The sequence below is a fragment of the Micromonospora sp. NPDC048170 genome (assembly GCF_040652795.1).
Classification (GTDB): domain Bacteria; phylum Actinomycetota; class Actinomycetes; order Mycobacteriales; family Micromonosporaceae; genus Micromonospora.
The window spans coordinates 231,933-276,260 of the sequence record NZ_JBEZMR010000005.1 but is presented as its reverse complement, the minus strand read 5'-3'; the positions used below and the strand labels follow the sequence as shown (position 1 = coordinate 276,260).

The window sequence follows — 44,328 nt, the reverse complement described above, 5'->3', positions numbered from 1 at the left end:
TCGACCACCAGGTTGGGGCGGAACCGCGCCATCGGCACGGGCTCCTCACCGGCCTCGGCCAGCCAGTCGTTGAGCGCGTCGAGCGAGGCGGCGCCCTGGTCGGCCAGTCCCCCACGCCGACCAGGTCCACCGACCAGGCGGCGTACCCGTCGAGGAGCACCAGCAGCAGTCCGACGGCGGCGAAGGTCTCCGCGGTGCCACGTAGCCCGCGCCGTACCGCCACCAGCGGCACGGCCAGGGCGAGCGCGGTGAACGCGAACAGGATCAGGGCCCGGCCAGCGACCCCGACCGCCGCCCAGGCGACCGCCGTGAAGACCACCGCGGCGGTGCCGAGCAGCAGCCCGCCGAGGACGAAGAGCAGGCCCTGCACCGTCCGGGTGGAGGTCTCCGCCCCACCGACGCCGGCACCGGCCGGCGCGGGAACCGGCGCGACCGGTCCCCGACCCGGCCACCCCGGTGCCGGACCTCCGGGCGGAACGGGGCGGGCCGGCACTGGGGTGACGGCCGGTACGGAACGGGCCGGCACCGGAGTGACGGCCGGAACGGGGCGCACCGACCCCGGAGCCGCGGGGACCGCCGGACGCGGCACGGGAAACTCCGCCCGGACCGCGGCGGCCAGCGCCGCCCGACGTTGCCGGGCCGCGCCCAGCCGGCCGACGAGCCCCTGGTACGCCGCGCGGGCCCGCTCGACCTCACCGCCGAGCGCGACGATCTCCCGGTCGAGCCGGACGACCTCGGCGGCGGCCGGATGCGGCGGCCGGCCGCAACCGGAGCAGCCGGAGCCGAGATCGGCCGGCGCGCCGCAGGCGGGACAGGGGTAGCCGCTGTTCTGCACCCGGCCATCATGGTGGTTGGGAGATCACCCGGCCAGAGTGCGGGTACTCAGGGCCGGGTGTGCTCGTGCACCCAGGTGGCGTAGCCGGGGTCGCCGCTGTCCACCCGGGTCACCAGGATCTCCGGCACCTCGTACGGATGGCTGGCCCGGATCTGCTCCACCAGCGCGGCGGCCCGGTCGGGTGCCGTCTTGAACTGCACCGACCACTCGGTGCTGGTCTCCACCCCGGAACGCCACCAGTAGGTGCTGTCCACCTGGCCGCCCACCTGAGCGCACGCCGCCAGCCGACCGGCGACGGCCGCAGCCGCCATCACGTCAGCGACCGAGCGGGCGTCCACCACCGTCGTCACCACGCAGATCTGGTCCACCAGCGCACCCTACGCGGCACCGTCCCGATTGGCCGCGATCCACTCGTCGATCCGCGTCCACCAGTCGAAAAGCCAGTCGATCCGTTCCTGCCGACCGGCCGGCACCTCCTCCGGCGGCACCGACCAGAAGCGCATCACGATCCGCTTGTCCATCGGCAGTTCCCGCCACACGTCACCGACGGTGAGCATCCGGTCCAGGCCGGTGTGCGCCACGAAGATCACCCCGGCGTCGGGCGCGGCGTCCAGCGCCGCGAGCAGCCCGCCCGGCTGCGGGGCGAGCACGTGCCGCATCCGTTCCGCGCGCCGCGCCATCAGTTCCAGGCCGAGGCCGCGCAGCCGGTCGATGGCCCGCAGCCGGCGGCCGGGGGTGAAGTTGCCGCCCTCCGGGAAGATCACGAAGGCGTCGTCGTCGTCCAGGCCCTGGGCCAGGTGCCCGATCTGCTCCGTCACCGACCCCCGGCCGTCCGGGCCCGGCGCGAGGAACCGGTTCGGCAGCCGGTTGAGCAGCACGTCGACCGCCGGATCCCACTGGAGGCTGTCCTTCAGCACGATCCGCGGCTCCCGGTTGAACCAGTTGACCAGGGCGTGGATCAGGATGAACGAGTCGCCCGGGCCGGCGTGCCGGCAGAGCACCAGCTCCGGCCGGCCGGGCAGGGCCGTGTCGGGGTCGGTGCCCACCACGTCGATGCTCAGGTGCAGCGCCCAGCGGGCCTGCCAGAAGAGCACCCGCAGGAACCAGCCGGCGAGCACGTAGTGCGCCCGCTGGAAGGCCGGGGACCGGACCCGCCAGCCGAAGCCGGACGCCACCCAGAGCAGGAAGAGCGCGAGGAGCGCCGCCGCGTCCCAGACCAGGTAGACGCAGCCGATCCAGAGCAGGCGCAGGGGCCGCAGCCGGCCCGGGACCAGCGGCGAGGCAGCCGCCGCGAGCAACGCCCAGACCGGCAGGGTCGTCACCACCAGGAAGGCGAGCAGCACCACGCCGGGGGCCAGGAGCAGCCGGCGCGCCCACCGTGGTGGCAGGGGCATCAGTGCTCCAACTGCGTCGCCAGGTAGCGCCGGGAGGCCGTGTAGGCGCGACTGATCCGCCGCCCCACCGCCGCCATGTCCCGGTACGCCCACGGCGTGTCGTCGCGCGGCTCCAGCCCGCCGGTGGGCAGCACGTGCACCTCCACCCCGTCGGGCAGGGCCGCCAGCTCCCGGGCGAACCGGTGCCGCCGGGCGATCTCGAACGCGACCTGGGCGATCTCCCAGGGCCGCCGGGGCGGGCTCAGCTCCCGCTCGATCCGGCCCACCTGGAGTACGAAGATCCGCGTGGCGCCCACGGCGACCGCCTCGCCGATCGGGATGGAGTTCACGATCCCGCCGTCGATGTAGTGCTGGTCGTCGATCCGGGACGGGGGCAGCAGCCCCGGCACCGAGGCGGAGGCGAGCACGGCCGGCACCAGCGGCCCGCTGTCGAACCAGTGCTCGGCGGCCCGCTCGATGTTGGCCGCGCAGCAGCGGAACGGCACCTGGAGGTCGGCGAAGGTGGTCTCCGCGCCCAGCTCGGCCTCCAGCAGCTTGCGCAGCGGGCGGGGCGAGTGCAGGTGGGTGCGGGCGGCGAAGCGACGCAGTTGGCGGGCCACCGAGTCGCCGTACACCTCGCTCGCCTCGGGCGAGGCCCAGAGCCGGACCAGCCGGTCGGTGACCGCCTCGGACGGCTCGGCGGCGACCAGCGCGCCGTTGACCGCCCCGATCGAGGTGCCGAGCACCACGTCGGGCCGGATGCCGGCCCGGAACAGTGCCCGCAGCATGCCCACCTCGACCGCGCCGAGGACTCCCCCGCCCCCGAGCACGAACGCCACCGGTCCCCGCACCATGGGGTTCATCCTGGCACGGGCGGGAAAGTGGCCCTCCGGTGCCGGCCCGGCCGGGCTCAGGTGGTGCTGGTCGGGGGCGGTGCGGCCAGCCCGAGCGCCTCGGCCGCCGCCCGCCCGTTCGCGTGGCTGGCGCCGTAGGTGGTGACGAACGCCCGCACGCCGGCCGGGCGCCATGCCGACGGCCAGCCCATGTCGACGACCGTCACCGGGTGCCCGGCGGCCAGGTCCTCCGCCAGCGCCGGTCCGCCCGGCAGCCCGCGCAGCCGGCGGCAGACGAGCACGACGGGGCGCGTACCGGCCTGTTGGCGCAGCTCCGCCGCGCTGGCCTGCGAGGCGACCCTGAGGATCTGCTCGACGCCGGTCAGGTGCGGACCCAGGCCCCAGGGCGTACGGCCCTGCACGTTGGTCGAGGTGGCGAAGAGCTGCACCACGAGCGGCGTACCGGCCGGGGGCTCGCCCTCCACGCGCACCGCCCGGCGCGCGACCTCGTACCCCAGTTGGGTCGGCGGGGGCGGCGGGCCGGGCTCCGGACGGGCCCAGCCGGCGAGCCGCGCGGCCCGTTCGACCGCCTGCTCGACGCGCGCGACGGGCAGTTCACCGCCGCGGACGGCGGCGCAGATGTCGTCGACCACCCGCTCGACCACGGCGGCGTCCTGGGTGGCGCCGAGACAGAGCAGGTCGGCACCGGCCGCGAGGGCCAGCACCGCGGCCGGGCCCATCCCGCCCACCGGTGTGGAGGCGGCCTGCATCTCCAACGCGTCGGTGATCAGGACGCCGGTGAAGCCGTACTCGTCGCGCAGGAGTTCCGTCAGCATCCGCCGGCTGAACGTCGCGGGCCGGTCGCCGGTCAGTTCCGGCACCCGGATGTGCGCGCTCATGATCGCCTGCGTGCCGGCGGCGATGGCCGCCGCGAAGGGTGGCAGGTCGCGGGCCTTCAGCACCGCCAGGGGTACGTCGACGGTGGGCAGTTCCAGGTGCGAGTCGACGACCGTCGCGCCGTGCCCGGGAAAGTGCTTGGCGCAGGCCGCGACGCACGCCGCCTGGAGTCCCTCGACGGCGGCGCCCGCGTGGGCCGCGACCCGGGCGGGGTCCGTCCCGAAGGAACGGGGGCCGATCACCGGGTTCTCGGCGGCGGAGTTGACGTCCACCACCGGCGCCAGGTCGAGGGTGACGCCGACGGCCGCGAGTTCCCTGCCGATCGCCCGGTGGATGTCGCGCGTCAGCGACACGTCGTCCACCACGCCGAGCGCGGCGTTGCCGGGGTAGGGGCTGCCGGTGGCGTGCGCCAGCCGGGTCACGTCGCCGCCCTCCTCGTCGATCCCGACCAGCACGTCCGTACGGGCATCGCGCAGGGCGGCGACGCAGGACGCGAGTTGCGCCGGGGTGTCGACGTTGCGGGCGAACAGGACGTGCCCCGCCAGCCCGTCGCGGACCAGGTCCACCGCCCAGGGCGGCGGCACCGTGCCCGGGAACGCGGCCAGGACGGTGCCCAGCGCCAACCTGCGCAGCCCCTGGTCGATCGGCATGATGCCCCTTTCGATCTATAAGTACCTTTCCTGGAGTATTCCAGGCTTCGGGGATTGTTCAGGGCTTTGGCGCCGGTCGGCGGAGCGCTCGTGACGGGCGGACTCCCCGCCGGGCTCACGTCCGGGCCGGGAGGAATCCGGCCGTTGACAGGCCCGACACATTCGCGCAACCTGATAGCGCTCCCACAGCGAGGCAGGTGCGTCCCCGTGAAGCCAGCACTGCACCCCGGCCGGTTGCTGGCCCGCCGGTACCGGCTCGTCGACCAGATCGGCGCCGGCGGCATGTCGGTGATCTGGCGGGCCCGGGACGAGGTGCTCGACCGGATCGTGGCGCTGAAGGTGCTCGCCCCGTCGCTCGCCGCCGACGCCCGCTTCCGCGACATGGTGCGCGAGGAGGCCCGCGCCGCCGCCCAACTCGTCCACCCGCACGTCACCTCGGTGCACGACTACGGCGAGACGGTCGCGCCCGACGGGTCGATCACGTCGTTCGTGGTGATGGAGTTGCTGGCCGGCGAGGAGCTGGACGTCCGGCTCACCGACGGGCCGATGCCGTGGGCCGAGGCGGTCGAGGTCGGCGCCCAGGTGGCGGACGCCCTCGCTGCCGCGCACCGGCTCGGCATCGTGCACCGGGACATCACCCCGGCCAACGTGATGATGACCCGGGCAGGGGTCAAGGTGCTCGACTTCGGCATCGCCACCCGGGTCGGCGCGCCCGACGACGACGAGGACGGCGGCACCTTCGGCACGCCCGCGTACGTGGCGCCGGAACGCCTCGACGGGGCACCCGCCCAGCCCGCCACCGACGTCTACTCCCTCGGCGTGCTGCTCTACGAGGCGCTGACCGGCCGGGTGCCGTACCCGGCGGACACCTGGGAGCAGCTCAGCGAGGCACTCGCCGGGGACGGCCCGCCCCCGCTGGCCGACATGCCGGGGCTGCCGCCGGAGGTGGCCCGTACCTGCCTGCGCTGCTTGGCGCGGGACCCCTTGGAGCGGCCGACCGCCCGGCAGGTCGCCACCCTCCTGCGCGACCAGTTGCTCCCCGCCGACCCGCAGGCCGCCACCATGCTCGCGCCGACGGTCACCCTCCCGACGCTGCCCGCCGAGGGCGAGTCGCGCAGCGCCCGCCTCGCCCGGGAGCGCCGTCGGCGCCGGGTGCCGCGGCCCGTGCTGATCGTGCCGGTCGTACTGCTCGTGGGGGTGGCCCTGGCCGTGCCCGCGATCCGTCAGGAGGAGACCAGCCCACCCCGGTCGCTGCCCACCACGGGCCCGTCCGACCTGCCGGCCTCCCCCACGCCGACGGCCGAGACCTCACCGCCCCCGACGGCCGCCCCGCCCCCGACCTCCACCGCGCCGGTCGCGCCCCCACCCACCCGGGCGGCCCCGGAGCGCGGCGACCTCATCGAGGCGGCCAACCGGATCGACGGCCTGATCGGCGCCGGTCTCGACGACGGAGGGATCCGATCCGACGTCGGGCTCGACTTCCGCAACGAGCTGCGCAACCTGACCGACGCGGCCCGCGCCCGCTCGGGAGACCTGGGCGAGCGGATCGCCCGGCTCCGCGAGAAGGTCGCGACCCGGCGCGGCGAGGGCGCCATCACCGACGCGTACGCCCGCCGGCTGGACAGCGCGATCACCGCGCTCGGGGACGCGCGGGCCTGACGGCGGTCAACGGGCCGGGACCCGTTCCCTGGCTGCGGCGAGCGGGGCCATCCGCGCCGTGAAGCGGCGGTACGCCTCCTCGTAGCCGGCGGCCATCCGTTCGATGGAGAAGTTCTCCGCCACGTGCGCGACGCAGGCCGCCGGGTCGAGGCGGGTCGCCGCACGCAACGCCCCGGGCAACTCGTCCACGTGCTCGCAGACCAGGCCGGTCGTTCCGGGCCGGACGAGTTCCGGCACCGCTCCCCGGTCCAGCGCCACCACCGGGGTACCGGTGGCCATCGCCTCCACCATCACCATGCCGAACGGTTCCTCCCACTGGATCGGCATGACCAGGCACCGGGACTCGACCAGCAGCCGCAGCGCCTCGGTCCGGTCGGCGTCGAGCACCACCCGGACGTCCTCGCCGAGCATGGGCCGGACCACCTCGTCGTAGTAGCGGTGCTCAGCCGGCTCGTTGCACTTGCCGGCCAGCACCAACGGCAGGCCGGCGGCCCGGCACGCCCGGATGGCGACGTCCGGGCCCTTGTCGGGGCTGAACCGGGCCAGCCAGAGCACCGGCCCCTGCCCGGGTGCCGTCTTGTGCGGGATGCCCCGGATGTCCATCGCGTTGTGCACCGTGCCGGCCCAGGGCAGCCCCGGGTTGAGCCTTCGCTGCGCGTGCGAGATGGCCACCAGCCCGACGCCCCGGTCGGTCTCGCTGAGCACGTCGCCGTACTCGCCGACGGGGTTGCCGTGCACGGTGGCCAGGGTGGGCACGGCCCGGTGCCCGGCGATCAGCGGGCCGATGGTGGTGTGGTCGTGTACGACGTCGAAGTCGCCCGCCCGGACCCGGTGGTTGACCCGGGCCAGGTGGGCCAGCTCGGGCAGCGCCTCGCCGAGCCGTTCGAACTGGAGCTCGGGCACCGTGGAGACGAACTCGGCCCCGGTGCCGTGTTCCCGGCCCGCCCCGAAGAGGGTCACCGCGTGGCCCCTGGCCATCAGCCCGTCCACCAGTGCGGTCACCACGTGTTCCAGCCCGCCGTAGCCGGGCGGCGGCACCGACAGCCACGGCGGCACCACCATCGCGATCCGCATCGGCCGCTCCGCCGATCGGTCGGGCGACAGGTGGTTCACGGCCACGGTTCCTCCCCTGTCGGTCACTGCTGTGGATCGGTCGCCGGCGCAGGTCGCCCCGCCACCGGGCCCCGCTGCTCGGCGGGATCGCCACGGTTTCCCGGCGGGGGCATCAGCAAACCGGACGCCCGGGGGCCGTCATCCGCCCACGAGGAGCCGGTCCCGCACCGCCCGCACCCCCTCGGCGGACCAGGCAACCCGTTCCGCCTCGTCCCGCTCCCACCAGGAACGGACGACCCCGGTCAGCACGACCGTCTCCCCGTCCACCTCGACGGTCACCCGCTCCGTGCCGATCCCGCGCCCCAGCGCCCGCTGGAGGTCACGCCGGGTCCGTTCGACGTCGGGACGGGCTGCGGGCCGCACCTCGACCAGGTTGGTCACGCCGCGTACGCCCCGTAGCCGGCGCAACTCCCGCTCGGCGGTGCGTCGCTGCCAGCCGAACTCCACCTCACCGCGCAGCATCACCCAGCCGTTGGCCACGGTGACGTCCAGCCGCTCGGCGGGGACGAAGCTGTCCCACTCCAGCGCCCGGCTCGCCGCGATCGCGATCTCGGCGTCCGTACGCCCCGCCTCGCCGGGCAGGCGCACCTCGACGTCGTCGGCGACCGCCCGCACCCCCCGTACGCGCTGCGCGCAGCGTTGCGCCGCCCACTTGCGCGGGTACCCGTCCACCCAGCCGGTCAGCGTCACCACGCCGTCGGCGACGCTCACCCCGATCTCGTTCGGCTGCACCTGGGCGTCCCAGGCCAACTCGTCGAGCACGTCCCGCTGGATCCGCTCGTCGGTCCGAACGGCCGCTGCCGTGGTCATCGCACCCCTCCGTACGCCTCGCCGGGTCCTGCCTCTCCGACGATGCCGGCGCGACGGGTGACGGCGGTTCACCCGCACCGGGTGAACCGCCGTCAAGAGGGAGCGGCGGGTGACGGAGCCAACCCCCTTGGCCCCGCCACCCGCCGCCGGAGGGAGGAGGAATGTCTTCGGTTACCGGTTACGACGTCTCGGCGAGCGTCACGGTTGCCTTGGATTCGGCGCCGTTGCGCTTGTAGGTCACCTCGACCCGGTCGCCGACCTTCCCGGCCTGCACGGCGCCGACCAGATCGTCCGAGTCGTTGACCGCCTTGTCACCGAACCGGGTGATCACGTCGCCGCGCTGAAGTCCGGCCTTCTCGGCGGCGCTGCCCGGGGTGACGGCCGCGACCAAGGCGCCGCCGCCCTCGGCAGCGGTCACGCTGACCCCGAGCGACGGGTGGCTGACCTTCTCGCCCCGTTGGAGCTTGCCGGCCACGTCCTTGGCCTTGTTGCTGGGGATCGCGAAGCCGACGCCGATGTTGCCGCCGCTGCCCTGCCCGGCGGTGGCGATCGCGGTGTTGATGCCGATCACCTCGCCCCGGGTGTTGACCAGGGCGCCGCCGGAGTTGCCCGGGTTGATCGGCGCGTCGGTCTGGAGCAGCCCGGCGATCGAACTGGCCCCCTGGTTGGGCTGCTGCCGCTGCTCGTTGCTGCCCGCCTGGATGGTGCGGTCCCGGGCGCTGAGGATGCCGGCGGTGACCGAGCCCTGAAGACCCAGCGGGCTGCCGAGGGCGAGCACCTGGTCGCCGACCTGCATGGCGTCGCTGTCGCCGAAGGTGGCAGCCTTCAGGTCGCTGACGCCGCTGACCTTCAGCACCGCCAGGTCGGTCTTCGGGTCGGTGCCGACGATCTTGGCTTGGGCGGTCTTGCCGTCGGCGAAGGTCACCACGACGCTGTCGCCGCTGCCGGAGGCGACCACGTGGTTGTTGGTGAGCACGAAGCCGTCGGCGGTGAGGATCACGCCCGAGCCCTCGCCGTTGTCCGTGGCGATCGAGACGACGCTGGGCTGCACGGCGGCAGCGATCCGGGGCAGGTCGGCGCTGTTGATGACCGGTGCGGCGGAGTAGGTGCGGGTGATGCCCGAGTCATCGGCGAGGGCGAGCGCGAGCGCCCCGCCGGTGACGCCCGAACCGAGCATCAGCGCGAAGACCGCCACGCCGGCACCGACGAACTTGGCGATCCGGCTCGGCCGGGGGCCCGTCTGCGGGGCCGCCCACGGCGGCACCGGCTGGCCGGAAAGGTGCGGCTGGTGGCCGTACGGCTGCCCCGGCTGGCCCCCGCCGCTCCAGCCGGACTGCTGGCCGTACCAGGGCGCACCGGGCTGACCGGCGACCTGCGGGTGACCCGGCTGACCGGCGGCGTGCGGGTAGCCCGGCTGGCCGCCTGCCTGCGGGTAACCGGGCTGGCCCGTGGACTGCGGGTGGCCGGGCTGGGGCTGGCCGGAGACCGGGTACTGCGGGGCGGGCGCGAAGGGGCCTGGCGGCGTGGCCTGGGCGGGCGCGCCGGCACCCTCGGACGCGCGGGCCGGCTCGGCGGCACCGAGGGCGCCGTCGCCGGTGGGCGGGCCGTCGGCGACGGCACCCGACTCTGCGGTACGGGGTGCCTCGTCGCGCACCGGAGCGGCCGCACCGACGATCGGAGCGATCGGAACGGTCGGGGCGGAGTCACCGGCGGAGGGTGCGGTTGGGGCGGGGCCGCCGGCAGGGGGCACGGCCGGGGCGGGAGCGCCGGCGGCCGGGGTGGCGAAGCCGACCGTCGGGGCGGATTCGCCCGTGGCCGGGGCGATCGGGTCGGAGTCGGACTGCGCGCGCTCGACGCGCGGCAGCTCGGCGGTGGGGAGCGACGGCTCGGCGTCGGTGTGGGCCGGCCGCCGCTGCGGGTCGGACTCGTGCTCGGTCATGCCTCCACCTTGACGCGTGGCACTGCGATCCGCCTGGAACCCGCCTGAATGTTGGCTGAAAGTCACTCGCCATCCCCGTCGGCGTCCGGCACGAGGGGGACCCGGACCACGAAGGTCGCTCCCCCGCCGGGGGTCTCGGCCACCTCGACGGTGCCGTGGTGGGCGCGCACCAGCGCCGCGACGATGGCCAGCCCGAGCCCGGTGCCGGTGTTGCCGCCAGCCCGCCGGGTACGCGCCGCGTCCACCCGGTAGAAGCGTTCGAACACCCGCTCCGCCTGGTCGGGGGTGAGTCCGGGGCCGGTGTCCGCCACCTCCACCACGGCCAGGTTCCCCGGCTCGGCCCGCAGCCGCAGGGTCACCGAGGCCTCCGGCGGGGTGTGCGTGAGGGCGTTGGTCATCAGGTTGCCGATGATCTGGCGCAGCCGGGCGTCGTCGCCGTAGACCACCAGCGGGCCGGAACCGGGCTTGACCTCCAGCTCGATCCGGCGTTCCGGCGCCACCACCCGGGCGGCCTCGACCGCCTCGCTGGCCAGCACGGGCAACTCCACCGGGGCGAGGGCCAGCGGTCGCTCCCGGTCCAGCCGGGCCAGCAACAGCAGGTCCTCCACCAGCAGCCCCATCCGGGCCGCCTCCTGCTCGATCCGGCGCAGCAGGTCGGCGGTCTGCTCCGGCGCGCTCGCCGCGCCCTGCCGGTAGAGCTCGGCGAAGCCCCGGATCGTGGTCAACGGGGTCCGCAGCTCGTGCGAGGCGTCCGCCACGAACTGCCGCATCCGCTCCTCGGAGCGTCGGGCCCGCGCCTCCGAGGCACGCGCCGCGCCGGCCGCGTCCCGGGCGGCGGCCTCGGCGTACCGGGCGGCGCTCTCCGAGGCGGCCCGCGCGGTGAAGGCGGCCTCGATCTGCGTGAGCATCGCGTTGAGCGCCCGGGAGAGCCGCCCCAGTTCCGAGGTCGGGACGGGTTGCCCCTCCTCCGGGTCGGGCACCCGCCGGCTCAGGTCGCCCCCGGCTATGGCGGCGGCCGTACGCTCTATCTCCACGAGGGGTTTCAGGCTGGTCCGGACGATCGCCGCGCCGATGGAGGCGAGCAGGATCAGCACCGCTGTTCCGGCGAGCACGTCGATCCAGAGCAGGCGCTGGACCGCCAGATCCACGTCGGTGAGGTGTTGCCCGACGGCGCCCATCTGGCCGTTCGGCAGCTGGGTGTAGAGCATCCGCCAGCGGCTGTGACCGTCGCGGGAACGGACGGTGAAAGGCTCACCCACCAGTTCCGCGAAGCCCTGCTCCGTCATCGGCCACGGCGGCAGGTCGTCCGGGCGGAGGTTCGGGTTGAAGTAACCCTCCTTGGGCTCGCCGTCGACGACCGCCAGCACGATGAATTCGCTGGGCAGGCCGAACTCGGTCGACCTGCCCTGCATGAGCAGGTCGACCGCCCGGGACATCGTGCTCTTGGCAAGCCTCAGGTCCTCATCGACCTGACTCTCGAGGTAGCTGCGGAGGAAGAAGGTGGTCGACGCGCTGATCACCACCAGCGCTCCGGTGACCAGGGCCAGCACCGCGGCGACCAGCTTGACCCGCAGCGGGACGCCGCGCAGTCGCGCCTTGCCCTGGTCGAGTGGGTTCACGCCGCCGGCTTGCGCAGCACGTAGCCGACACCCCGGAGCGTGTGGATCAGCCGGGGCTGGGTGTTGTCCACCTTGCGGCGCAGGTACGAGATGTAGGACTCGACGATGTTGTCGTCGCCCCGGAAGTCGTAGTTCCACACGTGGTCGAGGATCTGCGCCTTGGACAGCACCCGGTTGGCGTTCAGCATCAGGTAGCGCAGCAGCTTGAACTCGGTCGGCGAGAGCTGCACCCGCTGGCCGGCCCGGTGCACCTCGTGGGTCTCCTCGTCCAGCTCCAGGTCGGCGAAGGTGAGCCGGGAGGGCGCCTGCTCGCCGCTGCTGGTGCGGCGCAGCACCGCGCGGATCCGGGCGGTCAGCTCCTCCAGGCTGAACGGCTTGGTGACGTAGTCGTCCCCGCCCAGGGTGAGCCCACGGATCTTGTCGTCGGTGGCGTCCCGGGCGGTGAGGAAGACCACCGGCGTACGCGTGCCGCCCTCGCGCAGCATCCGGATGACCTCGAAGCCGTCCAGGTCGGGCAGCATCACGTCGAGCACGACGAGGTCGGGCCGGTGGTCCTTGGCGGCGTTGAGGGCGGCACTGCCGCTTGTCGCGGTGGCCACGTCGAAGCCCGCGAAGCGCAGGCTCGCGGAGAGCAGTTCGAGGATGTTGGGATCGTCCTCGACGACGAGCAGTCGCGCCTCGGTCTGGGTAGCGGCCATGCCGCCCATCATCCGTGCTCTCGCTGCGTCCGCGCTGGGCACTCGCTGGAAAAAGCCTGTGAGGCGACTGTCGAGGTCAGCGCAGCAGTCGGCGCAGGCCGTCCAGCGCACCGTCGAGCAGCCGGACGGCGGTACGCAGCTGCGCGTCACTCAACCGGCGGGCCTGCACCAGGGCGCCCGCCTCGACGACGAAGGCAGCCAGCCGCTGGTCGAACTCGGCAAGCGCCGCCGACCCGGACTCGGCCGACGGGCCGGGTACCGGCACAGAGTCGGATGCCGGCGCAGGGCCGGGCACCGACGCGGGATCGAGTGCCGATGCAACGCCGGAGGCGGGCGTCATGCCGGGGCCGGGCGTCATGCCGGAGGCGGGCGGCAAGCCGGGGTCGAGCGTCATGCCAAGAGCAGGCGTCAGACCGGGGGCGGAGACGGGTGGCAGGCCAGGGGCAGGGACGGCGGCGGGAGGTGAGCCTGGGGCTGCCCAGCGGGGACGGCGGGTCTGCCGGGTCGCCTCGCGCAGCTCCCGCTTCAGGTCGCGCACCGAACCGCGTACCTCGCTCTGGATCTCTCCGGCCAGCGCGGACAACTCCTCCACCGAGGCGGCGATGTCCGACTCCAGGGCGGTCAGCTCTCCGGCCCGCTGCCGCAGCTCGGCCCGTCCGGCCTCGGTGATCTCGTAGACCTTGCGGCCACCGGCGGCGGTGTGGATGAGCAGACCGTCGGCCTCCAGCCGCTGCAACCGGGGGTAGACGGTGCCGGCGCTGGGGGCGTAGAGGCCGAGGAAGCGTTCCTCCAGCAGGCGGATCAGCTCGTAGCCGTGCTTCGGGCCGCCGTCGAGGAGCTTGAGCAGGTAGAGCCGGAGCCGCCCGTGACTGAACACGGCGGTCACGGCAGCTCCTCGTGGTCGTCGTCCACCGGGCGGGGCGAGCAGCGCGATGCTGCCCGGGGTGGCGGACGCGGAGAGCCTACCTTCACCCGCGCCGAACCCGCCCTCGCTGCCCATCACGGCCCCCGGCCGGACGAGTAGATCTTGGCAGAATCGTGCCCCCAGAAGGGCCGTTTTTCACCAAGATCTACGGCGACCAACCGACGGGAGGCGACCGACCGACGAAAGGCGACCAAACGACGGGAGGCGAGCGACCGACGGGAGGCGAGCGAGCCGTCCCGGGATGGTGCCTCGGTCCGGTCCTGTCGCGGAGGCGACCGCTGTCAGTCTCGTGGGCACGCGGTCTGTGACGGCGCCGCCAGCGAGGAGTCCGGGCCGGGCAGCAGCAGGGCGACGGCTCGTCGTACGGCGGCGATGTCGTCCTCGTCAGGAGTTCCGTGGTCGCGCATGGCTCGGCGGGCGACCGCGTAGGGCAGGTCGACGAGGGCCAGCACGACGTCGGTCAAGCGATGCCCGGTGGCGCGGGCCACCGCGGTGAGAGCGTCGCCGAGAGCGCCGTGGTGAGCCTGTGCCTGCTGGGCGAGCGCGGGTGAGGTGTCGCCGCGCAGCAGGTCGCGCAGGGCGTGGCGCAGCAGGAGGGCGGCGTCCTCGGGGTGGGAACGGCACCACGTCAGGACAGTGACCGCGGCGCCGACGCCGGCTTGCGCGTCGGCGGGTCCGAGGGCCTCCAGGTAGACGCGGAGGAAGCGGTCCTGCGCACGCAGCCAGGCGGCGGCGACGAGGTCGTCGCGGCGGGGGAAGCGGTGGTAGACCGAGCCGCTGGAAGCGCCGGTGGCCAGGCAGACGGCACGGGCGGAAGCCGCGGCGGGGCCACCCGAGAGGACCAGGCTGCGGACTGCGTCGAGCATCACGTCGGTCGAGTGCTTGACCGGCTGCGGCATGCGGTAGAGACTACGCTCCACTTGAACTAGCGAACCCTCTCTAGGAGAGTCATGGTCCGCAACATCCACGAGCGGCAGCTCGCAGCAGCTCCCGCAGCCGTGGGCGCGTTGATCGACTCCCTGGCCACCCCGGACGACCGGTTGTGGCCGCGCGGGCAGTGGCCAGCCATGCGGTTCGACCGTCCACTCGGCGTCGGCGCCCGCGGCGGACACGGGCCGATCCGCTACACCGTCGTCGCGTACCAGCCCGGGACACGGATCCGGTTCGAGTTCTCCGCGCCGGCAGGCTTCCGCGGCTACCACGAGTACGAGGCCCTACGGGTCGACGACCGGTGCTGCCTGCTGCGTCACTCACTCGTCATGACCACGCGGTGGCCGGCGTGGTTGAGCTGGCCGATGGTCTACCGCCCGCTGCACGACGCCCTCATCGAAGACAGCCTGGACACGGCGGCTCGCCACCTGGGGCTGGCATCGCCCCCGTCGCGACGCTGGTCACGGCGGGTCCGGGCTCTCCGGTCACTGATCCGCCGACGGCGGTTCTGACAAACGACGTGCCAGTGCCGGGCCGACGGCGGTTCTGACGGACGACGTGCCGGTGCCGGGCCGACGCCGGCCCCGACGGACGGCCCGTGCCGGGGTCGGGCTGACGGCGTGCGAGGCTGCCGGGGGCGTACCGGCGACGGGGCCGGGCGTCGTCGCCGGAGGTGCCTGATGATCATCGAGTCGCGTTTCAACGGGCCACCCGGCTCGGGCAACGGCGGCTGGAGCGCGGGGGTCTTCGCCGCCGGGTCCGGCGCCCCGGGGCCGATCGAGGTGACGCTGCGTCGCCCGCCCCCGCTGGAGACCCCGCTCACTCTCGTCGACGGGGAGGTCCGCGACCCCGAGGGACTGGTCGTCGCCCAGGTCCGCCTCACGGAGGACCCCCGCGCGGTGGTGCCGCCGGTGGACCTGCCGGCCGCGCGGGCCGCCTCGACGGCGTACGCCGGGCTGGTCGACCACCCCTTCCCGGGCTGCTACGTCTGCGGCCCGGACCGGGTCGACGGGCTGCGGATCTTTCCCGGGCGGCTGCCGGACGGCCGTACCGCCGCGCCGTTCCGGGTGCCCGAGGCGGTCACGACGCCGACCGTCTGGGCCGCGCTGGACTGTCCCGGCGGCTGGGCGGTGATCGCCCCCGGCCGCCCGTACGTCCTCGGCCGGATCGCGGCGGTGGTCGCGGCGCTGCCGGAGCCGGGCGACGAGTGCGTGGTGACCGGCGTCATGGTCGGCGGCGAGGGCCGCAAGGCGCTCGTGCACACCAGCCTGTACGCCCCCGACGGCGCCCTTCTGGCGTGGGCCCGCGCAACCTGGATCGCCGTGGCGGACGACGCCGGATAATCGTCCCTGGGGATGAGGGCCTCCTGCCTGAGGCGGAGCTGGATCTAGGAAGCGCGCCTGATTGACCTGCTTGCGCCCGCCCGCCACGCTGTGTCACGGCGTACCCCGATGCCACCCGCACGAAGGAGAGCAATGACTGACGGGCAGAGAAGCCCCACCGGTGACGGTCAGATCGTGGTGTCCGGCCTGACGAAGCAGTACAAGAACCTCCGGGCCGTCAACAACCTGTCGTTCACCGTCGAACCGGGGCGGGTGACCGGCTTCCTCGGCCCCAACGGCGCCGGCAAGACCACCACGCTGCGAATGCTGCTGAACCTGGTGACACCGACCGAGGGGACGGCGACCATCAGCGGGCGGCGCTACGCCGACCTGACCGACCCGCTGCGGCACGTCGGCGCCGTACTGGAGGCGTCCAGCGCGCACAAGGGCCGCACCGGCATCAACCACCTGCGGGTGATCTGCGCGGCGGCGGGGCTGCCGAAGGAGCGGGCCGGCGAGGCGCTGGCGCAGGTCGGTCTGACCCCGGCGGCGAAGCGCAAGTTCAAGGGCTACTCGCTCGGTATGAAGCAGCGGCTCGGCATCGCCGCCGCCATGCTGGGCAACCCCCGGGTGCTGATCCTCGACGAGCCCGCCAACGGGCTCGACCCGGAGGGCATCCGCTGGATGCGCGGGTTCCTCAAGAGCCTCGCGCACGAGGGCCGCACCGTGCTGGTCTCCAGCCACCTGCTGTCGGAGATGCAGCTGCTCGCCGACGACGTGGTGATCATCGCCGCCGGGCAGCTGGTCCGGCAGGGCACGGTCGAGCAGGTGATCGGCTCGATGGCGCAGGGCGTCCGGGTGCGGGTCCGCACCCCGCAGGCCGACGCGCTGACCGCCGCCCTCAGGGAGGGGCCGGCCACCGTCGACGTCGACGAGCACGGCGCTCTGCTGGTGGGCGGGGTGGACGCCCCGACCGTGGGCCGGGTCGCCCTGACCGCCGGTGTCGAACTGCACGAACTGACCACGGAACGGCCCGACCTGGAACGGGTCTTCCTGGAGCTGACGGCCGGGAAGGCGGGCATCCGATGAACCTCGTCCGATCCGAGCTGCTCAAGATCCGCACCACCAGCGCGTGGTGGTGGCTGGCCATCGCCGCGTTCCTGTCGATCGTGCTGGCCTTCGCGTTCAACGCCTGGGTCGCCAACGAGGCGCTGAAGGGCAACGCGGAGGACCTGGGCCTCACCGGCGACGCGGCGTCCGCGGCGGCGCAGGCGGCGAACCTCTACACCTCCGGGCAGTACCTGGGCCTGATGTTCGTGATGCTGATCGGCATCCTGATGGTCACCAACGAGTTCTTCCACCAGACGGCGACCACGACGTTCCTGGCCACGCCACGGCGTACGTCGGTCATCGTCAGCAAGCTCGTCGCGGCCAGCCTGCTGGGCTTCGCGTTCTGGCTGGTGACCACCGTGATCGACCTGATCTCCGGGGCGGTGTTCCTGTCGGCCAACGGCCACGGCACCCTGCTCGACGAGTGGGCCGTGCAGCGGGCGCTGCTGCTCAACCTGCTGGCGTACGCGATCTGGACGGTCCTCGGCGTGGGCATCGGCACGCTGATCACCAACCAGCTCGGCGCGGTGATCACCGCCGCGGTGCTCTACCTGGTCGGCACGCAGGTGGTGGGGCTGCTGTTCATGCTGCTGGCGAACGTGCTGGACAGCCAGGCCGTGATCAAGTGGCAGGTGATCTGGCCGGCCGTCGCCTCGACGGTCATGGTCAGCGAGGGTCAGACGGACTTCACTCCCGCCTGGTGGGTCGGCGCGCTCGTGCTGATCGGCTACGCGGTGGTGAGCGGGGTGGTCGGCATCCTGATCACCCGGCGGCGCGACATTTCCTGACGGGCCGGACGACGGCGGCGGGAGTGGTGTCGGTCACCACTCCCGCCGCCGGGCACCGGTGCAAACCCACCCACCGGGGCCGTACCAGCAGTCGACCGGACACGCAGCGTTTGGTGAACTTCTGGCATCTTCTGTGAAACGGGCCACGCCGAGGAGGCGGAAATGCCTGCGGCATCCGTACGGCGTAGCCTGGGAGCCGTCTCGTGCGCGCCCGCAGGCCGGGCCGCAACAGGGACGCCGCGTGACACACAAACCCGCGTGAAAGAGGCGATTACCGGCCGTGTCGACCCAGCAGACTTCGCAGGAGAACCCACTGGCGGGTTTCGGTCCGAACGAGTGGATCGTCGAGGAGATGTACCAGCGCTACCTCGCCGACCCCACCAGCGTTGATTCGGCCTGGCACGACTTCTTCGCCGACTACCGCCCGGCGCCCGGCGCCGGCAAGCCGCGCGGAGCCGAGCAGGCCCCGAAGCCCACCGGCCAGCAGGAGCCCACCGCCAAGCCGGAGCCCGCCGGCCAGCAGGAGGCAGCCGCAGCGGTCGCGCAGCCGGCCGCCCCGAAGCAGGAGGCCGCGGTCGCGCAGCCGAAGCCGGCGGAGAAGAAGCCGGAGCCCCGGCCGGAGAAGCCCGCCGCCCCGGCCAAGCCGGCAGCCGCGAAGGCGGCCCTCGCCAAGCCCGCGGCGGCCAAGCCGACCGCCACCGGCCCGCAGACCACCCCGCTGCGCGGCGTGGCGGCGAAGATCGTCCAGAACATGGACGCCTCGCTGGCCGTGCCGACCGCCACCAGCGTGCGCGCCGTCCCGGCCAAGCTGCTGGTCGACAACCGCATCGTGGTCAACAACCACCTCACCCGCGGGCGCGGGGGCAAGGTCAGCTTCACCCACCTCATCGGGTACGCGCTGGTCCGCGCGGTGGTCGCCCACCCGGAGATGAACAACTCCTTCGCCGAGGTCGACGGCAAGCCGGTCATGGTCCGGCCGGAGCACGTCAACCTGGGCATCGCGATCGACCTGGTCAAGCCCGACGGCAGCCGCAACCTGGTGGTCCCCTCCATCAAGGGCTGCGAGCAGATGGACTTCCGGCAGTTCTGGCAGGCGTACGAGGACGTGGTCCGGCGCGCCCGCCGCAACGAGCTGACCATGGACGACTACTCCGGCACCACGATCTCGCTGACCAACCCCGGCGGCATCGGCACCGTGCACTCGATGCCGCGGCTCATGCAGGGGCAGAGCGCGATCATCGGCGTCGGCGCGATGGAATACCCGGCCCCCTACCAGGGCATGTCCGAGGCCACCCTGGCCGAGCTGGCCGTCAGCAAGGTCATCACCCTGACCAGCACGTACGACCACCGGATCATCCAGGGCGCCCAGTCCGGCGAGTTCCTCAAGGTCATGCACGAGCTGCTGCTCGGCGAGCACGGCTTCTACGACCAGATCTTCACCTCGCTGCGCATCCCGTACGAGCCGGTGCGCTGGATGCGCGACGTCGCGGTCAACAACGAGGGCCAGATCAACAAGACCGCCCGGGTGCACGAGCTGATCCACGCGTACCGGGTGCGCGGTCACCTGATGGCCGACACCGACCCGCTCGAGTTCAAGATCCGCAAGCACCCCGACCTGGACGTGCTCCAGCACGGGCTGACCCTCTGGGACCTCGACCGCGAGTTCCCGGTCAACGGCTTCGCCGGCAAGCAGCGGATGAAGCTGCGCGCCGTCCTCGGCGTGCTGCGCGACTCGTACTGCCGCCGCGTCGGCATCGAGTACATGCACATCCAGGACCCGGAGGAGCGGCGCTGGATCCAGGAGCGGATCGAGCGCAAGTACGAGAAGCCGTCGCCCGACGAGCAGAAGCACGTGCTCAACCGGCTCAACGCCGCCGAGGCGTTCGAGACCTTCCTCCAGACCAAGTACGTCGGGCAGAAGCGCTTCTCGCTGGAGGGCGGCGAGTCGCTGATCCCGCTGCTCGGCGAGGTGCTGGAGGCCTCCGCCGAGGGCGGGCTGGACGAGGTCGTCATCGGCATGGCCCACCGTGGCCGGCTCAACGTGCTGGCCAACATCGTCGGCAAGCCGTACGAGAAGATCTTCTCGGAGTTCGAGGGGCACCTGGACCCGCGCTCCACCCAGGGCTCCGGCGACGTGAAGTACCACCTGGGCCAGAACGGCAAGTTCACCACGCCCGACGGCGACCACGCGGTCAAGGTCTCGGTGGTGGCGAACCCGTCGCACCTGGAGGCCGTCGACCCCGTGCTGGAGGGCATAGTCCGGGCCAAGCAGGACCGCATAGACCTCAAGCTGGAGGGCTACACGGTGCTGCCGCTGGCGGTGCACGGTGACGCCGCCTTCGCCGGTCAGGGCGTGGTCGCCGAGACGCTCAACCTCTCGCAGCTGCGCGGCTACCGCACCGGCGGCACCGTCCACGTCGTCGTCAACAACCAGGTCGGCTTCACCACCGCCCCGGAGTACAGCCGCTCCAGCCTCTACAGCACCGACGTCGCCCGGATGATCCAGGCGCCGATCTTCCACGTCAACGGTGACGACCCCGAGGCCGTGGTCCGGGTCGCCCGGCTGGCCTTCGAGTACCGGCAGGCGTTCAACAAGGACGTCGTCATCGACATGGTCTGCTACCGCCGGCGCGGGCACAACGAGGGCGACGACCCCTCGATGTCCAACCCACAGATGTACAAGATCATCGACTCGAAGCGGTCGGTCCGGAAGCTCTACACCGAGGAGCTGATCGGGCGCGGCGACATCACCGTCGAGGACGCGGAGGAGCTGCTCCGCGACTACCAGTCGCAGCTGGAGCGGGTCTTCAAGGCCACCCGCGACGCGGCCACGACGCCTCGGCAGCACAGCCGCCCCAAGCGCGAGGACGAGCCGGAGCCGCAGGTCAAGACCGCCACCGACGCCGCCGTCGTCAAGGCCGTCGGCGAGGCACACGTCAACCTGCCCGAGGGCTTCACCCCGCACAAGCGGATCCAGCAGCTGCTCGAACGCCGGGCCAAGATGTCCGTCGAGGGCAACATCGACTGGGGCTTCGGCGAGATCATCGCGTTCGGCTCGCTGCTGCACGACGGGGTCACCGTCCGGCTCGCCGGTCAGGACTCCCGCCGGGGCACCTTCGTGCAGCGGCACGCCGCGGTGGTCGACGCCGAGACCGGCCAGGACCACCTGCCCCTGCAGTCGCTGACCGGCGACGGCGAGCGGTCCCGGTTCTTCGTGCACGACTCCCTGCTCAGCGAGTACGCGGCGATGGGCTTCGAGTACGGCTACTCGGTGGAGAACATCGACGCGCTGGTCGCCTGGGAGGCGCAGTTCGGCGACTTCGTCAACGGCGCCCAGTCGGTGATCGACGAGTTCATCACCTCCGGCGAGGTGAAGTGGGGCCAGCGCAACGCGGTCACCCTGCTGCTGCCGCACGGCCACGAGGGCCAGGGCCCGGACCACACCTCCGGCCGCCCGGAGCGGTTCCTGCAGATGTGCGCCGAGGACAACATGCGGGTGGCGATGCCGACGACCCCGGCGAACTACTTCCACCTGCTGCGCCGCCAGGCGCTGTCGCCGAAGCGCAAGCCGCTGGTGGTGTTCACGCCGAAGTCACTGCTGCGACACAAGCTCTGCGTCTCCCCGGTCGAGGACTTCACCACCGGTACCTTCCAGCCGGTGCTGCCCGACTCGGGCGCCCCGGCGCCGGAGCAGGTGAAGCGGGTGCTGCTCTGCTCGGGCAAGGTCTACTACGACCTGTTCCAGGCCCGCAGCGAGCGCGGCATCACCGACACCGCGATCATCCGGATCGAGCAGCTCTACCCGCTGCCGGTCGAGGAGATCCGGGCCGCCCTGTCCGCATACCCGAACGCCGAGGACTACGCCTGGGTGCAGGAGGAGCCGGCCAACCAGGGTGCCTGGTCGTTCGTCGCGCTCAACCTGCTGGAGCACCTCACGGACGTCCGGCTGCGCCGGATCTCCCGCCCGGCCGCGGCCGCCCCGGCCGTCGGCTCGGCGAAGATGCACGATGTCGAGCAGACCGCGCTGATCGAGGCGGCCCTGCCCCGCCCGTGATCTGATCGCAGCACCGCCGACCGGGGCAGGGACCGTCACCACGACGGCTCTGCCCCGGTTCGACGTTCGGCCCCGCTCCGGGGCGGTCCCACCCACGCCAGGCCCCCGCCCCGCACACCCGACCCCGACACCGACGAGCGAGGAACGACAGCATGTACTTCACGGACCGTGGAATCGAGGAGCTGGTGCAGCGGCGCGGCGAGGAGTCCGTCAGCGTCGAGTGGCTGGGCGAGCGCCTCCGCGACTTCGTCGACCTGAACCCCGAGTTCGAGACCCCAATCGAACGCTTCGCCACCTGGCTGGCCCGCTTGGACGACGAGGACGACGAGTAGTCCCCCAGCCCAACCCGCCCCGGCGTGTCGTGGCAACTTCATGATCGACGAAAGAGGGCGAAGGACCCGAGCCGGGTCTCCGGAGATCTTCTAGGGTGGGTGCGTGGCGCGGAGTGTGTACCTGACCAGCGTGGGGTCCGGCGGCGGAAAGTCGACCGTCGCCCTCGGGTTGGCGGAGCTGTTGTCCCGGCAGGTCGAACGGATCGGCGCGTTCCGGCCGCTGGTCCGCGGGCACGTCCCCGACCCGATCCTCGCCCTGCTCAGCGACCGCTACCGGATCGAGCTGCCGCTGGCCGACCTGAGCGGCGCCAGCTACGCCGAGGCGACCGCGCTGGTCGCCGACGGGCGGCGGGAGGAGCTGATCACCGGCATCGTCGAGCGGTACCGGGAGGTCGAGCGGCGCTGCCCCGCGGTGGTCGTGGTGGGCAGCGACTTCGCCGACGGCGGCGACGCGGCCGGCCCCCGCGAGCTGGCCTTCAACGCCCGGCTGGCCACCGAGTTCGGCAGCGTGGTGGTGCCCGTCGTCGACGGCTTCGAGCAGGAGCCGGCGGCGATCGCGGCGGCGGCGCGCGGGGCGTACCACGATCTGGTCGACCTCGGGGCGACGGTGTTGGCGGTGATCGCCAACCGGGTCCCCGGCCCGATGACGCTGCCCGAGCTGCCCGTCCCCACGTACGCCATCCCGGAGGTGCCGACCGTGTCGGCGCCGACGGTGGCCGAGGTGGCGGCGGCGCTCGGCGCCACCCTGCTCGCCGGGGACGACGACGCGCTCAGCCGCGACGTGCTCGACTACGTGGTCGGTGCCGCCCACGTGCCGACGCTGCTGGACCACCTCACCGACGGCGCCCTGGTGATCATGCCCGGCGACCGGGACGACCTGCTGGTGGCCACGAGCGCCGCACACGTGGCCGGGCAGGTGTCGGTCGCCGGGATGGTGCTCACCCTCGGCGAGCAGCCGGATCCACGGGCGATGCGGCTGGTGGAGGGGCTGAAGCCCGGCCTCGCGGTGCTCTCGGTGGCCAGCGACAGCTACGACACGGTCGCCGCGTCCAGCCGGATCGAGGGCCGGCCCAGCGCCGACAACCCGCGCAAGGTGGAAGCCGCGCTCGGGGCGTTCGAGCGCTGCGTGGACACCGACGACCTGGCCCGCCGGCTGCGGGTCAGCCGCTCCGAGCGGGTCACCCCACTGATGTTCGAGTACGACCTGATCGACCGCGCCCGGACGCGGCGCCGGCACCTCGTGCTGCCCGAGGGGGCGGAGGAACGGATCCTGCGCGCGACGGAGATCCTGCTGCGCCGGGGCGTCGCCGACATCACCCTGCTCGGCCGCCCCGACGACATCGCGCGGCGGACCCGCGAACTCGGCATCGACATCACCGGCGCGCGGGTGGTCGACCCGGTCGTCAGCGAGTGGCGCGACGAGTTCGCCACCACGTACGCCGAACTGCGCGCGCACCGCGGCCTCACCGTCGACCTGGCCCACGACATCGTCGCCCAGCCGAACTACTTCGGCACGCTCATGGTGCAGACGGGGCACGCCGACGGCATGGTCTCCGGGGCGACCCACACCACCGCCGCCACCATCCGTCCCGCGTTCGAGATCATCCGCACGGTGCCGGACGTCTCGGTCGCCTCCAGCGTCTTCTTCATGCTGCTCGCCGACCGGGTGCTGGTCTACGGCGACTGCGCGGTCAACCCCGACCCGGACGCCGCCCAACTCGCCGACATCGCCATCTCCTCGGCGGACACCGCCGCCCGGTTCGGCATCGAGCCGCGGGTCGCCATGCTCTCCTACTCCACCGGCAGCTCGGGGGCGGGCGCCGACGTGGAGAAGGTCGCGGCGGCCACCAAGCTGGTCCGCGAACGCCGGCCCGACCTGCTCGTCGAGGGACCGATCCAGTACGACGCGGCCATCGACCCGGCGGTGGCAGCGACGAAGCTGCCCGGCAGCGAGGTCGCCGGCCGGGCCACGGTCTTCATCTTCCCGGACCTGAACACCGGCAACAACACGTACAAGGCGGTGCAGCGCTCCGCCGGGGCGGTGGCCGTCGGGCCGGTGATGCAGGGCCTGCGCCGGCCGGTGAACGACCTGTCCCGGGGCGCCACCGTGCCGGACATCGTCAACACCGTGGCGATCACCGCCATCCAGGCCGCAGCCGCCGAGGAGTCGTCATGAACGCGCCGGTCGGCGGTGCCACCGCCACCCAGGATCCGCCCGCGGGCCGGGTCCTCGTCCTCAACTGCGGGTCGTCGTCGGTGAAGTTCCGGCTCTTCGACGGCGACCGGGTGGTCGACAAGGGCACCGTGGAGCGGGTCGGCGAGGCCGGCGGCGGGCCGGCCGACCACGAGACGGCCGTCCGGGGCATCCTCGACGGGCTCGACCTGAGCGGGTTGGTCGCCGTCGGGCACCGGGTGGTGCACGGCGGGAAGCGGTTCGGCGAACCGGTGCTGATCGACGACACCGTGCTGGCCGCGATCCGCGACCTGGTGCCGCTCGCGCCGCTGCACAACCCCGCCAACCTGACCGGCATCGAGGTCGCCCGGGCCGCGCTGCCGGAGGTGCCGCAGGTCGCCGTCTTCGACACCGCGTTCCACCACACCCTGCCCGAGGCCGCCGCGACCTACGCGATCGAACGGGACACCGCCGAGCGGTACGGCATCCGGCGGTACGGGTTCCACGGCACCTCGCACGCGTACGTGTCACGACGCACCGCCGAACTGCTCGGCCGCCCGTACGCGGAGGTGAACACGATCACCCTGCACCTCGGCAACGGCGCGAGCGCCTGCGCGGTGGCCGGCGGCCGGAGCGTGGCCACCTCGATGGGCATGTCCCCGCTCGAGGGCCTGGTGATGGGCACCCGCAGCGGCGACCTCGACCCGACCGTGATCTTCCACCTGCGGCGCGAGGGCGGGCTCTCCGTCGACGAGATCGACGACCTGCTCAACCATCGCAGCGGCCTGCTCGGGCTGACCGGCGCCAACGACATGCGCGAGGTGCTCACCCGCCGGGCGGACGGCGATCCGGCGGCGGCGCTCGCCTTCGACGTCTACTGCCGGCGGATCACCGGTTACGTCGGGGCGTACTACGCCCTGCTGGGCCGGGTCGACGCGATCACCTTCACCGCCGGTGTCGGCGAGCACGCCGCACCGGTCCGCGCCGCCGCCCTGGCCGGCCTGGACCGCCTCGGCGTCGCGGTCGACCCGCAGCGCAACGCCGGCACCGGCGACCGGGTGATCTCGCCGGAGGGCGCCGAGGTCACGGTCTGCGTCGTCGGCACCGACGAGGAGCGCGAGATCGCCCTCCAGACCCGTGCGGTGGTCGACGCGGCCGGCTGACCGCAGGCCTGGCGCGACCGCTCAGCTCAGAACCAACCAGGCGAGCAGTACGACCAGCACGACCGCGACCGCCGCCGCGCCGACGAACAAGGGCGTTCGGGACGCCGCGGCCGGCGCCTCGGGCTCGACGGTGTGGGCGAAGGCGCGGAACGCCGCTGTGTTGCCGCTCGGGTCGGCGTGGTTCTCAGGCATGGCGGTGACCCTAGCCAAGCCGGATCCGCGCCACCGTCCCCCACACGCGCTCCGGGGTCAGGTCGAGCCGGCCGGTGGAGACGATCCGGCCGGGTGGCGGGGCGTCCGATCCGGACGGCGGGGATGATCAGGGCGGCCGGACACCTACCGTGAACTGGTGGGGATCAAGCGGCTGGTCGCCGTACTGATGACGACGCTGCTGGCCGGTTGCGCCCCGGCGGCCACCGCCGCGCCCGGCGCACCGCCACCGGCCCGCCCGGCGCCCACGTCGGCCTACGCCGTCGGCGTACGCACGTTCACCCTCGACCCGACCTCGGCGCGCCCCCTGCCCGTGACCGTCTGGTACCCGGCGGACGGCAGCACGGTGGCCGCCGGGCGCTTCCCGGTGGTGGTCTACAGCCACGGGCTGCACAGCCTGCCCGAGCTGCACGCCGGGCTGACCACCCGCTGGGCGGCCGCCGGCTTCGTGGTGGCCGCCCCGGCCTACCCGCACACCCGGCGCGGCGCGGCCCGGTTCAGTCGTGCCGACGTACGCCACCAGCCGGCCGACGGCTGGCGCCTGATCCGGCATCTGGTACGGCTCGACACCCGGCCCGGGGACCCGCTCGCCGGGCACCTCGACGTCGCCCGGATCGCCGCCGCCGGCCACTCGGCGGGCGGCTTCACCACGGCCGGCATGTTCACCTCCGGACGGTCGGGGCGGCTGCGCGCCGGCATCGTGATCGCCGGCGGCGGTACGGCCGGCAGCTTCGCCGGGCCGGCCGCGCCGCTGCTCTTCGTGCACGGCACGGCCGACCGGATCGTGCCGGTGACGGTCGGCCGTGCCGCCTACCACCGCACGACCGGCCCGGCCGCCTTCCTGAGCCTGCTCGGGCAGGGCCACGGCGAATACCTGACCCCGGGGTTGCCGGGCTTCGACCAGGTGCTCGCCACCACCACCGACTTTCTCCGCTGGACCCTGTACGGCGACCCGCACGCCGGCCGTCGCCTGCCCGACGACGCCCACCGCCCCGGCGTGACGGCGTTCGAGACCCGCCCCGCCCGCTGACCCACCCCTCCGTCGCCGACCCCTGAAGCCCGTACGCGGCCGGCGGAGCAACGCCGTGGCGTGCAGGACGGCCGCCGGGTTACGGTGCCGCCGTGGACGGTCTCGCGGGGCGGCAACTGGACGGCATCGCCGAGCTGGCCGTGCTGGCGTCGGCGGCCGGCATCGAGGTGTGGCTGCGGGGCGGCTGGGCGATGGACTTCCACCTCGGCGAGGTCACCCGGCCGCACGTCGACGTCGACTGGTACTGCTGGCGGACCGACGCCGACCGGCTCGCCGGCCTGTTGTGCGGGCACGGCTGGCGGCCCGACCCCCGGATGCCTGTCGACGTTCAGCTCGACCTCGTCCGCGAGGACGTCGAGCTGAGCGTCGCGTACCTGGCCCGGGACGCGACGGGGCAGGTGGTGGTGGGTGCCGGCCCCTGGGCGGGCACGGCCCTGCCGGACGGGATGCTGGCCGGCCCGCCCGGTCGGATCGGCCCGCTGACCGTCCCGATGATCTCGGTGGCCGCCCAGGTCGAGTTCAAGGAGATGTTTCCCGTCTGGATGCCGGACCGGCCCCGACGCCCCAAGGACGCCGCCGACCTGACCCGCCTCCGCGCCACCGGCACCCCCGACCGGCACTCATGATCGGTTGACGCTCCACGCTCCCCAGGCCCACCCGGCCGACGCCAACAACCCCACCGCTGGACCGACCGGCGGTGATCAGGGCGTCATGTACCTCAAAACGGCCGGGAAAGGTCCATGCCGTCCTGATCACCGGGGCGCTACGGATGCGGGCGGAGTTGCGTGTCGATCGCCGGTGGACGGGGGCGCGGCGGGAGGCACAATCAGTCCCATGCCGCGTCGCGTCATCCCCGCCCTGCTCGCCACCGCCCTGCTCACCGCCGGTCTGGTCGGCTGCTCCCGCGACGCCACCGGGCCCGCCCCGCAGGCGACCGCCCCGGCGCCGCCCGCGCAGGCGACCGCCCCGACACCACAGGCAGCCGCCCCGACGCCACAGGTGCCCGCCGGCACCGCGCCCGACAAGGTCTTCGCCGTCGGCGTACGCCAGCTGAAGCTGAACCGCGACGGGAAGCGGCCCCTGCCGGTGACCGTCTGGTATCCGGCGGCCGGGAAGCCCGGCGGGCAGCCGGAGCGTTCGGCGGACGCCGCCGGCGGGAAGTTCCCCGTCGTCATGTTCAGCCACGGGCTGGGCGGACGACCGGCCGACTACGCGGCGCTGCTGACCCGCTGGGCGGCGGCCGGTTTCGTGGTGGCCGCGCCGACCTTCCCGCGCACCTCCCGGGGCGGCGACGGCAACGTGCTCGACGTGCTCAACCAGCCGGCCGACGTGTCGTACGTGCTGACCCAGGTGCTCGCCCTCGACGCGAAGGCGGGCGATCCGCTGCGCGGCCGGCTGGCCGTCGACCGGGTGGCGGCGGCCGGGCACTCGGCCGGCGGGGTGACCACCATCGGCCTGTTCACCGCCGGCCGGGACGAGCGGCTGGACGCCGGGGTCGTCTTCGCCGGCACGGCGCTCGGCGTCGGCACGGCCTTCGCGGGCGCCGCCGCCCCGCAGCTCTTCGTGCACGGCGAGGCCGACGAGGTGGTCGAGTACGCCGCCGGCAGAGCCGTCTACGACAAGGTGCCGTGGCCGAAGGCGATGCTGAGCCTGCCGAAGGGCGACCACGGCCGGGCGCTGCTCAGCGACGGCGCCGCGCTGCGGGTGGTCTCGGACACCACGGTCGAGTTCCTGCGCTGGTCGCTCTACGGCGACGCGGCCGCCAAGGGCCGCATCCCCACCGACGCCGCCCGCGACGACATCGCCACCCTCGACAACCGCCTCTGACCGCCCCGCCCCGGCGACGGGTGCCCGCGCCCGATGGGCGAGCCGGCGGACCGGGCACCAGAGCGTCGCGCGTGCCGTGGCGGCGCCGGTACGGAGCGGCCGCACCAGCCGCGTCGGGCAGAACGGCGCGTCAGGCGCTCAGGCGGTGTGGTCGACGACGACCTTGCCGAAGACGTCGCCGGAGTGCAGGCGGGCGAAGGCGTCGGCGACCCTGCTGAACGGCACCACCGTGTCCACCACCGGGCGCACGCCGCGCTCGGCGCAGAACGCGAGCAGGGCGGCCAGCTCGTCGGAGGTGCCCATCGAGGTGCCCAGGATCTCCAACTGCATGGCGAAGACCCGGCGCAGGTTGACCTTCGGCTCGTGCCCGGCGGTGGCGCCGGAGACGACGATCCGGGCCCCCGGCGCGGCGGACTTCAGCGAGTGGTCGAAGGTGGCCGCGCCGACCGTCTCGACGACCACGCCGACCCGCTCCGGCAGCCGGGCGCCGGGCTCGACGGCGGTGGCGCCCAGCTCGGCGATCCGCTCCCGCTTGGCGGCGTCGCGGCTGGTCGCGTACACCCGCTTGCCCATCGCGGCGGCGAGCACGACGGCCGCGGTGGCCACGCCCCCGCCGGCGCCCTGGACCAGCACGGCGTCGGCCTCGTCGACCCGGCCCACGGTGGTCAGCATCCGCCACGCGGTCAGCCAGGCGGTCGGCAGGCAGGCCGCGTCCGCCGCCGCCAGGCCCGCCGGCAGCGCCAGCAGGTTCGACCGGGGTACGGCGACCCGCTCGGCCAGCGTGCCGGGGAAGTGCTCCGACAGGATGGAGACACCACGCGGGTCGCCAGGCGTGGGGATCACCGGGTAGACGACGACCTCGTTGCCGTCCGGGTCCACCCCGACGGCGTCGCAGCCGAGGACCATCGGCAGCTGCTCCGCGCGCAGCCCGACCCCCCGCAGCGACCAGAGGTCGTGGTGGTTGAGGGAGCTGGCCCGCACCTGCACGGTCACCCAGTCGGCGGCCGGGTGGGTCGGCTCGGGCTGCTCGCCGACGGTGAGCGCGGCGAGCGGGTTGGCGTCGTCGAAGCGGGAGACGAAGGCGGCACGCATGATCGGCACGGTAACAAGCCAGGCCGCCGACAAGAAGGCCTACACCCTTCAGCGGGTCACGCCGTCGCGGCGGGCGGCCTCCGCAACCGCCTCGGCCACCGCGGGGGCGACCCGGGGATCGAGCGGGGACGGGACGATCGCCTCGGCGGTGAGCGACTCGGCCACCACTCCGGCGATGGCGTCGGCGGCGGCGACCTTCATCCCGTCGGTGATCCGGGTGGCCCGGGCGTCCAGCGCGCCCCGGAACACGCCCGGGAAGGCCAGCACGTTGTTGATCTGGTTGGGGTAGTCGCTGCGGCCGGTGGCGACGACCGCCACGTGCCGGGCGGCCACCTCCGGGTGCACCTCGGGCGTCGGGTTGGCCAGCGCGAAGACGATGCCGCCGGGGGCCATGCCGGCGACGGCCGCCTCCGGGATCTGCCCGCCCGAGACGCCGATCAGCACGTCCGCGCCGCGCAGCGCCTCGGTGATGTCGCCCGCACGACCGTCGGCGTTCGTGCTCGCCGCCAGCTCGGCCTTGGTGCCGGTCAGCTCCGGCCGGTGCCGGCCGATGATCCCCTTGGAGTCGCAGACCACCACCTGGTCGGGGTTCACGCCGCCGGCGACCAGCATCTTCGTCACCGCGACCCCGGCCGCGCCGGCGCCGCTGACCGCCACCCGCAGGTCGCCGAGCTTGCGGTCGAGCAGCGTGGCGGCGTTGCGCAGGGCGGCGAGCACGACGATCGCCGTGCCGTGCTGGTCGTCGTGGAAGACGGGGATGTCCAGGGCCTCGTCCAGGCGGCGTTCCACCTCGAAGCAGCGCGGGGCGCTGATGTCCTCCAGGTTGATCCCGCCGAACGACGGGGCCAGCGCGCGCACCACGGCCACGATCTCGTCCACGTCCTGCGTGTCCAGGCAGACCGGCACCGCGTCGACCCCGCCGAACTGCTTGAACAGCACCGCCTTGCCCTCCATCACCGGCAGCGCCGCGCGCGGGCCGATGTTGCCCAGCCCGAGCACGGCCGAGCCGTCGGTGACGACCGCGACGGTGTGCGACGCCCAGGTGTAGTCGTCGGCGAGTGTCGGGTCGGCGGCGATCGCCTCGCAGACCCGGGCCACACCCGGGGTGTACGCGAGGGAGAGGTCCTCCCGGCTGGTCAGCGGGACGGTCGAGGCGACGGCCATCTTGCCGCCACGGTGCAGCCGGAAGACGGGATCAGCGGGGTCCACGGTGGACGATGACATGGTGACTCCAGGATCTGTCGAGCAGACGGGGCGGCCGGCGCGGACGCGAGGTGAGGCGCCCAACGGCGGCACGCGGTGCGGGGGTCACCCGGGCACCTTTCGAGCATAGTGTCGCCACTGTTACGCCGATGTGAGCGGGGTCATATCCGACGCGGGCGCACCCGCGCGGGCCGGGGCCAGTAGCGGGCCACCACGCGGCCCCGCACGTCGGCCACCCCGTACGCCCGGGAATCGTCGGTGACCAGGTCGTTGTCGCCGCGCAGCCACCAGCCGCCGTCCTCGGCGCGGACCGCGCGTTTGACCACGAGCAGGTCGGGGCGGCTGCGGAAGACCGCGACGACGACGTCGCCGGGGCGGACGGCCCGGCCACCCGGGCGGACCAGCACCGCGTCGCCGTGCCGCAGCGTGGGCGACATGGACGGACCGGTCACCAGTACGGCGGTCAGCGGCCACCGCAGCCGGGGCGTGCCCGGCGGGTGGTCGGTCCCCATCGGTTTCCCCTCTACCCTGCCTCCCCCGGGCACGCCCAGGAGTAATGTCGTCTTGGATCATCGCAAACTTCCCATGGAGGATCCTGATGCGACTTCCGCGCATCCTTACGCCCCGCGTAACCGTCAGCGCCCACTGCGACCTGCCCTGCGGCGTCTACGACCCGGCCCAGGCCCGGATCGAGGCCGAGTCGGTGAAGGCGATCTGCGAGAAGTACCAGGCCAACACCGACCCCGAGTTCCGCACCCGCGCCATCCTGATCAAGGAGCAGCGCGCCGACCTGGTGAAGCACCACCTGTGGGTGCTGTGGACCGACTACTTCAAGCCGGCCCACTTCGAGAAGTACCCGCACCTGCACCAGCTGTTCAACGAGGCCACCAAGCTGGCCGGCGCCGCCGGCGCGAAGGGCGGCACCGACCCGTCCAAGGCCGACGAGCTGCTCCAGAAGATCGACGAGATTTCCAAGATCTTCTGGGAGACCAAGCAGGCGTGACCCTCAGCGGTTCGCCGACGATCCGGCCGGCACGTCCCGAGGACGTGCCGGCCGTCGTCGCCATGGTGCACGAGCTGGCGGAGTACGAACGCGCAGCCGACCAGTGCCACCTCACCGAGGAACAGCTCACCGCCGCCCTGTTCGCGACCGCTCCAGGTCACGGCTCGGCGTCGGACGCGCCGAGTTGGAGCAGTCGTAGCCCGGCCCCGGCGCTGCACGGGCATGTGGCCGTGGACAGCCAGGACCAGCCGGTCGGGTTCGCCCTCTGGTTCCTCAACTTCTCCACCTGGACCGGCGTGCACGGCATCTACCTGGAGGATCTCTTCGTCCGCCCGGCCGCGCGCGGCACCGGGGCGGGCCGTTCGCTGCTGGCCACCCTGGCCGCGATCTGCGTGGAGCGGGGCTACCAGCGGCTGGAGTGGTGGATGATCGACTGGAACCCGGCCGCCGGCTTCTACGCCTCGATCGAGGCCCAGCCGATGAAGGAGTGGATCCCCTACCGGCTCAGCGGGGACGCCCTGACCGGCCTCGCCGCGCAGGCACGTGGCGGTCCCCACACGTCCGGGCCGCCGAGCGGGTAGAGTCCCCGACCGGGGGGATGAGTGGTGACTCAACTGACCGGGCAGCCGACGACCGACGACGACGTCGTGCACCTCACCGTGCCCGCGGACGGGGGCTACCTCGGGGTGCTACGTACCGCCACCGCGGGGCTCGCGGCGCGGCTCCAGTTCGCCCTCGACGAGATCGAGGACCTGCGGATCGCCGTCGACGAGGCGTGCGCCATGCTGCTCGCCATCGCCACCCGCGACGCGGAGCTCGACTGCCGTTTCGCGGTCACCGACGACGCGCTGACCGTCGAGGTGACCGTGCCGACCGTCCGCGGCGCCACGCTCCCCGCCGAGTCGTCCTTCGCCTGGAAGGTGCTCACCGCGCTGACCACGTCGGCGGCTGCGACGGCCGCCGACGGCCGGGCCACCATCTCGCTGCTCACCCGGCGCGCCTCCGGCTACTGACGCCCGCCCGGTCACCGCCCCCGGTCGGGGCGGTCCCGGCCGGGGCGTCACTCGAAGCCGAGGGCCCGGGTGGTGGGGGTGCTGACCAGCAGGGCCGTCACAGCGAGGCCGAGCGCCATCAGCGGTACGCCGAGCCACGCCAGCCCGCCCTGGACCATGAACCACCCGATCGGCAGCAGCATCAACTGGAGCACGATCGCCGGGGCCCGCGCGCCCGCCTTCCGGTGCGTCAGCGCGCCGCCCAGCGCCCAGAGGGCCGCCGCCGCGCCGATCGCGAACGCGGTCACCAGCAACGCCGACGTGAGGTCGGTGGTGGCGGCGGTGAGGTCGGCCCAGACCAGCCATGCGGCGATCAGTCCCACGGCGACCGCCTCGGCCCGCAGCAACCACACCGCCCAGCGGAGGGTGACGGGGTTCGGGTCGGAGTCGATGGTCACGCGCGCCACGATACCCGGGCTACCGCGGGGTACAGTGCCGCCCATGCGGGCCGTCCTGGTGGTCAATCCGAAGGCCACCACCACCAGCGAGCGCAGCCGGGACGTCCTGGTCCGGGCGCTGCGCAGCGAAGTCGACCTCTCCGTTCGCTACACCCGACGGCGGGGGCACGCGACCGCGCTGGCCCGCGAGGCGGCCGAGGAGGGCGTCGACGTCGTCGTCACGCTCGGTGGCGACGGCACGGTCAACGAGGTCGTCAACGGCCTGATGACGGCGCAGCCGCCGACCATTCCGACCGGCGCCACGACGGCGGAGCGGCTGCCCGCTCTCGCGACGGTGCCGGGGGGCTCCACGAACGTCTTCGCGCGGGCGCTGGGCCTGCCCCGGGACTGGCCGGACGGGACCAGCATGATCCTGGAGGGTCTGCGGCTGGGCCGGTACCGGACGATCGGGCTCGGCCGGGCCGACGACAGGTACTTCACCTTCTGCGCGGGCTTCGGGGTCGACGCGGCGGTCATCCACCGGGTGGAGCAGGCGCGGCGGCGCGGTCGGGTCTCGACGCCCGCCCTCTACTTCCGCTCCACCGCCGCCCAGTACTTCCTCAACTCCGACCGCCGCCACCCGGCGATCAGCCTGGAGCGCCCGGGCGAGCCGGCGGAGGGCCAACTGGCGACGGTCATCATCCAGAACACGGCGCCGTGGACCTATCTGGGCGACCGCGAGGTCAACCCGAACCCGGAGGCCTCGTTCGATCTGGGCCTGGACGTGCTCGCGCTGCGGCAGCTCCGGGTGGCCAGCACGACACGGACAGTGACGCAGTTCTTCTCCCGGACGCCGGATCCGCACGGCCGTCAGGTGCTGCGGCTGCACGATGTCGCCGAGTTCACCCTGCTCTCGGCCCGTCCGCAGGCGTTCCAGCTCGACGGCGACTACCTTGGCGAGCGGGAAAAAGTCAGATTCACATCCATTCCCGCCGCACTGAGAGTAATCTGCTAGGTCTCGGGTACTGCCCTAGGTCGACGCGGTCGCGACGCCGCCCGATGCGACGGCCGCCACACCGAGGGGCAGGTGCCGGAAATGTCAGCAATGTCACGCGGACTGTACTATATTGATCCAAGACAGTGGTACGCCGGGTAACCAGGAAGGCGCTGGAATCCGGACAAAGGGGTTGTGGGCTTGCTCACCGCCCGGAGTTTTTCCGAGCGCCACCCTTGACATCCCGGGCGTTCGTGAAAGTATTCACAAGCGAACTTGAGTTACCGGGACATTGCCTGGATATGCTCGGCAGGTTGAGCTGTTCCAGCAGGTCCGCGGGGCCGACACAGCCTGCTCACGCACTGCCGAATAGCCGGACGCGAACCGTCACCATCGGCTCTGCGGATGCATATAGGAAAAGCAACAGAAGCAATATCTGCCACCCACCCAGAATGAGGAGTGTTGCCGCCATGGACTGGCGTCACCATGCTGTCTGCCGCGACGAGGACCCGGAGCTGTTCTTCCCGATCGGGACGTCCGGACCGGCTCTCCTGCAGGTCGAGCAGGCCAAGGCCGTCTGCCGGCGCTGCTCCGTGACCGACCAGTGCCTGCAGTGGGCGCTGGAGTCCGGTCAGGACGCCGGCGTCTGGGGCGGGATGAGCGAGGAGGAGCGGCGCGCCGTCAAGCGCCGCGGTGGCCTCCGGGTGCTGCGCGCTCACTCCGCCTGATCCCCACGCACCAGCGATACGCCCCGGCCGGGTACGCCCGCCGGGGCGTACTGCTGTCCGCACACCGCTCTCCTACCCGCGGCACGCCGCTTCCGATCATGGACGCGCCGTGAGCCCGGCCACCCTGCCGACGGCGTCCACGCGCCGCAGGACCAGGTCGGCCAGCTCCGGTGCGTCGGTCAACGGGGCGGACACCGCCACCGCCCCGGCATCCCGCGCCGCCGCGGCAACGGCGTCGTGGAACAGGCCGGGCGCCAGGAAGTACGCCGACACCGCCACCCGCCGGGCGCCCCGGGCCCGCAGCCGCGCCACCGCCGCGTCGACGGTCGGCGAGGCCGCCGAGGCGTACGACACGTGGGTGGGCACGTCGAGACCGGCGCGCAGCGCGGCGGCCACCCGGCCCACCGACCCACGCGCCCGGGCGTCCCTGGTGCCGGCCGCCGCCAGCACCAGCCCGTCGAACCGGCCCGGCCCCGCCTCACCCAACCGTCGGCGCAGGCCCGCCAGCAGCCCGGCGTCCACCTCTCCGTCGGCGGGGCCGAGCACCTCGGTCACCCGTACCTCGATCGGTGGCCACGTCTCCCGGGCCGCCGCGACCGCCGCCGGGATGTCCACCCGCCGGTGGTACGCGGCGGTCAGCAGCAGCGGCACCAGCACCGCCCGGGGGTGCCCGGCGGCGGCCAGGTCCCGCAGCACCGTCGCCGGTCCCGGCTCGGTGTGGTCCAGCCAGCTCGCCAGCACCGGCGTGCCCGGCCGGGCCGCCGACACTGCCCCGGCCAGCGCCCGGGTCGCCTCGGCGGCCCTCGGATCCCGGCTGCCGTGGGCGACCAGGACCACCGGGTCGGCCGCACCCGACGGCCCGGACGCTCCCGGTCGGGCCACCTCCGGCGGCCCGGACGCCCCGGGCCGGGCCGCGACCGGCAGCCAGAACGCTCGCGGCGGGGCGGAGCCCGGGACCGGCCGGGTCAGACGTGCAGTCCGCACTCGGTCTTCTCGAACATGGCCCAGCGGCCGGCCCGCGGGTCCTCCCCCGCCTTCGTACGGCGGGTGCAGGGCCAGCAGCCGATCGAGCCGTACCCCTGCTTGAACAGCTCGTTGACCGGCACGTTCCAGCGGGCGACGTAGGCGTCCACGTCGGCCTGCCGCCACGCCGCGATCGGGTTGACCTTGACCTTGCCCCGGCGGGCGTCGAAGGTCACCACCGGCGTGTTCGCCCTGGTCGGTGACTCGTCCCGGCGTAGTCCGGCGGCCCAGGCGTCGTAGCCGGCGAGCGCCCGCTCCAGCGGCTCCACCTTGCGCAGCTGGCAGCAGTCGTCCGGGGCCTTGTTGAACAGGCGGGGGCCGTACCGGCCGTCCTGCTGGCCCACGGTCAGTCGTGGCCGGATCGACCGGACGTTCACCGGCAGCGTCCGGGCCACCTCGTCGCGGACCCTCAGCGTCTCCGGGAAGTGCAGGCCGGTGTCGAGGAAGACCACGTCCACCCCGGGGGCGACCCGGGACACCAGGTGGGCCAGCACGGCATCGGCCATGGAACTGGTGACGCAGAACCGGTCCCGGAACGTCTCGGCCGCCCAACGCGCGATCTCCAGCGCCGGCGCGCCCTCCAGCTCCCGGCCGGCCTCCTCGGCCAACGCGCGCAGCTCGTCGGGGCCGCGCCGCGCCGGGTCGGCCGGCGTCGGACCGCCCGGCCCGACCAGGCCCAGGCCCGCCGCCGAGACGAGGCCCGGCCGGTCGCCCACGCCCCCGCTCACCGGGCCACCGCCGTACCGAGCAGGCCGGTGAACTTCACCGTGAACACCCGGGCGCACGCGTGACACTCCCAGGCGCCATGACCGGACTCACTCGGCCGCAGGTCCTCCTCGCCGCAGTACGGGCAGTACAGCGGCGCGGAACGCGTCTCGCTCATCGCGTCACCTCGCTGCGCTCGGCACCGCGACGAGGGGCACCACACCTGCTGATTCGCTCGCTGCGCTCGCTCATCGCGTCACCTCGCTGCGCTCGCTCATCGGAGTTCCTCCTCGTCGGCCCTGATCACCCAGTTGGCGAACGTCTCGCCCGCTTCCCGGCCAGCCAGGTAGCACCGGGCCAGCCGCTCCACGTACGCCGGAAGCTCCTCGGCGGTGGTCTTCAGGCCGCGCAGCTTGCGGCCGAACCCGGCGGTCTGCCCCTCGGCCATACCGAGCCCGCCGCCGAGGTGGACCTGGAAGCCCTCCACCTGGCGACCGTCCGGGCCGACCACCAGCTGACCCTTGAGGCCGATGTCGGCGACCTGGGTGCGGGCGCAGGCGTTGGGGCAGCCGTTGAGGTGGATGGAGATGTCGGCGTCGAAGTCGCGCAGCCGCTCCTCCAGCCGGGTCACCAGCTCCTCGCCGCGCGCCTTGGTCTCGACGATGGCCAGCTTGCAGTACTCGATGCCGGTGCAGGCCATCGTGCCGCGCCGCCAGGCCGACGGCTGCGCCTCCAGGCCGATCCCCCGCAGCTCCCGCACCAGCGAGTCGGTCCGCTCCGGCGCCACGTCCAGCACCAGCAGCTTCTGGTACGGCGTGAGCCGCACCCGCTCGCTGCCGTGCGCCTCGACCACGTCGGCCAGGCGGGCGAGCTGACTGCCGGAGACCCGGCCCACCACCGGGGCGGCGCCCACGTAGCGGCGACCGTCGCGCTGCGGGTGCACCCCGATGTGGTCCACCGGCCGGTCGGGCAGCTGGGGAGCCGGGCCGTCGAGCAGTGCCCGACCCAGGTACTCCTTCTCCAGCACCTCGCGGAACTTCTCCACGCCCCAGTCGGCGACCAGGAACTTCAGCCGCGCCCGGTTACGCAGCCGGCGGTAGCCGTAGTCGCGGAAGATGCCCACCACGCCGGCCCAGACATCCGGCACCTCGTCCAGCGGCACCCAGACGCCGAGCCGCTTGGCCAGCATGGGGTTCGTGGACAGGCCGCCGCCGACCCAGACGTCGAAGCCCGGGCCGTGGTCCGGGTGGTCCACCCCGAGGAAGGAGACGTCGTTCGCCTCGTACGGGGTGTCGACCAGCCACGAGATGGAGGTCTTGAACTTGCGCGGCAGGTTGGAGTACGCCTTGTCGCCCACGTACCGGCGGACGATCTCGTCGACCGCCGGCGTCGGGTCGACCAGCTCGTCGCGGGCCACCCCGGCGACCGGGCTGCCCAGCACGACCCGGGGGCAGTCGCCGCACGCCTCGGTGGTCTGGAGGCCGACGGACTCCAGCCGGCGCCAGATCTCCGGCATGTCCTCGACCCTGATCCAGTGGTACTGGATGTTCTGCCGGTCGGTGATGTCGGCGGTGTCCCGGGCGAACTCGCGGGAGATCTCCGCGACCACCCGGAGCTGCGCCAGATTGAGCTCACCCCCGTCCACCCGGACCCGGAGCATGAAGAACTCGTCCTCCAGCTCGTGCGGCTCCAGCACGGCGGTACGGCCGCCGTCGATGCCCGCCTTGCGCTGCGTGTAGAGGCCCCACCAGCGGAACCGACCACGCAGATCCTGCGGATCGATCGAGGCGAACCCATGATGGGCGTAGATGTTCTCGATCCGGGCCCGCACGTTCAGCGGGTCGTCGTCCTTCTTGATCCGCTCGTTGGGGTTGAGCGGCTCTCGGTGACCGAGCGCCCACTGGCCTTCCCCGCGGGGCCGGCGGGGGGCACGGACCGGTCGGGGGGACGTGGGGTCCTCGGCCCGGGCCGGGATGCTGCTGACCGCCATGGCGGCGTCCTCCGTTGTCTGCGGTGCCTCAGAGACACGCAAGGCGCGCGGCCGACCCGTCGGAACGGGCTGGGGACAACGGTGTCGAAGCAGCCGGCGCGAGGCGCGCCCGAGACAGATTGGTCGGGCGTCGTCAGTGGGCCGGACAGATCGCGCTGCGCATGCGGCCGTAATCGACGTGGCGGCGGGCCACGAAGCGGCGGACGACAGCGGCGGTCATGGAAGTCATGCTGCCACACCGGACAGGGGCCGGCCAACGAGCGCGTGCGAGATCCCACATCACGGGCCACACCCCGGCCACCACCGGTGTTAGCCTTCGCCGCCACCCGAACGGAGGACGCTCCCCCATGACCTACCCGCACGTCGACCCGGCCCCGGCCCCGGACGCTGGCGCCACGACCGCGCCGTCCACCGGCCCGCTCCGGCGGCGCCGCCGCGTCGCGGTGGCCACGGCCGCCCTGCTCGGGCTCGTCCTGGTGGGGGTCGGCGCGGTGGTGGCGTACCAGAGCATCACGTCGCCGGACGACGAGGACAGCGGCGTACGCGCGTGCCGCTCCAGCGGGGCGCTGATCCACGGTGAGCAGGGGCCCGTCGTGCCCCGCGAGAAGCTGGTGGAACTGGCCGAACTCTTCGAGGCGTCGGCGGACCCCCACCTGGCCGAGGTCGGGTTCACCACGGTCGGTCTGGTGGAACGGGTCCAGCGCAGCCGCGGCGAGACCGGCCCGGGGGCCGAGCTCTACCGGCTGTCGCTGCGCGAGGCGCTGCCCCACTTCGTGGCAGCGTGCGAAAAGCACGGGGTCACGGTCGAGGGCTGACGCCCAGACCGGCCGGCAGGAGAGCTTCGTCGCCCGGCGGTGCCCGATCGGCGGATCGGCGCACGGGAGGTCCGGATTGTGTGACGCTGCGATACGTGACCGGTTCCGCTGACCCGCCCAGCGACCGCGTCCCGCCGGTGCGCGAGGCGACAGGCAGGCCGGATCGTACGGGTCGGCTGCTCTGGGTCGGGCCGACGCTGGCCACCCTGGCTGTCGTGCTGACCGGGATCGGCCACGCGCAGCCGTGGCGCGACGAATTGGCCACCTGGAGCGCGGCAAGCCGTTCGATCGGGGACCTGTACCGGCTCGCCGGCACCATCGACGCCGCCACCAGCCCGTACTACCTGTTCATGCACGCCTGGGTGGCCCTCTTCGGCGACTCGGTGACCGCGCTGCGGTTGCCCGCCGCACTGGCCATGGCCGCCACGGCCGGGCTGACCACGGTCCTCGGACAGCGGTTGATCGATGCCCGGGCCGGGCTCCTCGCCGGGTTCATCTTCGCGGTGCTCCCCGGCACCTCGCGGTACGGGCAGGAGGCCCGCCCGTACGCGCTGGCCACCTTCCTGGCGGTGCTGGCGACCCTGCTGCTCGTCGAGGCGATGACCCGGCCGGGGTGGACGCGCTGGGCCGGGTACGCCGCCGCCGTCGCCGCGCTCGGGCTCACCCATCTGGTCGCGCTCACCCTGCTCGCCGCGCACGCCGTGGCGGTGTTCGCCACCCGCCGTACGGGGCCCGGGAACCGTCCGCTGTATTGGGTGCTCGCCCTGGTGCCGGCCGCGCTGCTGCTGACGCCGCTGGTGCTGCTCGCCCGGGAACAGCGTTCCCGGCAGCTCGGCTGGGTGGGGACCGCCCGTCCCGACGACCTGGCCGCGCTCGCGGGTGGGGTGACACAGAGCGGGGTGGTGGGCGGGTTGCTGGTGGGCCTCGCGGCGCTCGGCGTGGCACGGTTGGGCCGGCGTGCCCTGCTGCCCGGGCTCGCCGTGTTGCTGCCCGTGTTGCTGCTCTTCGTCGCGGGGCTGGTCGTGCCCCTCTGGGTGCCCCGGTATCTCGTCTTCGTGGTGCCCTTCGCCTGCCTGCTGGCCGGCGCGGCGCTCGCGGCGGTGCCGCTGCCGCCAGCGCTCGCCGTCGTCGCCCTCGCCGGGCTGCTCGGGCTACCCGACCAGGCATCGCTGCGGCGTACGCACGAGTGGCCCCGCAGCGCGACGGTCGACTACCGGGGCGCGGCCCGGATCGTCGCCGACGGTCAACGGGCGGGCGACGTGATCGTCTACTCGCCCCGGCAGAGCTGGTTCTTCCCCGACCTGGGTCTCGCGTACCACCTGGGCGACCGTCGCCCCCGCGACGTGCTGGTGACCGAGGACCAGGCCCGCCGGGGCGACCTGTGGGCCGCCGAGTGCGCCCGCCCGGCCGAGTGCCTGGCCGGCGCGGAGCGGGTCTGGCTGGTGGTGACCGGCCGCCGCGAGGATCCGCTGGCCGCCGTCCCCGGCGCCAAGGGCGACGCGCTGCGCGCCGGCTTCACGGTCGACCAGGTCTGGCCGCGCCCGGGCCTGACCGTCGCCCTACTAACCCGCTGACCCACCTGCCACCTGCCGCCTGCCTCCCGCCCCGGCTCCCCCGTGCCCGGGCTCGATCGTTTGATGGTGAGCTGGTGTGGCGGGCCGTTCAGGGCTGGTTTTCGATCAACTGATCTTGGCGCCCCGCCACCGGCACCGGCGCCCCGGGTCAGCCGGCGGAGCGGCCCTCGGGTGCGGTACGGGCCAGCGGGACGACGAGGGTCGCCTCGGTGCCGCCCTTCGCGCCGTCGCGCAGCTCGATGGTGCCGCGCAGTTCGCCGGTGATCAGCGCCCGGACGATCTGCAACCCGAGGTTGCCGCCCCGTTCGGCGTCGAAGCCGGGCGGCAGCCCGCGCCCGTTGTCGGTGACCGACACGTGCAGCATCTTCCGGAACCGGTGTGCCGACACCACCACCTCCGGCGCGGCCGGGGTAGGCGTCCCCGGGGCCGGCGTTCCCGGACCGGCCGCGTCGGCGGGAGCTTCCGCGGCTGGCGGGAAGCCGTGCTCCACGGCGTTGAGCAGCAACTCGTTCAGCACCATCACCAGCGACGTGGCGACCTCGGCGGGGAGCACCCCGAAGCTGCCCTCGCGTCGCATCCCGACCGTCGACTCGGTCGCGGCCACCTCCGTCGCCGCGCTGGCCACCCGGTCGACGATGCCGTCGAACTCGACAGCCTCGTCGCTGGACATGGAGAGGGTCTCGTGCACCAGCGCGATGGAGGCGACCCGGCGTACCGACTCCTCCAAGGCGACCCGGGCCTCCGGCATGGAGACGCGGCGGGCCTGGAGACGGAGCAGGGCGGCGACGGTCTGGAGGTTGTTCTTCACCCGGTGGTGGATCTCCCGGATGGTCGCGTCCTTGGTGATCAGGGCGCGGTCGCGGCGGCGTACCTCGGTGATGTCGCGGACCAGCACCAGCGCGCCGATGGGCACTCCGGCGGGCATCAGCGGCAGGGCCCGGGTGAGCATCGTCGCGCCGCGCGCGTCGATCTCCCGGCGGGGCGGCGCCTCGCCGCGCAGCGCGGCGAGGATGCCGTTCGCCGCGTCCGTGCCCTCCAGCGGGTCGCCGGCCAGCCGGCGGTGCAGCGCCGCCAGGTCCTCGCCCACCAGGTGGGAGGCGTAGCCCAGCCGCCGGTACGCTGACTGCGCGTTCGGGCTGGCGTAGGTGACCTTCCCGCCTGCGTCGAGCCGGACCAGCCCGTCGCCGACGCGCGGGGCCGACGTGGTCTCGCCGGGATGGCGCGGCGGTGGGAAGGTCCCGTCGGCGATCATCTGGGCCAGGTCGTCGGCGGTGGTGAGGTAGTTCAGCTCCAACTGGCTGGGGGTACGCGCCGTGGAGAGGTTGGTGTCCCGCCCCACCACGGCGATCACGTCACCGGCCTCGCCGTCGGTGGTGCGGAGCCGGACCGGGATCGCCTCGTGCCGGGCGGGCACGTCGCCGTACCAGACCGGGTCGCCCTCCCGCCAGATCCGGCCCTGCCGGTGGGCCACCTCCAGGTGGGCCATCTCGGGCCCGCCGACGATCCGCCCCACCTGGTCGTCCAGGTACGCGGTGGGTGCGGTCGTCGGTCGGACCTGGGCGACGCAGAGGAACGTCCCGTCGGCGTCCACGGGCACCCAGAGCAGCAGGTCGGCGAAGGACAGATCGGACAGCAACTGCCAGTCGCCGGCGATCCGGTGCAGGTGGTCGATGTCGGCCGGGCGGAGGCGCGTGTGCTCCTCAGCGAGGTTGCGCAGCGTGGACACGCTGACCAGCGTGCCACGACGGGCGTCACATCGTGGCGGTGACCTTCTTCAGCCCGCGCGGCGCGTCCGGGTCCTCTCCCCGGGCGAGCGCCAGCGCCAACGCCAGGCGCTGCAACGGCAGGATGTCGAGCAGTGGCGCGTACCGCTCGTCGACCTCGGGGACGGCCATCCGGGTGGCGCCCTCGACGTCGGCGGAGCCGACCACCACCACGTCGGCACGACGCTCGCCGAGCCGGGGCAGCACCTCGCCCATCGACCGGCCGCCCGGCCCGGAGCCGACCACGGCGAGCACCGGCACGTCCGGGTCGGTCATGGCGAGGGGGCCGTGCAGCAGGTCTGCGCCGGAGAACGCGAGCGCCGGCAGGTAGGAGGTTTCCATCAGCTTCAGCGCGGCCTCGCGGGCGGTCGGGTACGCGTACCCCCGGCCGGTGGTGACGAGCTGGCCGGCGAACCGGTAGCGGGGCGCGAGCTGGGTCGGGGTGGGGTCTTCCAGGGTGCGGGCGGCCAGCTCGGGCAGGGCGGCGAGCGCCTCGCGCTCGTCGGCGGGCAGCACGCCGTCGCCGGCCCGGATGCCCTCGACGAGCAGCAGCAGGGCGAGCAGTTCGGCGGTGTAGGTCTTGGTGGCGGCCACCGCGCGCTCGTGCCCGGCGGCGATGTCCACGCTCAGTTCGGCGACGCCGGCCAGCGGGGAGTCGGGTGCGTTGGTGACCGCGAGGGTCAGCGCGCCCGAGTCGCGGGCGGTCCGCAGCACCTCGCCGAGGTCGGGCGAGCCGCCGCTCTGGCTGACGCCGATGACCAACGCGTCGGAAAGGTCCGGCCGGGCGCCGTAGACGGTGACGACGCTGGGCGAGGCGAGGCCGGCGGGCAGGCCGAGCCGGATCTCGGTCAGGTACGCCCCGTAGAGCGCGGCGTGGTCGGAGGTGCCCCGGGCGGTGAACACCACGTGCCGGGGACGGCGCTCCGCGATGACCGCCGCCACCCGGGCGATGGCGCCGGCATGCTCGGCGGAGAGCAACCGTTCGTAGCCCGCCGGCTGCTCGTCGATGTCGGCTGCCATCCCAGCCCCTGCACGCGTCACGGAAGCTCCTCCCACTGCGCGATTGCCGCGCGTTTCCTGCTCAGTCTTGCACGTTTGATCTGATCAGAGCAATCGAACGAGCAGTAGTGCGCAGATGATCACCATCTCGGCCCAACATCACCTAGGCTTGCCCGGCCCCAACCGGAGCACACACGAGCGAGAGGACGACGTGCCCGAGGACGACCGGTCGCTCTCCGCGGCGGAGGAACTTGCCCTGGCCCGACTCGCCATGGACGACGGCGACCTGGCGCACGCGGCCGGTCACGTCGCCGCCGCGCTGGCCCAGGCCCCGACCCTGCCCGAGGTGCACGAGGCCCTCGCCCGGCTCGCCGCCGCCGACGGCGAGGGCGGCATCGATCTCTTCCCACTCCGGGGCCAGGCCTACGTCGGTGCCGTGGTCGCCCGCGCCCACCTGCTCGCCGCTGCCGGGCGCCCCGCGGAAGGGCTCGACCTCCTGGTCGCGGCGACCAGCCACGCGCCGGGGACCGACTGGGCAGGTGTGCCGTGGGTGACCACCCCGGAACTCGCCGATCGCCTCGAACCGGACCGGACCGCCCGGATCCTGATGCAGGTCTGCGCCGCCGTGTCCGATCCGGTGCCCCGGGCCGGCCGGGCGGCCCTGGCCCCCTACCTGGCGCTGGCCCGCAACGCGGTCACCGTCCACCCCGCGCACGGCCT

At 73.5% G+C, this 44,328-nt stretch carries 42 protein-coding genes and 1 pseudogene (1 of these 43 cut by a window edge); 20 read left to right on the top strand and 23 right to left on the bottom strand.

Annotated features, from left to right (window positions below; all coding sequences use genetic code 11):
- The 5 genes and pseudogenes from AB0D32_RS11805 to AB0D32_RS11785 all read right to left on the bottom strand — a co-directional run.
- A pseudogene (locus AB0D32_RS11805) lies at window positions 1-89 on the bottom strand (MOSC domain-containing protein); the annotation flags it as partial.
- Between the two features lie 793 nt (window positions 90-882).
- Entirely contained in the window at window positions 883-1,203 is a 321-nt protein-coding gene (gene cutA, locus AB0D32_RS11800; RefSeq protein ID WP_357088067.1) for a divalent-cation tolerance protein CutA, read from the bottom strand.
- A 9-nt stretch (window positions 1,204-1,212) separates the two neighbouring features.
- Window positions 1,213-2,229: a 1-acyl-sn-glycerol-3-phosphate acyltransferase gene (locus AB0D32_RS11795; RefSeq protein ID WP_357088064.1), complete on the bottom strand. Its 1,017-nt coding sequence runs from the start codon at window positions 2,227-2,229 to the stop codon at window positions 1,213-1,215.
- The gene (locus tag AB0D32_RS11790; RefSeq protein ID WP_357088061.1) at window positions 2,229-3,062 is read right to left on the bottom strand and encodes a patatin-like phospholipase family protein; all 834 of its coding nucleotides are present in this window, start codon (window positions 3,060-3,062) and stop codon (window positions 2,229-2,231) included. Before AB0D32_RS11790 ends, AB0D32_RS11795 begins: the two co-directional genes overlap by 1 nt.
- Before the next feature lie 56 nt (window positions 3,063-3,118).
- Window positions 3,119-4,588, bottom strand: coding sequence for a glycoside hydrolase family 3 N-terminal domain-containing protein (locus AB0D32_RS11785; protein ID WP_357088057.1), 1,470 nt, complete (start codon window positions 4,586-4,588; stop codon window positions 3,119-3,121).
- A 207-nt stretch (window positions 4,589-4,795) separates the two neighbouring features.
- On the opposite strand from AB0D32_RS11785, the gene AB0D32_RS11780 reads away from it, so the two are divergent.
- Complete coding sequence (locus AB0D32_RS11780) at window positions 4,796-6,247, top strand: serine/threonine-protein kinase (protein WP_357088054.1); 1,452 nt, start codon at window positions 4,796-4,798, stop codon at window positions 6,245-6,247.
- A 6-nt stretch (window positions 6,248-6,253) separates the two neighbouring features.
- On the opposite strand, the gene AB0D32_RS11775 is transcribed toward AB0D32_RS11780, so the two are convergent.
- From AB0D32_RS11775 to AB0D32_RS11745, 7 genes are all read right to left on the bottom strand, one after another.
- On the bottom strand, window positions 6,254-7,321 hold the full coding sequence (locus AB0D32_RS11775; protein WP_357088108.1) for a glycosyltransferase family 4 protein: 1,068 nt from the start codon (window positions 7,319-7,321) through the stop codon (window positions 6,254-6,256).
- A gap of 177 nt (window positions 7,322-7,498) precedes the next feature.
- The gene (locus tag AB0D32_RS11770) at window positions 7,499-8,170 is read right to left on the bottom strand and encodes a BON domain-containing protein (RefSeq protein ID WP_357088051.1); all 672 of its coding nucleotides are present in this window, start codon (window positions 8,168-8,170) and stop codon (window positions 7,499-7,501) included.
- Between the two features lie 178 nt (window positions 8,171-8,348).
- Window positions 8,349-10,109 (bottom strand): trypsin-like peptidase domain-containing protein, encoded by a 1,761-nt coding sequence (locus AB0D32_RS11765; protein ID WP_357088049.1) that lies wholly within the window; start codon window positions 10,107-10,109, stop codon window positions 8,349-8,351.
- 62 nt (window positions 10,110-10,171) lie between these two features.
- On the bottom strand, window positions 10,172-11,728 hold the full coding sequence (locus tag AB0D32_RS11760) for a HAMP domain-containing sensor histidine kinase (RefSeq protein WP_357088047.1): 1,557 nt from the start codon (window positions 11,726-11,728) through the stop codon (window positions 10,172-10,174).
- Complete coding sequence (locus tag AB0D32_RS11755; RefSeq protein ID WP_089003225.1) at window positions 11,725-12,426, bottom strand: response regulator transcription factor; 702 nt, start codon at window positions 12,424-12,426, stop codon at window positions 11,725-11,727. Before AB0D32_RS11755 ends, AB0D32_RS11760 begins: the two co-directional genes overlap by 4 nt.
- A 76-nt stretch (window positions 12,427-12,502) precedes the next feature.
- Window positions 12,503-13,312, bottom strand: coding sequence for a helix-turn-helix transcriptional regulator (locus AB0D32_RS11750; RefSeq protein WP_357088044.1), 810 nt, complete (start codon window positions 13,310-13,312; stop codon window positions 12,503-12,505).
- 320 nt (window positions 13,313-13,632) lie between these two features.
- Window positions 13,633-14,250 carry a TetR/AcrR family transcriptional regulator gene (locus AB0D32_RS11745; RefSeq protein WP_357088042.1) on the bottom strand — a complete coding sequence of 206 codons (618 nt, stop codon included), beginning with the start codon at window positions 14,248-14,250 and terminating at the stop codon, window positions 13,633-13,635.
- A 51-nt stretch (window positions 14,251-14,301) separates the two neighbouring features.
- On the opposite strand from AB0D32_RS11745, the gene AB0D32_RS11740 reads away from it, so the two are divergent.
- The 8 genes from AB0D32_RS11740 to AB0D32_RS11705 all read left to right on the top strand — a co-directional run bounded on the left by AB0D32_RS11740 (window position 14,302) and on the right by AB0D32_RS11705 (window position 25,223).
- A complete protein-coding gene (locus AB0D32_RS11740) occupies window positions 14,302-14,793 on the top strand; it encodes a hypothetical protein (RefSeq protein WP_357088040.1) in 492 nt (163 codons plus the stop codon).
- A 168-nt stretch (window positions 14,794-14,961) separates the two neighbouring features.
- Window positions 14,962-15,624, top strand: a complete 663-nt coding sequence (locus AB0D32_RS11735) for a hypothetical protein (RefSeq protein ID WP_357088037.1) — start codon at window positions 14,962-14,964, stop codon at window positions 15,622-15,624.
- Window positions 15,625-15,756: 132 nt separating this feature from the next.
- Complete coding sequence (locus AB0D32_RS11730; protein WP_357088034.1) at window positions 15,757-16,692, top strand: ATP-binding cassette domain-containing protein; 936 nt, start codon at window positions 15,757-15,759, stop codon at window positions 16,690-16,692.
- Window positions 16,689-17,501 (top strand): ABC transporter permease, encoded by an 813-nt coding sequence (locus AB0D32_RS11725; RefSeq protein ID WP_357088032.1) that lies wholly within the window; start codon window positions 16,689-16,691, stop codon window positions 17,499-17,501. Before AB0D32_RS11730 ends, AB0D32_RS11725 begins: the two co-directional genes overlap by 4 nt.
- A gap of 280 nt (window positions 17,502-17,781) precedes the next feature.
- Complete coding sequence (locus AB0D32_RS11720; protein ID WP_357088029.1) at window positions 17,782-21,555, top strand: multifunctional oxoglutarate decarboxylase/oxoglutarate dehydrogenase thiamine pyrophosphate-binding subunit/dihydrolipoyllysine-residue succinyltransferase subunit; 3,774 nt, start codon at window positions 17,782-17,784, stop codon at window positions 21,553-21,555.
- A 152-nt stretch (window positions 21,556-21,707) separates the two neighbouring features.
- Complete coding sequence (locus AB0D32_RS11715) at window positions 21,708-21,887, top strand: DUF6104 family protein (RefSeq protein WP_350680287.1); 180 nt, start codon at window positions 21,708-21,710, stop codon at window positions 21,885-21,887.
- Window positions 21,888-21,990: 103 nt separating this feature from the next.
- A complete protein-coding gene (gene pta, locus AB0D32_RS11710) occupies window positions 21,991-24,063 on the top strand; it encodes a phosphate acetyltransferase (protein WP_357088025.1) in 2,073 nt (690 codons plus the stop codon).
- Window positions 24,060-25,223, top strand: a complete 1,164-nt coding sequence (locus AB0D32_RS11705; RefSeq protein WP_357088022.1) for an acetate kinase — start codon at window positions 24,060-24,062, stop codon at window positions 25,221-25,223. Before pta ends, AB0D32_RS11705 begins: the two co-directional genes overlap by 4 nt.
- Before the next feature lie 21 nt (window positions 25,224-25,244).
- Here the strand turns inward: AB0D32_RS11705 and AB0D32_RS11700 are convergent, their stop codons facing one another.
- Window positions 25,245-25,415: a hypothetical protein gene (locus AB0D32_RS11700; protein WP_357088019.1), complete on the bottom strand. Its 171-nt coding sequence runs from the start codon at window positions 25,413-25,415 to the stop codon at window positions 25,245-25,247.
- A 157-nt stretch (window positions 25,416-25,572) separates the two neighbouring features.
- Here AB0D32_RS11700 and AB0D32_RS11695 point away from each other — a divergent pair, with 157 nt between their 5' ends.
- From AB0D32_RS11695 to AB0D32_RS11685, 3 genes are all read left to right on the top strand, one after another.
- Window positions 25,573-26,463 carry an alpha/beta hydrolase gene (locus tag AB0D32_RS11695; protein ID WP_357088017.1) on the top strand — a complete coding sequence of 297 codons (891 nt, stop codon included), beginning with the start codon at window positions 25,573-25,575 and terminating at the stop codon, window positions 26,461-26,463.
- Between the two features lie 92 nt (window positions 26,464-26,555).
- Window positions 26,556-27,089, top strand: coding sequence for an aminoglycoside adenylyltransferase (locus tag AB0D32_RS11690; protein WP_357088014.1), 534 nt, complete (start codon window positions 26,556-26,558; stop codon window positions 27,087-27,089).
- A gap of 208 nt (window positions 27,090-27,297) precedes the next feature.
- Complete coding sequence (locus AB0D32_RS11685) at window positions 27,298-28,290, top strand: chlorophyllase (RefSeq protein ID WP_357088012.1); 993 nt, start codon at window positions 27,298-27,300, stop codon at window positions 28,288-28,290.
- Window positions 28,291-28,428: 138 nt separating this feature from the next.
- Here the strand turns inward: AB0D32_RS11685 and AB0D32_RS11680 are convergent, their stop codons facing one another.
- From AB0D32_RS11680 to AB0D32_RS11670, 3 genes are all read right to left on the bottom strand, one after another.
- A complete protein-coding gene (locus tag AB0D32_RS11680; protein WP_357088009.1) occupies window positions 28,429-29,391 on the bottom strand; it encodes a zinc-binding dehydrogenase in 963 nt (320 codons plus the stop codon).
- Window positions 29,392-29,430: 39 nt separating this feature from the next.
- Complete coding sequence (locus AB0D32_RS11675; RefSeq protein ID WP_357088006.1) at window positions 29,431-30,606, bottom strand: NADP-dependent malic enzyme; 1,176 nt, start codon at window positions 30,604-30,606, stop codon at window positions 29,431-29,433.
- Between the two features lie 140 nt (window positions 30,607-30,746).
- Entirely contained in the window at window positions 30,747-31,097 is a 351-nt protein-coding gene (locus AB0D32_RS11670; RefSeq protein ID WP_357088004.1) for a S24 family peptidase, read from the bottom strand.
- A gap of 86 nt (window positions 31,098-31,183) precedes the next feature.
- Here AB0D32_RS11670 and sodN point away from each other — a divergent pair, with 86 nt between their 5' ends.
- Genes sodN through AB0D32_RS11655 form a run of 3 tightly spaced genes read left to right on the top strand, consistent with a single transcriptional unit; the run spans window position 31,184 to window position 32,601 of the window.
- Complete coding sequence (gene sodN / locus AB0D32_RS11665; protein WP_357088001.1) at window positions 31,184-31,588, top strand: superoxide dismutase, Ni; 405 nt, start codon at window positions 31,184-31,186, stop codon at window positions 31,586-31,588.
- Window positions 31,585-32,169: a GNAT family N-acetyltransferase gene (locus tag AB0D32_RS11660; RefSeq protein WP_357087999.1), complete on the top strand. Its 585-nt coding sequence runs from the start codon at window positions 31,585-31,587 to the stop codon at window positions 32,167-32,169. Before sodN ends, AB0D32_RS11660 begins: the two co-directional genes overlap by 4 nt.
- 24 nt (window positions 32,170-32,193) lie before the next feature.
- Window positions 32,194-32,601, top strand: coding sequence for an ATP-binding protein (locus AB0D32_RS11655; RefSeq protein WP_121400125.1), 408 nt, complete (start codon window positions 32,194-32,196; stop codon window positions 32,599-32,601).
- Window positions 32,602-32,648: 47 nt separating this feature from the next.
- Here the strand turns inward: AB0D32_RS11655 and AB0D32_RS11650 are convergent, their stop codons facing one another.
- The gene (locus AB0D32_RS11650) at window positions 32,649-33,038 is read right to left on the bottom strand and encodes a hypothetical protein (RefSeq protein WP_357087995.1); all 390 of its coding nucleotides are present in this window, start codon (window positions 33,036-33,038) and stop codon (window positions 32,649-32,651) included.
- A gap of 43 nt (window positions 33,039-33,081) precedes the next feature.
- Between AB0D32_RS11650 and AB0D32_RS11645 the strand changes: the two genes are divergently transcribed.
- The gene (locus AB0D32_RS11645; protein ID WP_357087992.1) at window positions 33,082-34,032 is read left to right on the top strand and encodes a diacylglycerol kinase family protein; all 951 of its coding nucleotides are present in this window, start codon (window positions 33,082-33,084) and stop codon (window positions 34,030-34,032) included.
- A gap of 449 nt (window positions 34,033-34,481) precedes the next feature.
- Window positions 34,482-34,739 (top strand): WhiB family transcriptional regulator, encoded by a 258-nt coding sequence (locus tag AB0D32_RS11640; protein WP_007072794.1) that lies wholly within the window; start codon window positions 34,482-34,484, stop codon window positions 34,737-34,739.
- 96 nt (window positions 34,740-34,835) lie between these two features.
- On the opposite strand, the gene AB0D32_RS11635 is transcribed toward AB0D32_RS11640, so the two are convergent.
- The 4 genes from AB0D32_RS11635 to AB0D32_RS11620 form a co-directional block, all read right to left on the bottom strand.
- Window positions 34,836-35,621, bottom strand: coding sequence for a CbiX/SirB N-terminal domain-containing protein (locus tag AB0D32_RS11635; protein WP_357088105.1), 786 nt, complete (start codon window positions 35,619-35,621; stop codon window positions 34,836-34,838).
- Window positions 35,622-35,704: 83 nt separating this feature from the next.
- Complete coding sequence (locus tag AB0D32_RS11630; protein WP_357087990.1) at window positions 35,705-36,490, bottom strand: phosphoadenylyl-sulfate reductase; 786 nt, start codon at window positions 36,488-36,490, stop codon at window positions 35,705-35,707.
- Window positions 36,487-36,645, bottom strand: coding sequence for a hypothetical protein (locus AB0D32_RS11625; RefSeq protein WP_357087987.1), 159 nt, complete (start codon window positions 36,643-36,645; stop codon window positions 36,487-36,489). The genes AB0D32_RS11630 and AB0D32_RS11625 overlap by 4 nt, the downstream gene beginning before the upstream one ends.
- Before the next feature lie 96 nt (window positions 36,646-36,741).
- Window positions 36,742-38,457, bottom strand: a complete 1,716-nt coding sequence (locus AB0D32_RS11620) for a nitrite/sulfite reductase (RefSeq protein WP_357087984.1) — start codon at window positions 38,455-38,457, stop codon at window positions 36,742-36,744.
- Window positions 38,458-38,804: 347 nt separating this feature from the next.
- On the opposite strand from AB0D32_RS11620, the gene AB0D32_RS11615 reads away from it, so the two are divergent.
- Complete coding sequence (locus AB0D32_RS11615) at window positions 38,805-39,272, top strand: hypothetical protein (RefSeq protein ID WP_357087982.1); 468 nt, start codon at window positions 38,805-38,807, stop codon at window positions 39,270-39,272.
- A gap of 137 nt (window positions 39,273-39,409) precedes the next feature.
- Window positions 39,410-40,846, top strand: a complete 1,437-nt coding sequence (locus AB0D32_RS11610; protein WP_357088102.1) for a glycosyltransferase family 39 protein — start codon at window positions 39,410-39,412, stop codon at window positions 40,844-40,846.
- 148 nt (window positions 40,847-40,994) lie between these two features.
- Here AB0D32_RS11610 and AB0D32_RS11605 read toward each other — a convergent pair whose 3' ends face one another.
- Together AB0D32_RS11605 and AB0D32_RS11600 are read right to left on the bottom strand one after the other, a co-directional pair.
- Complete coding sequence (locus tag AB0D32_RS11605; protein WP_357087979.1) at window positions 40,995-42,572, bottom strand: histidine kinase N-terminal domain-containing protein; 1,578 nt, start codon at window positions 42,570-42,572, stop codon at window positions 40,995-40,997.
- A gap of 25 nt (window positions 42,573-42,597) precedes the next feature.
- On the bottom strand, window positions 42,598-43,629 hold the full coding sequence (locus AB0D32_RS11600) for an SIS domain-containing protein (protein ID WP_357087976.1): 1,032 nt from the start codon (window positions 43,627-43,629) through the stop codon (window positions 42,598-42,600).
- A 190-nt stretch (window positions 43,630-43,819) separates the two neighbouring features.
- Between AB0D32_RS11600 and AB0D32_RS11595 the strand changes: the two genes are divergently transcribed.
- On the top strand, window positions 43,820-44,328 hold the 5' portion of the coding sequence (locus AB0D32_RS11595; protein WP_357087973.1) for a tetratricopeptide repeat protein. 1,303 nt of this gene lie beyond the right edge of the window; only the first 509 of its 1,812 coding nucleotides appear in the window; it begins with the start codon at window positions 43,820-43,822; its stop codon lies beyond the right edge, outside the window.

What these genes read in the sequence shown, in the direction of transcription:
- AB0D32_RS11795 (WP_357088064.1), bottom strand. Translation starts at nt 2,229, where the DNA reads ATGCCCCTGCCACCACGGTGGGCGCGCCGGCTGCTCCTGGCCCCCGGC.
- AB0D32_RS11790 (WP_357088061.1), bottom strand. Translation starts at nt 3,062, where the DNA reads ATGGTGCGGGGACCGGTGGCGTTCGTGCTCGGGGGCGGGGGAGTCCTC.
- AB0D32_RS11785 (WP_357088057.1), bottom strand. Translation starts at nt 4,588, where the DNA reads ATGCCGATCGACCAGGGGCTGCGCAGGTTGGCGCTGGGCACCGTCCTG.
- AB0D32_RS11775 (WP_357088108.1), bottom strand. Translation starts at nt 7,321, where the DNA reads ATGCGGATCGCGATGGTGGTGCCGCCGTGGCTGTCGGTGCCGCCGCCC.
- AB0D32_RS11770 (WP_357088051.1), bottom strand. Translation starts at nt 8,170, where the DNA reads ATGACCACGGCAGCGGCCGTTCGGACCGACGAGCGGATCCAGCGGGAC.
- AB0D32_RS11765 (WP_357088049.1), bottom strand. Translation starts at nt 10,109, where the DNA reads ATGACCGAGCACGAGTCCGACCCGCAGCGGCGGCCGGCCCACACCGAC.
- AB0D32_RS11755 (WP_089003225.1), bottom strand. Translation starts at nt 12,426, where the DNA reads ATGGCCGCTACCCAGACCGAGGCGCGACTGCTCGTCGTCGAGGACGAT.
- AB0D32_RS11745 (WP_357088042.1), bottom strand. Translation starts at nt 14,250, where the DNA reads ATGCCGCAGCCGGTCAAGCACTCGACCGACGTGATGCTCGACGCAGTC.
- AB0D32_RS11740 (WP_357088040.1), top strand. Translation starts at nt 14,302, where the DNA reads ATGGTCCGCAACATCCACGAGCGGCAGCTCGCAGCAGCTCCCGCAGCC.
- AB0D32_RS11735 (WP_357088037.1), top strand. Translation starts at nt 14,962, where the DNA reads ATGATCATCGAGTCGCGTTTCAACGGGCCACCCGGCTCGGGCAACGGC.
- AB0D32_RS11730 (WP_357088034.1), top strand. Translation starts at nt 15,757, where the DNA reads ATGACTGACGGGCAGAGAAGCCCCACCGGTGACGGTCAGATCGTGGTG.
- AB0D32_RS11725 (WP_357088032.1), top strand. Translation starts at nt 16,689, where the DNA reads ATGAACCTCGTCCGATCCGAGCTGCTCAAGATCCGCACCACCAGCGCG.
- AB0D32_RS11715 (WP_350680287.1), top strand. Translation starts at nt 21,708, where the DNA reads ATGTACTTCACGGACCGTGGAATCGAGGAGCTGGTGCAGCGGCGCGGC.
- AB0D32_RS11705 (WP_357088022.1), top strand. Translation starts at nt 24,060, where the DNA reads ATGAACGCGCCGGTCGGCGGTGCCACCGCCACCCAGGATCCGCCCGCG.
- AB0D32_RS11700 (WP_357088019.1), bottom strand. Translation starts at nt 25,415, where the DNA reads ATGCCTGAGAACCACGCCGACCCGAGCGGCAACACAGCGGCGTTCCGC.
- AB0D32_RS11685 (WP_357088012.1), top strand. Translation starts at nt 27,298, where the DNA reads ATGCCGCGTCGCGTCATCCCCGCCCTGCTCGCCACCGCCCTGCTCACC.
- AB0D32_RS11675 (WP_357088006.1), bottom strand. Translation starts at nt 30,606, where the DNA reads ATGTCATCGTCCACCGTGGACCCCGCTGATCCCGTCTTCCGGCTGCAC.
- AB0D32_RS11670 (WP_357088004.1), bottom strand. Translation starts at nt 31,097, where the DNA reads ATGGGGACCGACCACCCGCCGGGCACGCCCCGGCTGCGGTGGCCGCTG.
- sodN (WP_357088001.1), top strand. Translation starts at nt 31,184, where the DNA reads ATGCGACTTCCGCGCATCCTTACGCCCCGCGTAACCGTCAGCGCCCAC.
- AB0D32_RS11645 (WP_357087992.1), top strand. Translation starts at nt 33,082, where the DNA reads ATGCGGGCCGTCCTGGTGGTCAATCCGAAGGCCACCACCACCAGCGAG.
- AB0D32_RS11640 (WP_007072794.1), top strand. Translation starts at nt 34,482, where the DNA reads ATGGACTGGCGTCACCATGCTGTCTGCCGCGACGAGGACCCGGAGCTG.
- AB0D32_RS11625 (WP_357087987.1), bottom strand. Translation starts at nt 36,645, where the DNA reads ATGAGCGAGACGCGTTCCGCGCCGCTGTACTGCCCGTACTGCGGCGAG.
- AB0D32_RS11620 (WP_357087984.1), bottom strand. Translation starts at nt 38,457, where the DNA reads ATGGCGGTCAGCAGCATCCCGGCCCGGGCCGAGGACCCCACGTCCCCC.
- AB0D32_RS11615 (WP_357087982.1), top strand. Translation starts at nt 38,805, where the DNA reads ATGACCTACCCGCACGTCGACCCGGCCCCGGCCCCGGACGCTGGCGCC.
- AB0D32_RS11600 (WP_357087976.1), bottom strand. Translation starts at nt 43,629, where the DNA reads ATGGCAGCCGACATCGACGAGCAGCCGGCGGGCTACGAACGGTTGCTC.